Genomic DNA, 57671 nt, shown 5'->3' with positions numbered 1-57671 from the left:
GTGACGGCCTGGATGACCGGCAGGTCCCCGAACGCGGCCAGCGCTGCCCCGAGGCTGGCGGTCGGGGTGGCCAGGGAGACGTGGAACTGGTGGCCCACCCCGTCGACCGGTACCCCGCGCGCGATCAGCCGCTGCACCAGCGCCCTGTACCGGCCCTGCTTGCCGCTCTGCTCGGTGTTGTAGTCGTTGATGAACAGGGTGACCGGGTCGGTGCCGGCGACCGCGTGGACGTCGTTGAACGCCTCGTCCGCGTACTCGAACGCGAGGTCGATGAACTCCTCGCCCAGGATCCGGTACCACTCGCTGCGGCGCAGGCCGTCGCTGAACTCGCCGCTGTCGGCGACGACCTCGTTGACCACGTCGAAGGCCCGCAGCGGGTTGGTGGCGGAGCCGAACGGACCGTACCGGTCACTCAGCGACTCGGCGACGGCGAAGACGTGTGTACGCAGCCGGTCGCGGAGGACCTGCTGGTGGGCGGCTGACGTGCTGAGCGGGTCGCCGGCCTCGTCCTGGAAGAACCAGGCCGGGGTCTGGCTGTGCCAGACGAGTACGTGACCGTAGAGGCCCAGGTTGTTGGCCCGGGCGAAGTCCATCAGGGCGATCGCCTGGTCGTGCGGGCGGAAGCTGCGCTCCTCGTCGTACCACGCCTCCGGTTTCATGTGGTTCTCCGGCGTGATGTTGTTGAAGTGCCGGGTCAGCAGTTGGGCGGCGGCGCCCACCGTCTCGCGGCTGTCGATTGCGACGCCGATCGGGAAGTCGGTCGTCTCGTGGATCGGCGTGAGATCCTCGATGACCGGCGGCTCCGGCACGCGTACCACGACGTCGTCGACGAGGAAGTCGCTGGTGTTTCCGGTCTCGCCGTCCTGCCACCGGGACTCGAAGTAGAGCAGCGCGCTGTCGGCCGCCGGCATCGTGAAGCTCGCGGTCACCTCGGTCCAGCCGGTGTTCGTGATCCCGTCGAACTGGGCGAGGGTGCTGAACGACTGGCTGTCGCCGCTCGTACTGGCCAGGCTGAGCCAGATCTGGTCGGTCGGCTGTCCCTCGGCGAACCGCAGCCACGCGCTGAACTCGTAGGTCACGCCGGTCTCGAATACCGTGCTCACGTCGCGGCCGATGCCGGCGCCCTGGTTCACCCGATTGCTGACCAGGGCCGCGGCCTCGCCGCCGTGCGCGACGTCGGTCAGCGCGACCGTAGGGGCGCCCGGTCCGCCGTCCCGCGGCCCCCAACCGTCGAGCCCGTCCTCGAAGTCGGTGTCGATCACGAGCGTGCCGGGTTCCGGCCCGCCGCCGCCATCCGGGGTGGTGATGCTGATGTCGTCCAGCAGGTACGGGGTGGTCCCCTCGGCCTCGACGTAGAGGGTGGCCGCGGCCAGGCCCGCCGGCATGGTGTAGCTGCCGCCGATCCGTACCCAGTTCTCCGCGGTGGTGGAGACGTTGTCGCCGACCCAGGTGTAGGTGTTGTCACCGCCGCCGGCCGGGGTGGCCTCCACGGTGAAGTGGACGCCCGCCGGCCCGGTGGTACCGGCCGGAAGTTTCGCCCATGCGCTGATAATGTACGTCGCGCCAGGCTCGAATCTCGCGGCCGCGTCGATCGCCGCGCCCTGCCAGTTCGCGGTACGGTCGGTGACCGAAAGGCTGTTCGCGCTCTCGTGTCCCTCCGCCGTTATCCCGAGCGTGACGGCTCCGCGCGGTCCCCACGGGGCGTAGGAACCCGATTCGAAATCGTTGGCCAGGACGACCCGGTCCGCAGCCTGGGCGGGGGCGGCGAGCGCGACCGATCCGGCCATGCTCAGCAGTAATGATGTGACAAAAGCGGTCATTTTCCGAGATGGTTTTGCCGGTCTACATCCGATGCGCATCAAGGGCTCCTACCCGGGCGGGACGACGCGACGGCGATATTTCCGAATCGCTGTCACGAATCCAGTCGCGCGAATGTTAGCCGCGTGACGCGGGCTAGTCGAGATACCCTGTCCGACCGGGCGATACCTCTCGCCCGGACGGTCAGGTGACCGAAAGTTTCGGTGACCCGGCTGCCGAGTTTTCGGAGCCGGGCCGTGGTCGAGGGCGGCAAGGGCCAACGGCGCCAGCCGAAAGCCGGCCGGTGCCAGGCCCGGCGGGTGCCCGCCGGCCCGTGGCAGCAGCGGGCGCGGGAGTGGCAGGTACGCCGCGGAGCCTACCGGGCACTCCGTGGTAGCTTCGATCCCAGCGTCGCGTGCCGGTGGCAGACCGTGTCAGGCATGGAGGCGCCGGACCGAAGGGATCACGACGATGTGTGTCGTCCCTTCGCCCTCCACCTGTGGGTGAGGGCGAGCAGACCAGGCTGGTGGCCTGGAGTTCGGAGTTGCGCCGCGTCCACGGAAGGCTCCGCGACGCGCTGCGCATCGTCCGGGAGGCCGTGGCCGACGGCGCGCCGGCAGAGCCGGCGACCAGAGACCTGTTGCTCTTCTGTCACGGGTTCTGCGCGGCACTGACCACACACCACGAGGGCGAGGACCGGGACCTGTTTCCGGCGATCGCCGAGCAGCATCCCGAGCTGGGGGAGACGCTGCGCCGCCTGCGGCAGGACCACTCGATGATCGGGTACCTGCTGTCCGGCCTCCAGTCGGCGGTGGCTCGGGGCGCTCCACCGTCCGAGCTGGACCGGCACCTGGAGGGCGTGGCGGCCATCATGGAGTCCCACTTCCGGTACGAGGAACGCCAGCTCCTGACGGTGCTGGAGACCCTGGCGCTGGACGCGGATCCGGACACCGCGCTCGGACCGTTGTGACTGCCGGACCCAGGTAGCGCGCAGGCCTGACCGATGAAGAGCCGCTCACGGTCGGACCTCTTCGGCGGGGGTAATCGTTTCCCGGGGCGGGTCCGTTCCTTCCGGATGGCGACCGACCGTACCGCCCAGGTAGAACGGCAACTGCTCCAGCGAGCCTCCCATGGACCGGCGGATCGCGTTCAGCAGAGCCAGGTGCGCCACCGCCGCCGGACGCGATGCCTCGGTCAGACCCTCTTCGTCGACCGGATCCGTAACAGGATCCCGTGCCGCCACCGTGCCGAGGAAGACGCCGACGGCGTTGCCGAACGAAGAGATCGCCCGCGCCACGCTCAGCGGAGCGACCAGGCTGGCGGAGGTGAGCGAGACGCTCCAGGCGGCCCAGTCGACATCGACCGGCGTACGGGCCAGGTGCCCGCGCCGCAGCGCCATCATGAACCGGGCGTACTGCGAGAACAGCTCCTCGTACGCACTCAGTTGCTTGTCGCGCAGCCAATGCCGCTCCTGCACCCGACGGGTGACCAGACCGCCCACGAGAACGCCGAGCGTCGCCGAGAGCGCGCCGCCGAGCGTCGTAATGATCACCGTCACCGTGTCCACGGACAAGAGCTTGGCATCGATGCACGGAGGAAGCCAGGTCGCCGGGCATTCCGTCGCAACGGACCAGTCGACGCAACGGGTCGAGCCCCTGATGGCCGGTAATGTGCTGAGGCCATTGTTTGGGAAGCGATCCGGCGCGTGACTCCGGCACCCGCGATCCAGCAGCTTGGCGACCAACCGGCTCATCCGTTCGCTCGCGGCGAGCGAGATGGACGATGTCTGCTTCGGCGTGTCGCCGACCGCGGACCGCGTCGCGGTGCCGGCTGGCCGGCTCCGGCTCAGACGACTCGGGGACTGTTCGAGAGAGTCGAGACGTGCGGCCCCGCTGCTGCCTTCCGCTGCCGTCGCACCGCTCGCTACTTGCGCTCCGCCACGAATACGCCGACGCCCTCAAGCGTCTCGGTCAGCCCGGTCGCCCGAAGGATCATCATGGCCTTGCCGACCACGGTCTCCGAGACGCCGTAGTCCTTGCAGAGCTGCGACCGGCTGGGCAGCTTCGTGCCTGGCGGCCACTCTCCTGACTCGATCTTCTGACGGAGCTCGTCCGCGAGCACCTGGTACTGCTGCTTGGGCCTACACACTCCCCGGACGCTGCGACTGTCGACTCGGCACCGACCGTGCCGATCCCGACTGCCCGAAGTGTGCCGGCTCCGGCCGCAGCCCGTCACTGCTGCGCTGCTTCACCTGCCGGGGCACCCGCCGACTCCCTGCGAGGCGGCGATCGCGATCACCGATCTCGCCGGCCGGGTCGTGCACCTGAGTTGGCGCAACGACGCATCCGGCTGGCGGACCGGCCGACGGGTGCCGGCGCCGCACGTGGCAACCCACCCCGGCGGCAAACCGCTACACCAACTCCCCGAACAGTTCCGGCTCGCCGGCTGGGCCGACCATTTCGGCGTACGCCCGGAGGACCTGGTCGAACTCGACGGCGGCGGCAGTCTCGACCACGATCTCCGGGACGGCACCGTCACCCTGCACCGGCCCGACGCCGATCCGCTGACCGAGTATCTGCGCTGGGCCGCCCGGGGCCAACCCGGCGGCCGGCTCTTCGTGCTGGCCCGCCGGCCCGACGCGCCGCCCCTGGCCGACCTGGTCCGGCTCGTCCTCGGGCTGCGCCTCACGGTCACGATCACCCTCACCGACCACGTCCGCAACACCGGCGACCTGCGCCTCATCCAGGGCGAGAGCTGGGACGAGCGCGCCGATCCCCGCCCGCGCTGGAGGCACTCGCGGGCACGGCCGAGATCGCCGAGCCGGCGGTAGCAGCCAGCCAGGTTGAGGTGCAGCGACGGATGCAGGCCCGCCACCGACATCGGCACGCCGGCCGGCGCGCCCCGGGCATCGGTGAGCGAGTCCGCCGCCGCCAGCGCGGGTTCGTCCCAGACCAACTCCTGGTGGACGTCGTGTGCTGCTGATGCCGCCCCGATGGCCAGGGGCTCAGCCGCCGGCGAGGCTGGCCCGGATGTTGGCGGCGCTGACCTGGCTCTCGTCGGTGTGTTCGGCGCCAAGCTCGGTCAGGATATCCAGGGCCAGTTGCCAGTGCTGGCGGGCCAGGTCCTCGCGGCCGCCGTCGCGGTGGGCGCGGGCCAGGCCGTCGTGGGCGCGGGCCTGATCGGCCGGCTGTGCCAGCTTCGTCGCCAGCTCGAGGGCCTGTTCGTGGTTGCTCAGGGCGAGGTCCGGGCGGCCGATGGTCTGGTGCAGGCGGCCCAGGCCCTGCAATGCCTCGAACTGCCAGTTGCCGCTGCCGATCTCACGGGCCAGGTCGAGTGCCTGCCGGTAGGTGTCGGTGGCCTGGTCGTAGTGCTCATGGAACCGGTAGGTGTGGCCGAGGCCGATCAGCGCCGTCAGCCGCCCACTGCGGTTGCCTATCGCCTGGGCGATCTCCAGCGCCTGCTGGTAGTGGCTGGCGGCCTCCGGGAAGTGGCCCTGCAACCGTAGGGCATGCCCGAGGCCGTTGAGCGCGTTGAGCTTTCCGTTGCGGCTGCCGACCGCCTGCGCGAGCTGGATCGCCCGCTCGTAGTGGTCGGCGGCCTCCCGGTAGCGGCCCTGCAACCGGTGGACATGGCCCAGACCGTTGACCGCGTTCAGCTCCCCGCCGCGGTCTCCGACAGCCCGCGCGACCTGGATCGCCCGTCTGAAATTGTCGGCGGACAGGTCGTGGCGGCCCTGTATCCGGCGAGTCTCGCCCAGGCGGTTGAGCGCGTCGAGTTCTCCGTTGCGGTCGCCGATGACCTCGGCGATGCGCAGCGCTCGCTGGAAGTGGCTGACCGCCTGCTCGTGACCACCCCGCGCCCGGTGCGTGGCCCCCAGGCCGAGCAGGGCGTGCAGCTCACCGGCACGGTCGCCGATATTCCCGGCCATGCCCAGTGCCTGGCGGTAGTGATCGGTGGCCTGCTGGTCGTAGTCCTGCATCCGGTAGAGGTGGCCCAGACAGATCAACACGTCGAGTTCGGCCGCCGGCCGGTCCAGCCGGTGGGCAAGCTGCTGAGCGCGCCGGTGCAGCGCCTCGGCCTCGCGGTAGTGGCCGCGAATGAACAGGTGCGGGTGCAACTGGGCCGACAGCTGCAAGAGGTGTTCGGGCCACTCGTATTCGGTGGCGTGCTCGGCTGCGGCGAGCAGGTTCGCCAGTTCGGTGTCCAGCCATCGGGCGGCCTGATCCGGGCCGAGAAACTCCGGTGCCGGACCGGGAAACCTCGGTGCCGGACCGGGAAACCTCGATGCCGGGCCGGAAGACTTTGATGCCGGGCGGGGAAACGACCCCGCTGGCCCGCTGACCGGCGCGCCGTCCCGGCCGGGTGGCCGCGCATGTGGATAGGCGACCCGCACGGCCACGGTGGCGGTGTGCCGATAGAAGTCCAGCAGCCGCCCGAGCGCCTCCCGCCGGACCTGGGCCGAATCGGTCGTGGCGGCAAGCGTCGCGGCGTGGGCGCGGATCAGGTCGTGCATCCGGTAGCGGCGATAGGCGGACTCCTCGATCAGGTGGTCGGCGTGCAGCCGGTCCAGCTGCGCCAGCGCGTCCCGCAGCGACATGTTGGCCAGGGCGGCGGCCGCGTACGGGTCGACCTCGGTGCCCGGATGCACGCTCAGCAAGCGGAAAAACCGCTGCCCGTCCGGCGTGAGCTGCTGGTAGGACACGTCGAAGACGTCGGCGACGGTGCGGCTCTCGGCGGAGAGGGTCAACGGGCCGCCGCCAACCGACTGACGTACCTCCTTGATCAACTCCTCGATGGACCAGGTCGGGTGCCGCACGTACAGGCTGGCCATGATCGAGATCGCCAGCGGCAGGTGCCCGCAGAGCCGCACCAGCTCGGCCACCGCCCGGCGGTCGGGAGCGGCGCGCGGGGCCAGGCGGAGGAACATCGTGACCGCCTCCTCCGTGGAGAGCAGATCGAGCCCGATCGGGACCGCGGTGGGCAGGTCGGCCAGGCTGCGCCGCGAGGTGACCAGGACGAGGCCCTCGGCGCAGCCGGGCAGCAGCGGGGCGACCTGGCGGCTGCTGGCGGCATTGTCCAGGATCAGCAGCAGCCGCTTGCCGGCCATCCGATCCCGCCACAACGATGCCCGGCCGTCCAGGGTCTCCGGCACGAGGCGAGGGTCCAATCCGTCGGCGACCAGCAACTGGGCCAGCGCCTCCTCGGGCGGCACCGGCGCCTGTCCGGGCGTGTGGGCGCGCAGGTCGATGAAGAGCTGACGGTCGCCGAACCGGTCGGTCAGCCGGTGCGCGACATGCACCGCCAGGGTTGTCTTGCCGATGCCCGGCATGCCGTCGATCGCGTGGATGGCGATCACGCCGCCGGCCAGGGCGGCGTCGGCGACCGCGGCGGTGATCTGCGCCAGCTCCTTGTCCCGGCCCACGAAGACCGCCTGGTCGATCGGCAGCGTACGCCGCACCGGTTGCGGGGTACCGTCCGGCGGTGGGGCCGGGCGCGGCGTTCCCGCGGCGATGCGCCGCCGGGCTGCCAGCCACCGGTCCACCTCGTCCTGGTCGCCGCCGCAGACGCGCACCAGCGCCACGACCAGGTCCTCGCGGGGCAGCACGTCGCGGCTGAACACCGCCGCCATCGTGCTGCGCGGCAGCGCCTGTCCGGCGGTCGCGGCCTGGCGCTCCAGGCGCCGAAGGCCCATCCCGGACCAGCTTTTCAGCCGCCGCAGCGCGGTCACGAACTCGGCGGCCGTGTCCGCCGCGCCGGGATCCGGCCGGCCGTCCCCGTTCGTCAGCTGGCCGTCCCCGTTCGTCAGCTGGCGGTCGCCGGTCACCGGTTGGCCGTTCCCGGTCACCGGCCGGCCGCTCCCGTTTGGCGGCTGGCCGTCGCCGTTCACCGGCTGGCGCTCGCCGTTGCGCAGCTGGCTCATCCCGACCCCGGCCCTATCGATGAATCCGCATGTATGCGAACTGTACCGGCTGGGCGCCTGCCGGCCCGGGACAGTCCCGCACCGCAGGACCCCTCGCCTCCGGCCGCTGGCTGGCCCGATTCTGAGCCCACCAGGCGCTGGGTTCAACCAAAGGAGGAGCGCATGTTGAAACATCGATCCCGGGTGGGCACGCTGGCGCTGTCCGCGCTGCTCGTGGTGGTCTGCGGCCAGGCCGCGCCAGCGGGCGCGGCCGAGGAGATGGCCGTGGACGAGTCGCGCATCGACGCGCTGGCGCGGTCGGTGGCCCAGGAACGCGCCACGTTCGCCGGGATGAGCATCGACGATGATGGCACCATCGTCGTGCGCTACGCCGGCAGCGCCGGCCGGGCCGCCGCCCGGGCGAGACTGGCCGCACACACCGGCGTCACGGCCGGCGGCGGCAAGCGCAGCAAGGTACGCCTCGTCGAGGTCGCGCGCAGCACCGAGCAACTCGACGCGGTACGCGAACAGATCAAGACGGACACCACGCTGAAGCCGGTCATCTCCCGGTACTCCATGGACGTGGAGCGCAACGTCGTGTCCGTCGGCGTCACCGAGATCACCCCGCAGGTCGCCCGAGCGGTCAGGGACCGGTTCGGCGCCCGGGTCGAACTGCATGTGGCGGCCCGCGCGCAGCGGCTGGGGCGGACCAACGACACGCAGCCGTGGGACGGAGGCATCCTCATCCACAGCTCGTTGGGCGGTGGGTGTACGGGCGGCTACGTCGTGCGCTCCCTGAGCGTGTTCAATCCGGTCAGGCAACTGGTGACCGCCGGGCACTGCGGACCGACCGGCACCGTCTGGCGCAACGGGAACACCCCGGTGGGTACGACGGCGCACAGCGAGTGGACCGACCATGGGTACGACTACGCGCGCATCGGCGGGAGCGCGTATACCGCGCGCACCTACACGGGCTCGGTCAACAGCAACACCACGGAGGCGATCGGCGGCAGCGACCTGCCGATCCTCGGCAAGCGGTACTGCACCAACGGGGCCGTGACGGGTGAGGTCTGCTGGGGCACCGTTATCGACCGGGACGCATGTGCGGTGTTCAGGGACGGCGTCACCACCTGCCACCTGGACGCGCTCCGTCCCGACAACCGGAAGGTGATGGCGACAGAGGGCGACAGCGGCGGCGCGGTGATCAAGCGTGTCGGCGGCAAAGTGCTGATCGCCGGCATCATCGTCGGCGCCGACATCCTGAACAACGACGTGTACTTCCACGCCCACGACACGCTGTTCCCCGCGCCGTCCAGCAACTGGGTGGTGGACATCTCCGCGTAACGGGCTCCGCGCGGAAATCGTGGCCCGGCGGCAGTGCCGCTGCCGGGCCACGATGCCACGCTCACGCACCGGGTCATCGCGTCCACCGAACCCGAGCAGGACCCGGACGAGCCGCAACCAACCACCAGTTCGCCCACTGCTCCTGGTCGATCTCGCCGATCAACAGGAACGGCCTGGCAGTTTCGTCGTGCTTCTGCACGATATTCGCTGCCGTGATGATCCCGGTGATCGTGCCGTCGAAATCCCGGACGAAGACGAATCCTCCCGCCGCAGGTCGGCGATCGCGTCGAGCAGGTGCGCGTCGTAGTCGAACACCCCGGCGGCGTGATCATCCTGCTCAGGGGTGTGTCCGGGGCGGCGTAACGAGAGCGAGTCGGTTCGGCGGTCGGCGGAGGAGGCGTACCAGGACGCCAGTAGGTGACATAGGCCGAGAACAGCTTGCTGTCATCCCGCACGATCAGCATGTTCTGCGCGTGCTTCGCCTGGTTGGCGTCCAGGTTCGTCGAGGTCTGCAGCACCAGCTTGGTGTCGCCCTTTGTGATCGCGATGAACTTGTTGTGCATTGCTCCCCGGAACGCGCCGCAGGCCGAGCAGTGCGGAAAGAGACCGGGATCTCCGAATCCAGACGGGCTTTGCCCTCGAGAGATCCTTGCATGTCAAGATCGACGTCCACAAACGGCAATCGATGCCACCGCATCGAGGCGGCGACGGTGCCGCCGCTGCTCCGGATCGGGCTGGTGGTCAGCTCGACGGCGTCAGGCCGCGCCGGATGTCGGTGGCGGTGGCGCCGTAAAGGTCGGGCCGGTTCACCCCGAGCTGGCCGACCACCTTGCGCGCGGCGGCGACGTCCTGCTGCAACCGGGTGAGGGCGTCCGCCACCTTGGTCTCGTCCTCGACGAACTTTTCGTTCTGCTTGGTCAACGCCCGCTGTACCGCGATCGCCACCTGCTGCGCGGTGGCGCCGCCGAGCTCGACGGGCTCCTTGTCGCTGCCGACCTCCAGCCCCTGGGCCAACGTGCTGGTCGAGATGATCACCGCACCGATCCAGGCGGCGATGCCGCCCGTGGTGGCGATGAGGGTGCCGGTGGCGATGCCGACCAGTGTGCTCCAGACGTAGCTCTTGGCGGACTTGCCGCCCGCTCCGAGATCTCCCAGCGCGGCGATCGCCTTGTCCAGCAGGTCGAGGATGGCCTTCCGCTGAGCGATCTTGCTGATCTTGTTGGCCTCCAGCAGTTCCTTGGAGATCCGGGCCGCTGCGGCCTGGCATGCCTGCCCGTTCTCCAACGGTGCGACGAAGTTGGCGATGAAGGTCTGCTGGAACGAGCCTGTCCAGTGATTCTCCATCTGGTCGCGGACGGTCTGCAGCCCGGTGAGCCCGAGATCACGGTTGCCCAGCTTCCCGGACTCGGTCGCTGCCCCGCCGAACATTTCGGCGATCTTTCCGAGGTTGTCGGTGGCAACGTTGGCCTCGTCCGGGTCAGGCGCCAGATAGCCCTCGAAGGTGGGGACGACCCAGGCGTAGTGTTCGTGCTCGATCGCGTGCTGCCACTCCCGGATCTCCGCCTCGGTGATCAGCCGCTCGCTGTTCGGCAGCCCGGGGCCTTCACTGATGATGACGGAGAAACCGCCGGAGGTGACGGTCAACGCCGGCCTGTCCGGATTGGCCTTGTTGTATTCCTGCAGGAGCGCGTCGAGGTAGGAGTTCATGTCCTGGAGGGTCTGCCGGACGAACTCCTGACGCAGCTTCTCCGCCTTCTGGGTCAGGGCTGGCACGAAGTTCGCGTTCGTGTACTCGGACGGTGTGTCGGCGTTACCCACAAGTCTTCGGCCCCTCCGTGAACAACCGCTTCAATTGCCGCATGTTCAATTGCCGCATGTCGTGCGCCAGTTGGCCCCGGGATCGGCCTCGTCTGTCGGTCAGGAGGTGCCTGGTGGCCCCTCGACCGGGATCGGCGTGCCCGGATCGTCCTCGGATCCCGGTGCCGGTGGGGCGACGGCGGGATCGGTGGAGTTCCGGTACGGGTCCGCGAGGATGCTCTTCAACTCGCCGGCCGCATGCGCGTCGGACGCCTCGTACGCCAGCCGCGCCTGCCGGACCGCGGCGGCACCGTCCATCACCACGCCGCCGATCTCGGCGTACATTTCCTGCAACTCGTCTCGCAGCGTGTTCCACATCGTGAGGGCGAAGGTCAGCCCGGCAGCACCGCTCGCCCCCGCGACCAGACGATTCGCGTCGTAGTAGGCGTCCGCGATGCGCGGCAGCAGGGCCTCGGAGACCCGCCACAAGGCGTACAGGTCGCCACCGGTGACATCTTCCGGCACCACCATCACCCCCGTCGATGATCAGCCAAGCTCTATGGCAACAGCGCTACGAGCCGTTCCTCGTTCATGCTCGGCGGCGGCGTGACACCACCACTGCCATCACCGTGACCGCGAGGGCCACGATGATCGTAAGTGCGATCGCCAGCACCCACCATTGTCGCCACCATTCACCGTCGCCGATCGAATCCTCACCCGACAGTCCGGGAAAATCCAGCCGGTAGATTTTGTTCTGGCGGGTATCGGCGAGATAGCCGACCCGGTCGTCCACCATCGTCAGTGGTCCCACGATCGACGGGTCGGTCAGCAGAGTCTCCACCCTGCCGTCCGGGTAGAAGCGGTACAGGCCCTCGTCGCTCGACAGGTACCCGGCGTTGCCGGTCGCGGCCACGTGCAGGTTGCCACGCCAGGCACCGGCCGGTATCGAGGCGCCCTGGGAATCGGAGTAGGACCATGCGTCGTCACCGTCCCGGACCACCGCGCGCATCCGCGTGCCCGACAGGCCGTACAGCAGGGTACTTGCCACCCACCGGTCGCCCCCGGGGCCGGCCGCGGTCGAGATCGGTGCGTAGGGAAAGGTGAACGAACTGGCCTCACCACCCGCCACCAGCCCGACGTCGCCACTGCCGATGAGGGTGTCGATGAGACCGTCAGCCCCGATCCGGCGGACCCGGTAGTTCCGCAGGTCGCCGAAGACCACGGCGCCGTCGCTTCCGACGTCGATGCCGGTGACGTCGCGAAGCTGGGCCTCGACCGCCGGTCCTCCGTCACCGGCGAATCCGGCACCGTTACCGCCCGCCACCAGGGTGACGTCCCCTGCTTTCGACAGCGAGAGGATGCGGGCGTTTCCGCCGTCGCCGATGTAGACGGCTCCGGTCGCAGCAACTCCCAGGCTGGCCGGATTGCGCAGTATGACCTCAGATCCGGGAACCGTGGCCCCCGCCGGCACGGGTGTCTCCGGCGACTCCTGCCCCGATCGCCCCCGGCCCGCGACGGTGCTGATCATGCCGTCGGTGGATATCGCTCTGACGACCCAGTTCTCCGTGTCGGCCACGTATACGACCCCGTCCGGCCCGACCGCTATCCCGCCAGGACCGTTCAGCGCCGCTGCGGCGGCGGGGCCGCCGTCGCCGGAATAGCCCGCCTCGCCGCTGCCGGCGTAGAGCGTCGCCGTCGCGGCGTCGGCCAGGGCCGGCGCGGGCGCGGGCGCGCTGATCATTGCCGCCGCGACGAGCGCCGCAACGAGTCCGCGCGCAGATCGATACCGCGCAGATCGATACATAGACTAGTCTTAACACAGTCGCGCACTGCCGGGCGCCCCGTTTCCTTCCGCTGCCAAAGCCGGGTCCAGACGGCGACGCGCAGCCAGGGGTGTCGCGCCCGGGAGCTTCGGAGATGTGCCGGCCACGTGGCTGGTCGCAGGGTGGCCGGTTGCAGGTGTACCAGCGAAACGGGGAGAGGTGAGCGATCCAGGCCCTGAACGCAGACCGGAGATCTCCGCGTCGTCTCCCGACGGGGCGATCTGGGCGGTGACCACCGACGGCACGGACCTGCGGATCAGCTTCAGTTACGCGGCCTTCGGGCGCTACACCGACGCCGACCTCGCGCATCAGTTGAGCCGTCTCGGCCAGGCGATGTGGGTCGCCTTCCAGCGGTCCCAGGACGACCTCCACGAGCGACGGTTGGCCTCCTTCCGCGTCGCTCCCGACCCGAACAGCCCACCCGACCCGATCCCGGGACAGGCCGCATACGCGGAGGCGCTCAACCAGGTGGTCGCGGTCGGCACGTCACCGGATGGGGCCATCGTCGTCCGCACCACCGGCGCCCTCTACTGGACCGTGGAACTTGCGGACGGCACCCTGGCCAGGTTGGGTGAGGCGGCCTTCCTGTCCCAGCTCACCGCGGCGGTGCAGGCGATGCTGGCCGACCGGGAGACGAAGATCGCCGCCCTGAAGGCGGAGTTCCTCGACCTGGGCGTGCCGAGACGCTGGACCGAGCTGCTGGACCAGCTACGCAGCCAGAACCGCGCCAGGAACAACCGACGCTGAAAGGCTGAGGCTCCGAGCGAGCACGTCCGGCGTGAGCGGGAGACAGGTCACCGGATACTTTGATCGAGTTTGTGATTACACCTCCGTGATGGCGTTATTCAAGTTCGTGATCAGTGGCGAGCAGCGGTTCGTTGCCGCAGTTGTAGCTTGTGACGCCGCTGCCGCAACTCGATTGTGGGTATGCGTAGCGCCGGACGATTTGGCGACCGGAAGTAGTTGGGTCGGCTGCTGGAGCGGTGGAGCCGGCAAAGCGGAAACGGCATCTTCTCTCGGGCGACTACTCGAAGAACTCAACGCGGAAATTGCGCGTGTGGCACGCATGGGGGTGTTCGGCGCCTATCTCGACGATCATCTCTTCTTCGACGGGTGGGATGCTTGGGGAAGCGGAATCCCGGCACCGATAGCCAACCTTCGTCCTGTCGATGTGCTCGCGCGCGCGGAAAGCTGCCGTTCTAGCGGTGACCTCGTAGGTAGAATTTTCGGCCGTGGATGGCGAATCAGCGATTCCGTTTAGAAATTGGCCAGATTCGGCGGGGGCCGGGCGGGCGTTTCAGTGCGCGAGTACGCAGGCATGCGAGGGATCGCCTCGCTCGCCGCCGATTTCGTCCCAGATCTGGGCGAACAAGTCGCGAGCGGCTTTTCGCTGGCCTTGATGATGATGCAACTGCGCGCCTTCGTTGATGCGGGTGAGCGTCTCATCGGTGATCATCAGCTGCTCCTGTCCCGGCTCATGTCGCGACGATGGATGGATCGTCGGCAGGTTCCAATCTTCACCCTGGCCGGGGGACTGGCCTGGCACAAACGCTGATCTTGGTTCGGCAACCTCGTGCGGATCCCGGTGTGGTTTGGCATGGCACCGATATGGCAGTGCCGCAGCGAGGAAACTCCGGGTCAGGCGAAGAGCGTCAGTGGCTGATCCGAGGTGCGGATGCTGCAGGTGAGCCGGCGCGGTGACGGGAGGAATTCCGATGAATGTCATTCCATGTACTGAATGAATGCCATTCTGTGTATCGGTAGCTTCGTGGCAATCCGTACGTTTCTGGGCACCTGTGGCGTCCCGGAATGATTCGCCTGGTGACTTGGGTCCGACACTTCGGCACCATTCTGATCTTGGTGATTGTTACGTTAATATCTCGCCAACTCCGAAAAGAGGTGGGTCGATGGCCCAGGATCTGCTCCTGCGTGCGCCCAGCGGAAACGCCCTCCTATTGGGTCTTGCCCCGGATCCCCCGGTGTCCACTTTCAGCATGACGGCACGGTTTGTCGGCGGGAGGTTCGCCCGGGTTTTCCAGGTCGGCCAGCCCGGCTTCTACCAGGCCGGCAACGAAAGCCTGATGCCGGCCGTGGTCAGGGACCGGTTCGTCTTCGACGGACGGGAAGTACGGATTGCCACCGGTCTGGACGGAGTCAATGCCTCGGTGGGGTTGATCGACCACTATCACGAGGTCGTCACCATCTACGGCGGCCCACCGCCAGGACGCCAGGAGGTCATCTCGCTCTTCGAGCAGCTCGAGTTCAGGGACTCGCCGGAAGGCATGGTGATCCGGCCCTGGGGTGACCTGGAGTTGAGCGCGGAGGCGGTTTCGGTCTATGTGGACGGCCGGGGCACCATCACCGTGCCGTCCAACGACAACGCGGCCGACCTGCGACCGGACTACAAGGGCACCCCGACCCGCTACGGCGAGCTGTGGAAGCGGGAGGGCCAGCTGCCCGACCGGAAAGGCGACGGGGTCAACACCTTCGTCTACCTGCTCGGCACCACCCGGGCCATCGCGGAGATCGTCTTCCCGGACACGTCCGAACCGCACGAGACGCCACACCCGGAGGTCAAGGACGAGGTCCTGCTCGAGTGGCTCTACGAGCTCAACCCGCGCTGGGAGGGCTGATGTCCCCCTGGCTCGCGGTCGTGGTGCTGACCTGGGTCGCGCTCTTCGTCCTCTATCTGGGGCTGGCGGCCACCCTGCACCGGGTCAACCGGCTCGGCGTCGAGCTGGCCGCGATCCGCGCCGACGGCGGCGCCCGTGCCTCCGGGGTACGGCTCGCGCTCCCCGCGCTCGCGACCGACCCCGGCAGGACCGTCGTCCTCGCCGCCGATTCCACCTGTTCGGCCTGCCAGGGAGCCGCCGCCGAGCTGGGCGAACGGGCACCGTCGTCCCTGCTGCTCACCTACGAGCCGCCCGAGGAGTGGCACGGCACCCCGTTGACGGTCCGGCAGGACCCGGAGTCGTGGCAGCGGCTCGCCCACCTGTCACCGCCGGTGCTGATGACGGTCGACGCCACCGGTCAGGTGGTCGAGCTGGCCCTGCCCACGCAACCCGGAGACGTCACCGCCGCGCTGACGGCCTGGGGGATGGTCCCGGAGAGGAGTGCGACATGAAGCTGACCTTGGACAGCATCGTCGACGCCGACAAGGCGCCGGAGAACCCTGAGCCGACCACGGTGCTCTCCGCCGTAGCCGGAAAGCGCCATCGGCGATCCTTCCTGCGCGCCATCGGCTACGCCGGGATCACCATCGGTGCGCTGGCCCTGGCCGGGCCCTTCGGCGGGCGTACCAGGCTGGCCTGGGCGGAGACCGGGCCCGGCGGGTTGACCGGGCACGACGGCTGCGGCGGCATCAACTACACCCCCACCCCGGACACCCACGGCATCTACACGACCGCGCCGCCGGCCTGTTACGGCGGGTCGTACCGGGGCTGGAACTGGTGCTCCTCGGCCGGCTGGCACCGGTCGACCTGGGCCCGGTCGGCCGACAACAAGTGGTGCTGGCACATGACCCCCCGATCCGACGTCTGTGGCAACCCGGCCCGGAACGCGTGGCGGTGGGCCACCGGCGACGGGCGGCTCTGGCGCTGCTCGGACGGAAACAGCATCGTCTTCCGGATGTCCGACAACAAGAAGTACGGCCCCTACCTGAGCATCTGCCGGGCACGAGTGTGAGCGTCACCTGCGGGGCGCGGGGTGTGAGCGCCACCTGCCGGGCGCGGGGATGAGTGCCCCGTCGGCGCCCCGGCCCATCCGCCGCCGATGGCATCCGGTGCTCGTCGCCGGCTGCCTCGCCGGCGTCGCCGCCCTCGCGGCCGTCGCGGCGATCCGTGACACCGGTCCGGGCTTCCTGCTGTGGACGATGCTCGGCGCGACCGCCGGTTTCGCGACCAGTGGCTCGGTTTGAAGCCGCAACTCGGCGTTCATGCTGAACTCGTCGGTCTGGCGAGGTCGTGGAGCTAGGTACTTCTTCTGCACCGGGCTGGTCCTGGGCGCGCTGACCACGGCGCTCGGGCTGCTCCTGGCCGGATCGCTGCTCCGGCTGGCCGCGCCGGAAACGGTCTGGCGCTATGTACTCGCCGCGGCGATCGGCGCCCTGGCGCTGCGCGAGTTCGGGGTGCTGCGGTTCTGGCTGCCGCAGAACAAGCGGCTGGTCCCCGAGCACGTCAACCGGCACGGCCGAGTCTTCGGCCCGCTCCAGTTCGGCTTCGAGATGGGGACCAGCATGCGGACCTACACCCCGAGCGCACTGCCACACGCCGCCGCGTTGAGCGTCGCCCTGTTGGCCGGACCGCTCGGGGCGGTCGCGGCGGGGATCGGGTTCGGGCTGGGCCGGTCCGCGATGACGATCGGCAACCTGCGCTACAGCGACGACAACCGGTGGGACCTGGCCTGGATCGCGCACGAGCGGCTGATCCGCGTCATGCTCGTCGCCGGGTTCCTGGTCAGCGCCGGGCTGCTGCTCGCCGGCTGACCCGGCGGTCCGGGGACCCACCATCCGATCGAGCCGATCTCTGCGCACCGGCCGATTCCGGCTGTGAAACCGCAGCCTCCGGTGGTCTGACCAGGTCCGGTAGGGCCTCCCCTACCGGCGATATTCCCGCTCACCGGCTGTCATCCGGACAGACTGCTTCATAGGGTCGCAGGAAACGCATAGAAAATGATTCCTGTCCGTCCGGAGGTAGTCAGAGTGAATCTGTCCGTCGAAGACCCGCCCGCCGGGAGTCGAGCGCTCTCCGGGACACCCTCCCGGATCGTCGACATCGACGCGTTGCGCGCCGTGGCGCTGCTGCTCATCCTGGTCGTCAACATCGCCTACTTCGCCGACGGCTATTCCTTCCAGCTGGTTCCGGATCCCGCGCACGACTCGTGGGGCGACCAGGCGGTCCGGTGGCTGATCGAGATGCTGTTCGCGATGAAGGCGTACCTGCTCTTCTCCTTTCTGTTCGGCTACAGTTTCACGCTCCAGCTCGATTCCGCCGCGCGGCGCGGCGTCGACCCTGTCCCACGGTTCCGGCGCCGGATGGCCGGGCTCTTCGTGCTCGGCATCCTGCACGCGGTGCTGCTGTTCCAGGGCGACATCCTGACCGCGTACGCATTGCTCGGTCTGGTCCTGCTCGCCATGCGGAACGTCCGCGTCGGGACCGCGCTGCGCGCCGCCGTACTGCTGACCGGTGGGATCGGTTTCGTCCTCGCGCTCGCCGCCACCGGCGGGACCGAACTGGTCACCGACCCGGCGGCGGCACTCGCGGCGGGGCAGCGGTCCACCGAGGCACTACAGGGCGGGCTCGGCTCGTTGATCGCCGAGCACGTACGCCAGCTGCCGGCGATGCTCGGCGCACTCCTCGTGCAGGGGCCGCTCGCCCTCTCCGCCTTCCTCTTCGGTTACGTGGCCGGGCGGCGCCGGCTCCTCACCGATGTCGGCGGGCACCGGCAGCTCCTGCGCCGGGTGCAGCGGGTGGGCTATCCGGTCGGCCTGGCCGGTGCGGTGATCTTCGCATCGGGCGGGGGCACCGCGAACCTGACCGGGCTGACGGCGGGCGTGCTCACCGCGCCGCTGCTCGCGGCCGCGTACGCCGCCACCCTGCTCCAGTTCTTCCAGACCGACCGGGGACGCCGGGTCGTCGCCGTGCTCGCGCCGGCCGGCCGGATGTCCCTGTCGAACTACCTGGGTCAGTCGCTGCTCTGCGTGCTGGTCTTCACCGGCGTCGGGCTGGGCCTCGCCGGTGCCGTCGCACCCCTGGCCGTCGTGTTCATCGCGGTCGCGATCTACTGTGTGCAGCTCGCCGTCAGCGCGGCCTGGATGGCCCGGTTCCGGTACGGACCGATGGAGTGGCTGTTGCGGGCCTGGACCGAGCAGCGGTGGCCACGGCTGCGAACCGGTTCCCCGGCATGACGGCTCTTCGAGGTTGAGCGGGGTTGAGGTGTCCGCGGTGGACCACTGCGCGGACTGACAAACGCCACCACGTGATTGCGTACGGCTCACGAAGACGCGCACCCTCCGGCGCCGACACACTCCCGACATGTGGAGAACACTCAGACGGGGCATCGTGGCGTTGGCCGTCGCGCTCGCGATGCTGCTATCCGGGGCGGCCCAACCGGCACACGCCAACGCCGACGGCGCAAGCAAGAACGTCACCGATCTGGCGCTGCTCGCGTACCAGGTCTTCAAGGCCCGTGGCTTCACGGCCGAACAGATCGCGCAGTTCGTCCAGCTGGTGCTCGGAGCGGTCAGCGCGACCGACAACGCGATCCGGGACCACATCGACGGCCTTGAGGCGTCCGAGGTACTGGGGCACCTCCGCAGGGTCTCGTACGAGATGTCGGAATACCAGGTGATGCGGGAGAACGAGATCTGGCGGGAGACGTACCCGTGGACGGTCGCAGGCTTCGCGACCAACGCCTTCGAGAAGTACCACGCGGTCCAGTCGCGCGTGGCCAAGGACCAGATCGGCCTGGCCGGACAGAGCCTCTACTCGACCCTGCTGTCGGTCGCCACGGACGCCGGGTTGAACAACCTGGTGGGCAGGGCCGACACCGACTACGTCACGCTCATGCAGAACATCGTCAGAGACCTGGAACCAACGTGCACCCGGGTGCCCGCGCCGGACAACACCCCTCGGGACATGACCTTCATCCACACCTGCGAGGCGGCGAACGGCAACGAGGCCGTCGGGTACGAGATCGTCACTGGCGGTGTCCTGGTCAAGGGACCGCCCAACAGGGAAGCCCTCAAGAACGAGGCCGCCAAGGACTCCGCCTGGCTGGCAGCCAAGCAGACCCTCGCCAGGATGGAACGTTAGGAGACCGTCGTGAGCAGAAGACTACGCAACTGCGTGATCGCCGCCGGTGTGGCGGTGGCCGTCGCGGTGGCACCGGTCGCCACACCGGCTCAGGCCGCGCCGCGTACCGGTGACATGCAGGTGATGTTCTTCGACTGGACCAGCCTCGTGGTGGCGGTCGCCGGGCATCTGCTCTCCGGCGGCAGCTCCGACGCGCCGTCGCTGCAGGCGGCCGTCGACCAGATCATCGCCGCCGTGGAGCAGACGGAGCGCGACATCATCGCCCACACCGACCTGATCGCCGCCGCCGACGTGCAGGCCTGCGCCCGCCAGCACACGATCGAGTTCAGCGACATCGACAACATGGGCAACACCGTCCGGCAGCTGTGGGCCCAGAACGCCACCGGCTGCGCCGCCCTGGCGACCTCGTACGTCAGCACGGTCACCACCCCGGCGGCGGTGGACAACATCGGCCACGTGTTGCCGTCGCTGTTCGCGATCGTGGTCGCCGCCCGGGCCAGGGCCGGCCTGACCAACGGCATCAACCTCGTCATCCAGGACCAGATCCGCAGCTACGAAGCGGTCGTCGCCAAGCTCACCCCGACCGACTGCGTGAAGAGGCGGACCCGCGATCCCGGTTACCCGGTCGAGAAGTGGTGGGAGTGCACCGCCTACAACGGTCATGTGGGCAGCTCCAACGTGGTCGTCGGCGACCTGCGCGAACCCAACCGCACCCAGGCCGAGGACCGGGCCACCAACGGCACCAGCCGTCCCGTCGCCAAGTCCGCCCTGCCCCAACTCCGCGCCCTGGGAGTCTGACCCGTCACCGCCACCGCCACCGCTACTGCTACCCGGGCCGCACGGCCGCCCCCGTTGCCGTGCGGCCCGGGTCCGTACTACACCGGCCGGTGCCAGCGGCGGGGCCGGACCCCGCAGGCGACCGTGGTGGGGGGGCGCGCCTCGCGGCGCGCCCGCTACGGACTCGTTCCCCGGCAGACGAGACGACATGGCCGGCTCCACCGGGAGCAGGGTCCGACGATACGTACTCTTCGACCAGTGGAAGAGATCGTGACGTACCTGGAGATGACTGCCCGTGAGCAGCTCGACCCGGCCGATCCGGTGCCCGGCCTGACGTTGGAACCCCTGCACCGCGACTCGCCGTTGGTCATCGAGCTGCAGGTCAGGATCGGCACCCCCTACGGCTGGAGGTGCGCCAGCCGGACGGAGGCGGACTGGGCTGCCTGGTTCGCCCGGTATCCGGACCGGATGTTCTGGCTGCTGTCGTTCGAGGGCGAGCCCGTGGGCCTGGTCGCCTACGACCTGCACCCCGGCGACGAGGTGGAGATCGAGACCTTCGGGCTGGTACCGGAGTTCGTCGGCAGACGCCTCGGCGGGTACGCGTTGACCCTCGGGATCCAGCGGGCCTGGGACCTGACTCCCACGGTACGGCGGCTCTGGCTGCACACGTCGTCGATGGACCATCCGCGCGCCCTGCCCAACTATCACCGCCGGGGTTTCCGCACTTTCCGGACGGAGACAGGCGACCGGGCCTGACCGAGCGGGCCGATCGCCGTAGGGAGCGTCCGTGACGGACGTGGCAGCAGCCACGCCGTCGTGGGCGCGACTCGGACCGTCGCTGTTCGGGGCTGTTCGGAACTGTTCGAAGAAACGTATCCTCCGTCATGCCGTTGTCGGCTCTGTGAACACGTCGTCCGGACGAATACTGGCTAGAAGGAAAAGACGCGAACTGATCCGAACAGAGATTGTCTTGTGGGGACTGGATGGTTGCGGCAGGCTCGGCAACGAACGAGCACGATCCGAGCCGTACGGTGAGAGGACGGGTTCACATGAGACTACTCCGAATGGCGTTAGCGACGTTCGCCCTCGTCGCGGCGTCCATGGTGGCGTTTGCCGCTCCGGCGCAGGCAGAGCAGGGCTGGCAGGCATGGGGTCCCTGGAAGACGCACTTCGGCTCCGGCAAGACCTTCCAGTGCCGCAACTACGTGGATGCCACCACGGTGGGATCTCGGCTTCTCCTCAGTGCCTCCCTCGAGTGCACGTCCACGACGAGTGCAGCTGTCTACCTGACCTCGTCGCCCCAGGGTGGCATCACATCCAAGTTCTGCTACCAAACCAGTACCTGCTACATCTCGAAGTATGTCAACAACCCCTCCGGCACCCAATCCTGGATGGTGCTGAATACCTCCAATATCGGAGGGTCCGACATTCCCCAGGCCAGGATCGATTTCAGGGTCTGACCGACGTACTCGAATGCGGCGGCTTGCTCTGCCGGAGCGTGAGTTCCGGCGGAGCAGGCCGTCGGGCCGTCCCCGGTGAAGTTTTCTCCAGAACGAGTTCGTGCAGGTGGGCACGAGGATCGACAAGGAGTGCATCGGCTGACCCACCCGCCGCCGCCACCCGACGACCACCTATCGACCGTGGACCAACGGTCCGACCCGGGCCGTCCGCAGAGTGGATTCGGTGGTCGGAGGGTCGGCGCCCGGTCGGACCCGGCGGGCATGATGGGCAGGTGCCGCGCCGGCCGATCCGGAGTCGGCGACGTACGACCGGGAGACAGGAAGACATGGCCACTACCGCCGACACGACCATCGCCGCGCTCCGTTCGGGCCACGACGAACTCGCGGCGCTGGTCCGCGACCTCGGCCCGACCGACCTGAGCCGGCCGTCCGGGGCCAGCGAGTGGCAGGTGTCGCAGGTGCTCAGCCACCTCGGCAGCGGCGCCGAGATCAACGAGGCCACCCTCGACGTGGCGCTGGGTGAGCGTCCCGCGCTGGAGGCGGACTTCAACAAGCAGGTCTGGGCCCGGTGGGACGCGATGACTCCGATCGCGCACGCCGAGGGCTTTCTGAAGGCCAACCGGCGGCTGGTCGAGCGGTACGAGTCGCTGGACGCGGCCACCCGGTCCCGGGTACGGATGGACCTCGGTTTCCTGCCCGAGCCGGTCGACCTGACGACCGCGGCCGGGATGCGGCTCAGCGAGTTCGCACTGCACCAGTGGGACGTGGAGGTCGCCTTCAACCGGTACGCGACGGTTGCCCCGGAGGCGGTGCCGCTGCTGCTCGACCGGCTCGACGGCCTGCTCGGCTGGATCGGCCGGCCGGAGGCGGTCGGTGCCGGGCCAGTGGAGCTGGCGCTGCGGCTGACCGACCCGGACCGGTCCCTGGGGCTGCGGCTGACGGACCGGGTCGAGTTGGTGGAGCTGCCGGAGCAGCCGGCCGGTGAGATCAGCGGACCGGCCGAGGCGTTCCTGCGGCTGGCCGCCGGCCGGCTGGCGCCGGAGCACACGCCGGACACGCTGGCCGTGACCGGTGCGCTCGACCTGGACGACCTGCGCCGGGTCTTCCCCGGCTACTGACCGGCAACGGCGTCCAGGGCGCTAGAACGGCGTGACCACTGAACCTTTTTCAACCTGAACCGCGCGGCGCTCACACACCGCGTCCTGCCTTGCGCTCCGACGGACCGCAAGGGGAGGTTGAAAAAGGTTCACTATCCGGTCCGGGACCGGCTCCAGTCCCGGACCAGCTGGTCCCGGGGACGGTGGCGAACGTGCCGCCGACGGTCCGGACGGGGTGCGCCGTCCGGAATCGAGCGGCACCCCGACGGCCGTGGGTCAGGTGTGGCCGACGGATCGCCACTGCCGTTCGGGTTGCTCGCCGGAGGCGGTGACCAGGGCGGAAAGCAGCCGGACCACCTGTTCGGCCCCGTCGAGGGGGGCGCTCTCGACGAGCTTCGCGAGTGCCGCCGTCCGGCGCTGGATGATCCGCTCGACCACCTCCCTGCCCTCGGCGGTGAGGATCAGCCAGGCCACCCGCCGGTCGGGTGGCCGGTGCTCGCGATGGATCAGACCGCGATGGATCAGCCGGTCGCAGAGCCGGGTGACCGTGGATGGATGCACACCCAGCGCCCGCGCCAGGTCGATCGTGCGCTGCGGTCCGTGGGTGGCGAGCACCACGACCGTCCGGTACTGGGGCAGCGTGAGGTCGATGTCGAGCGAGCCGAGGCTGCGTGCGGTGAGCCCGACCAGCACCCGACTCAGCGCCGCCAGGGCCGCCACGAGTTCGTCCCGGATGACGGCGGACGATGCCGGCAGATCCGGCCGATAGGCAAGGTCCACCTCGTCCGGCCCGGGTGGCGCCGTGTCGCCGTCGTCCCGCCGGACCTCCCCGGGACGCCGGTCGGGAAGGTCGCCCGACGCCTCGCCCGATGCCCCGGTAGTCCTCGCCGCACCGGTAGTTCCTGCCGAGGCCAGGCCAGTCCCCGTCGAGGCCAGGCGAGAGCCGCGAGGACCGCTAGCGTACTGTGCCACCTTACAATGATTGCAGCTATGCAGGTATCTGCGCGAGAGGAGGGCTCCGTCCACGGCGGGCTGTACGCCGGTCCCGGACCGAGTGCCGCTCCGACCAACCCGCTGGGAGTAGTGATACGTGACCTTCCTGGAGTACCTGGAAAGCCGTCGTGAACTGCTGATCGCCCAGACCGTGGAGCACGCCAGCATCGTGCTGATGTCGGTGGCGCTGGCGACGGTCCTCGGAGTTCTGATCGGTGTCGCCACCTACCGCCATCCGCGGGCCCGGGCGATCGCGGTCGCGGTCGCCGCCGCGATCCTGACTGTGCCGTCGTTCGCGTTGCTCGGACTCCTGATCACCCCGCTGGGGCTGGGCTACCTCCCCGCCTTCGCAGCCCTGAGCATGTACGCGTTGTTGCCGATTATCCGTAACACGGTGGTCGGGCTCACCGAGGTCGACCCCGCCCTCACCGAGGCGGCCCGGGGCATCGGGATGAGCCGGATCCGGGCACTGGCCACGGTCGAGATGCCGCTGGCCTGGCCGGTCATCCTGGCCGGGATCCGGATCTCCACCCAGATGACGATGGGTATCGCCGCTATCGCCGCATACGTCGGCGGGCCGGGGCTCGGCAACCAGATCTTCTCGGGCCTGGCCAACCTGGGTGGGGTCAACTCGCTGAACCAGACTCTTGTCGGCACCGTGGGGGTGATCGCCCTCGCCCTCCTCGTCGATCTCTGTCTCTGGCTGCTCGGCGTGTTCACCCAGCCCGGACGCCGGGCCCGATCCGGCGGTACCCGGCTGGCCGGGGTGAGTCGGGCGGATCTGCCGGCCGGTGCTCAGACCACGCCGGTGGCCGGCGCCCCGATCCCGGTCACCACAACGACGGAAGCGGGAGTGCTCCGATGACCGACGACGTGATGATCGAGCTGCGCCACGTCAGCAAGTCCTACCGGACGCAGCAGGCCCCGGCCGTGGAGGACGTGTCGATGACCATCCGTCGCGGCGAGATCGTCGTGCTGGTGGGCCCCTCCGGTTGCGGCAAGACCACCACGATGAAAATGATCAACCGGCTGATCGAACCGACCAGCGGCCAGATCCTGCTCGACGGGGCCGACGTGACCGCGCTGAACCCGACCGAGCTGCGACGCCAGATTGGTTACGTCATCCAGCAGGTGGGCCTCTTCCCGCACATGAGCGTGGCGACCAACGTCGGGCTGGTGCCGAAGATGCTCGGCTGGAGCCGGAGTCGCGTCGAGGAGCGGGTGGACGAGTTGCTGCACCTGGTCGGGTTGGAGCCGGGCGAGTTCCGGCACCGGTTGCCACGCCAGCTCTCCGGCGGGCAGCAGCAGCGGATCGGAGTCGCCCGCGCCCTGGCCGCCGACCCTCCGGTGATGCTGATGGACGAGCCCTTCGGCGCGACCGATCCGCTGACCCGCGACCGGCTCCAGAACGAGTTCCTCCGGCTTCAGGAGCGACTGCGCAAGACGATCGTGTTCGTCACGCACGACTTCGACGAGGCGGTCAAGATGGGTACCCGGATCGCGGTGCTCGGCGATCGGTCGGTCATCCGGCAGTTCGACACTCCGGAGAGACTGTTGGCCAGCCCGGCGGATCAGGACGTTGCCCGGTTCATCGGCGCCGGCGCCTCACTCAAGCAGCTCAATTTGCGCCGCGTCGACGCGGTCGACTGGGACGAGGCCCAGTTGTGCCAGCTCGACGAGTCGCCCCCGTCCGTGCTGCGTCGCCTGGCGGAGACCGGCGAATGGGCCCTGCTCACGGTCGACAGTGAGCGCCGGCCGGTGCGCTGGGTGGGGCCACGTGACCTGGAGCCGGCACAGAACGACCTCGACGGGGTGGGTCTTCCGGTCACCACCGTCGAGCCGCGCGCCACGCTGCACGACGCGCTCGACGCGATGCTCGCCTCCAGCTGCGGCGCCGTGGTGGTGGTCGACGACGCCGGCCGTTACCGCGGGGTGTTGAGCATCGACCAACTGATGCGGGCCATCGGCGAGATGCGCGCGGTGGAGCGCGGGCGCGACCGAGGTGCCGCCGAACCGCCGCCGTGGCGCATCGCGACCGTGCCCGGTCCGCGAACTGCGACGGAAACCGGAGAGCAGCGGTGACAGCGACGGTCGTCGCGGAGCCGGACCTGTCGGCCCCGCCGTCGCGTTGGCGGGGCATGCTGCGTCGGCACTGGGTCATGCCGGTCGTGCTGGTTTCGGCGTTGCTCGGCACCTATCTGTGGCTGGGCTCCCGCAACCTCGACGACATCGAGCGACGCTCGCTCAACGCTGAATACCTGATCCGGGTGACCGGTCAGCACGTGTCGCTGACGGCGTTGACCACGCTGTTCGTCGTCGTCATCGCGGTGGGCGCCGGCGTCCTGCTGACCCGGCCCGCGCTGAGCTGGCTGGCCCCGGTCGCCACCGCGCTGGCCAACATCGGCCAGGCGACTCCGGCGATCGGACTGCTGGTGCTGCTCAGCATCTGGCTGGGCATCGGCGCCACGACCGCGCTGATCGGGCTGGTCGCCTACGCGGTACTGCCGGTGCTGCACAACACGATCGTCGGAATCAACCAGGTCGACCGGCACCTGATCGAGGCGGGACGGGGCATCGGCATGTCGCCGCTCGCCGTCCTGGTCCGGGTCGAGCTGCCGTTGGCCGTGCCGGTCATCCTCGCGGGCGTACGGACCGCGCTCGTGCTGGCGGTGGGAGTCGCCACGATGGCGACGTTCATCAACGCCGGCGGGCTCGGTGGGCTGATCGTCACCGGGATCAAGCTCCAGCGTGATTCCGTGCTGGTGACCGGCGCCGTGCTCACCGCCGTACTCGCGCTGACCCTGGACTGGCTCGGTGGAGTCGTCTCCGACCTGCTGCGTCCTCGCGGGCTCGACTGATCCACCCAGTCGGTCGACTCCGTTCCCTTCCGTTTCTTCACCTACCGGTGCTGCGGCGCCAAGGAGGTTAGTTATGCGTACCCGACAGTTGATGGCCCGCCTGGTGGCGGGCACCGTGATCATTGGCCTGGCCCTGACCGGATGCTCGGTGACCACGGAGGACTCCGGCGCGGACGTAGCCGTGGGGGAGGGGTCGATCAAGCGGGACGAGTCGCTGGTCGGGCAGACCATCGTGGTGGGGTCGAAGGACTTCACCGAGAACATCGTCTTCGGCCACATCACCATGGCGGCGCTCAAGGCCGCCGGCGCGACCGTGACGGACCGGACGAACATCAAGGGCTCGGTGAACGTCCGCAAGGCCCTACTCGCGGGTGAGGTGCACGTCTACTGGGAGTACACCGGCACATCCTGGATCACGTACCTCAACCACACGGATCCGATCCCGGACGCCGCGCAGCAGTACGAAGCGGTGGTCAAGGAGGACAAGGAGAAGAACAACGTCGTCTGGGCGAAGACCGCGCCGGCCAACAACACCTACGCCATCGCGGTACGCGAGGCGAAGGCCACCGAGTGGAACCTCAAGACGCTGTCCGACCTGGCCGCGTTCATCAGGAGCCACCCGGCGGACGCTACGTTCTGCCTGGAGAGCGAGTTCGTCGGCCGCAACGACGGCTGGCCGGGGATGACCAAGAAGTACGGCATGGAGGTACCGGCCGGCAACATCAAGACCGTGGACACCGGGGTGGTCTACACCGAGACCCAGAAGGGCACCTCGTGCAACTTCGGCGAGGTGTTCACCACGGACGGGCGGATCAGCAACCTCAACCTGGTGCCGCTGGAGGACGACCTCAACTTCTTCCCGATCTACAACCCCGCGCTGACCATCAACGGGGAGATCGCCGCGAAGTTCCCGTCGCTGGTGACGTTGCTCGACCCGATCACCGCCAAGCTGGACGACGAGACCATTCGGCAGCTCAACGAGCGTGTCGACGTCAAGGGCGAGCCGGTGGGACAGGTCGTCGCGGACTGGATGACGGAGCAGGGCTTCATCGGCTGAGTCGAAGCGAGAGCCACGGGCCGCCTCCCGGATCGGGAGGCGGCCCGCGTCGATTGCGAACTTGACAGACTTCGTCAAGTACTTGACGATGACCGTCAAGTAGGAGGAGGTCAGATGCCGCCCAGCCATGGCGAGTTGGTCGAGCAACTCATCCGGACGATGGACGTCCGGCTGCTCGACCCGCTGGAGATCCTGCTCGACGGCGACGACGTGGTGGAGGCGCTCCGCGCCGCGGTCCGCGCCCGGGCCGTGGCCTGGGCGCACCGGATGGTCAACGGGGACGACCGGGAGGCGATCGGGATCGTCATCCGGGTCGTCTCGACGCTCTATCCCAGCGACGGCCCGTTCGCGCCTCCGCTCGACTGGTGGCGCAGCCCGCTGGGCCAGGTCGTGGCGCGTCGGGTCGGGCACCCCACCGCCGAATCGGTGACGTACGCGGTGGCCGGGGCGATGCTCGGGATCACCCGGCAGGGCGTCCACGACCTGGTCAACCGGGGCAAGCTGGCCCGTCACCCGGAAGGCGGCGTGCTGCCCTCCTCCGTTCGCGACCGGCTACTGGAGGAAGGACGGCCCCGCCGTGCCTGACACACCCCGCAACTGCGAGACAACCATCGGATCCGGCTCGGTACCGATCGTCGCCCGGGACCTCGGCGGCGCTGGCGCACCCATGCTGCTGCTGCACGGCGCGGGCGGCAACCTGGTCACCATGACCGGGCTGGCCGAGTTGTTGCGCCCGGCGTACCGGGTGGTCACGGTGGACCTGCGCGGGCACGGCCGCTCCGGCGACGGCCCCTGGAAGTGGGACGAGGTCCTCGACGACCTCGATGCCGTCGTCGACGAGTTGGAGCTGACCCGCCCGGCGGTGGCCGGCATGTCGCTGGGCGGCATGCTCGCCAGCCTCTGGGCGGCCCGCCACCCGGACTGTCCCGGCGCGGTCAGCCTGGACGGCAACCCCACCCCGAGCCGGCCGGAGGACCTCGCCGGCCTGGCGCCGGACCGGGCGGCGGCCGAACTCGCCCGGCTCCGCGAGGTCTTCGCCGGGATGTCCGCCGCGCTGGCCCGGCCGCTCACCGCGGAGCAGGTCGCGGCGGCGATCGAGGGGCAGCGGGCCATGGCCCGGCAGTACGGCGCCGCCGAGGAGGTCTGGGTCGAGGCGTTCCGGCGCAACCTGGTGCCGGCGGACGACGGGGCGAGCCGGCTGCGCCCCGATCCGGAGCTGACCGAGGAACTGCGGCTCGCCATGCAGTCGCTGGACCTCGTACCGGCCTACCGTGCCGTCCGTTGCCCGCTGCTGCTCGTACTGGCCACAGTGGACATGCCCGAACAGCGCCCCTTCCATGACCTGTACGTCGCGCACCGGCGTCGGGTCCTGGAGCGACTGGCGGCCGTCCGGGACAACCCCTGCCTGACAGTGCTCCCGCTGAAAGGCGCCAGCCACGCCATGGTGGCCGAACGCCCGCGCCAGCTGGCCGAACTGATCACGGCGTACCTCTCCCGCTGAGCCACGGCTGCCCTCCGGTCCGCCACCGACCTCCGGTCCGCCACCGACCTCCGGTCCGCCACCGACGGGTCGGTCGCGAATCGGCTGGGCGGATCCGCTGCGGGCTTGCGGATAGTGCCCCTTGTTCTAGTAGAATACGAACATGTTGTTTCGGGTGTCACCGGGCAGCGGCGTGCCGCTGGCCGAGCAGATCGCCGGCAGCGTGCGCCGGGCACTGGCCGACGGAGCGATCGGCCGGGGAGACCGGCTGCCGGCCGCACGGGAGCTGGCCGACACGCTCGACGTGAACATGCACACCGTGCTCCGGGCGTACGCGGCGCTGCGCGAGGAGGGGCTCATCGAGCTGCGCCGGGGCCGGGGTGCGGTGGTGACCGGGGAGATCCCGCACGAACGCGCCCGGGTTATCGAGTCGGTACGGGAGTTGGTGACAGCTGCCCGCCGCGCCGGCGTCGGCTTCGACGAGGCGGTCGCTCTGCTGCGGCAGCAGTATTCGAAAGAGGTGAGCGTATGAGGAACGTCCGGTGGACGGTCGGCAGCGGTCTGCTGCCGGCTGCCCTGATCGGCGGTGCGGTGGCGGTGACCCTGACCTGGCGAAGCCGCCTACCGGAGAGCCTGCCCAATTCCGGCGGCGTCGGTGACCGGCCGATGGTCGACACCATCGCGGTCGACACCCTCGCCGCCGTGCTGCTCGGCGCCGCGCTCACCGTCTGGGCGGCTGGGCTGCTGGTCTTCGCGTTGACCCGCCGGATCTCCGGCACCGCGCGGCACTGGCTGCGGCTCGGCGCCCAGGTCGCGGTGAACGGCACCGCGGCGGCGGCCGGCACGGTGCTGCTGATGACGTTGGCCGCCGCACTGGACGCGCCGACCGCCGCCGACGTACGCCTCTCCTGGGGCTACTTCGCCGCGCTGATGGCGCTGCCGATGTTGGCTGCGGCGGTCGCTGGGCTGCTGGCGTACCTGTTGGCCGGGGCGGCGCCCCCGGCGTCACCCGGCGCCGGGTCCCCGGCCCTGACCCGGGCGGCGGCCCAACAAGCCGTCCCGAACCAGGCCGCCGTCCCGAACCAGGCCGCCGTTCGGGACGTGGCCGCCGGGCCGGCGCTGGCGGCGGGTACCGACGAGCGGCTGCTCTGGTGGGAGTTCCGGGCGCTGCGTCCGGTGATCTGGACGACCGGGGCGCTGGCCCTGACCGGGGTGCTGATGGTCGCCGTGCTGGTGCCCCTGGTCGGCGTCGTGGGCTGGGCCGGTGCCGCACCGATGGTGTCGGCCCTGGCGATGCTGCCGTTCACCCGCTACCGGCTGGTCATCGACGGCGAAGCGGTCCGGGTGGCGGTCGGCCCGCTGCGACGGCGGGTGCCGATCGCCGCGATCGCCGTCGCCGAGGCGGACCACCTGGCGGTGGAGGACTGGCTGCTTCGCTCCGTGCTGCGTGGTTCCGCCGCCCGTGAGGTACCGCTGATGCCCGGCCCCGCGCTGGCGCTCCGGCTGACCGACGGCACCCGCCGGCTGGTCACCTGCCGGGACGTGCCGACCGCGGTGGCGATGGTGAACACCCTGCGGGCCCGCCAGGCCTGACGGAGCGGCGAGCGCGGCTCACCCGTCCGGGGTGGTCCGCGCCCGCCGTCGGGCTCACTCCGGGACGCGCCGGTAGGCACCGTCGCTGGCCGAGGTCGCCATCGAGGCGTACGCGCGCAGCGCGGCGGAGACCTGCCGGTCCCGGTCCACCGGCGTGTACGGCCGATCCCGCTTCTCCTGGGCGATCCGCCGCGCCTGGAGCACCTCCGGCGGTACCGCCAGCTCGATGCTCCGGTTCGGAATGTCGATGACGATCTCGTCGCCGGGTTCGACCAGCGCGATCAGTCCGCCGCCGGCCGCCTCCGGGGAGACGTGCCCGATGGAGAGCCCGGAGGTGCCGCCGGAGAACCGGCCGTCGGTGATCAGCGCACACTCCCGGCCGAGGCCGCGTCCCTTCAGGAACGAGGTGGGGTAGAGCATCTCCTGCATTCCCGGCCCGCCCTTCGGGCCCTCGTAGCGGATCACCACCACGTCACCGGCGACGATCTGCTTGCCGAGGATCGCCTCGACCGCGGCCTCCTGGGACTCGTAGACCTTGGCCGGGCCCCGGAAGGTGAGGCACTCGGCCGGCACGCCCGCGGTCTTCACCACCGCGCCGTCCGGGGCCAGGTTGCCGTGCAGGATGGCCAGTCCGCCGTCGGCGGTGTAGGCGTGCTCCCGGTCCCGGATGCAGCCCTCGGCCGCGTCGGTGTCCAGCTTGGACCAGCGGTTGGTGGTGGAGAACGGCTCGGTGGTGCGTACCCCGCCGGGGGCGGCGTGGAACAGCTCGATCGCCTCCGGGCTGGCCTTGCCGCCCCGGATGTCCCAGTCGGCCAGCCACCGGTCCAGGTCGGTCGAGTGCACCGAGTGCACGTCCCGGCGCAGCAGCCCGGCCCGGTCCAGCTCGCCGAGGATCGCCGGGATGCCGCCGGCCCGGTGCACGTCCTCCATGTGGAACTTGGGGGAGTTCGGGGCGACCTTGGCGAGGCAGGGCACCCGGCGGGAGATCTCGTCGATCTCCGCGACGCCGAAGTCCAGCTCTGCCTCGCGGGCCGCGGCCAGCAGGTGCAGCACTGTGTTGGTGGAGCCGCCCATCGCCACGTCCAGGGCGACGGCGTTTTCGAACGCGGCCCGGGAGGCGATCGACCGGGGCAGCACCGAGGCGTCGTCGTCGGTGTACCAGCGGTTGGCGATCTCCACGACGACCCGGCCGGCCTCCTCGAAGAGCGCCCTGCGGGCGGCGTGGGTGGCCAGCACCGACCCGTTGCCGGGCAGGGCCAGGCCGATCGCCTCGGTGAGGCAGTTCATCGAGTTGGCGGTGAACATGCCGGAGCAGGAGCCGCAGGTCGGGCAGGCGGAGCGCTCGATCGCGCCGAGCTGGTCGTCGCTGACCGCGTCGTTGGAGGAGGCGATCATGGCGTCGATCAGGTCGATCTTGTCGTGCACGATCCCCTCGATCGCCACCGTCTTGCCGGCTTCCATCGGGCCGCCGGAGACGAAGACGGTCGGGACGTTCAGCCGGAGCGCGGCGAGCAGCATGCCGGGGGTGATCTTGTCGCAGTTGGAGATGCAGACCAGGGCGTCCGCGCAGTGCGCGTTGACCATGTATTCGACCGCGTCGGCGATCAGCTCGCGGCTGGGCAGCGAGTAGAGCATCCCGCCGTGCCCCATCGCGATCCCGTCGTCGACCGCGATGGTGTTGAACTCCCGGCCGACGCCGCCCGCCTCGGCCACCGCGTCGGCGACCAGGCCGCCGAGATCCTTCAGGTGGACGTGTCCGGGCACGAACTGGGTGAAGCTGTTCGCGATGGCGACGATCGGCTTGCCGAAGTCGTCGTCGGTCATCCCGGTGGCCCGCCACAGCGCGCGGGCGCCGGCCATCGTCCGGCCGTGTGTGGAGGTCTTCGACCGCAGGTCAGGCATCCGACAAGTGTGGCACCCGGGCCCGCGTTCCGCCGCCCCCACAGTCCGTCGCGTCCAGCCAGCGGGACGCGACGCGGGTGAGGAAGGGCCCCGCTGACGATAAGCGGGGGCCCTTCCTCACACCCGATGCCCGAATGGGCGGTCTGTGCCTCTGATCGAGGAACCGGCGCGGGCTCCCCCATGGAGTGCGGTCGATCCGGCAGAGTGAACCCGTGCAACTCACCTCCGGTGTGCCGGCTGCGCTTGCCGTGGCGACCGGCCTCGCCTCCGGTTGCGGGCCGGTCATGCTGGTGCGGTCGGCGTACCGGCACATCGGCGCACGCCGGGTCGGGCACTGGTTGCTCGCGGTCGGTGGCGCACTCGCGGCGGCCAGCGCCGCCCTGGGGCTGTACGCGCTGGTCACCATGGCCGAGCACTGGCAGCACGAGCAGGCCCAGCGGACCGCCCTGGCCACCGGAATCGCCATCGGGATGGCGGGCAGCGGGACGCTGCTCTGCGCCGGTCTGCTCCGGCTGCCCGGCGTCGCCGAGACTCCCGGTGCGGCGCTCCGGCTGGTACTGGACGGGCTGGTGATCGGGGCGGCGCTCTGGTTCGTCGGCTGGGTGCTGCTCGCCGAGCCGACCCGGGTGCTCGGCGGCCTCACCCCGAGCGGCTGCCTGGCCATCCTGGTGGCCACCGTCACCGCGGCGGTGGCGGTCGGGCTGACCGTCATCGTCGGCGCCCGGGCCCGGACGCCCCGGCGCGGGCTGCTGCTGGCCGGCGCCGGCGTGAACCTGGTGACCGGTTCCGGGCTGGCCATCTCCGCCGGAATCTGCCAGGCCGGCCCGGCGGTCGCACTGGTCGGATCGGTGCTGCTGCCGGTCGGCCTGTTGCTGGTCGCCCTGGCCGGCCGGGCGCCCGAGCTGGCCGGCGGGCGGGACGGCGACGTCATCCGGCGCGGCACCTACGCGGTACTGCCGATGGTGGCGATGGCCGTCTCCGCCGTCTACCACCGGCTGGTCGGCGGCGAGTTCACGATCCTCGCGGTGATGGCCGGCATCGTCGAGGGGTTCGGCCTGGTCGCCCGGCAGTACCTCGCACTGGCCGACGTACGGGCCTACGCGGCTCGGCTCGCCGAGCGGGAGGCGCACTTCCGGGAACTGGCGCACACCGATCCGCTGACCGGACTGGCCAACCGCCGGGGGCTGCTCCGGGCGGTGCAGCAGCAGGCCGACCGGGAGACGCCCTGGGTGCTGCTCGGGCTCGACCTGGACGGTTTCAAGAACGTCAACGACATGCGGGGGCACGACGTCGGCGACGCGGTGCTGATCGAGGTGGGTCGGCGGCTGCGGAGCAACCTGCGCCCCGGCGACCTGGCGGCGCGGCTCGGCGGTGACGAGTTCGCCGTACTGATGCGGGCCCGGCCCGCCGAGGCGCAGCGGATCGCGCAGCGACTGCTCGGGGTGGTCGGCTCGGCGTACCCGCACGATGCCGGGGCGGTCTTCCTGTCGGTCAGCATCGGGGTGGCCGACAGCGCCGACGCCGCCGACGTGGAGACCCTGCTGCGCAACGCCGACCTGGCCCTGCGGTACGCCAAGCAGCGCGGCAAGAACCGGGTCGAGCGGTACGACGTGGCCTACGACAATCTGCTGCGCCGGCGTACCACGCTGGAGCACGAGCTGCGCGGCGCGATCGAGCGGGACGAGTTGCACCTGGCGTTCCAGCCGGTGGCGGCGGTCCCGTCGGTCCGGCCGGTCGGCGCGGAGGCGCTGCTCCGCTGGCACCATCCGGAGCTGGGCAACGTCGGCCCGGACGAGTTCATCCCGCTCGCCGAGGAGTGCGGGATGATCGCCAAGCTCGGCGCCTGGGTACTGCACCGGGCCTGTCACCAGCTCTCCCTCTGGCTCACCGCCGGGCACGACGTCTGGGTCTCGGTCAACGTCTCGCCCCGGGAACTGCACGCACCGGAGTACGTCGTCCAGGTCACCGAGGCGCTGCGCGCGCACCGGGTGCCGCCGCAGCGGCTGGTGCTGGAGGTGACCGAGCACGCCGTGGCGACCGACCTGGACGAGCTGATCCGGCGGCTCCGGGCGCTGCGGCTGACCGGGGTACGCATCGCGCTGGACGACTTCGGCGCCGGGTACTCCTCCCTTGGCCAGCTTCGTCGGCTGCCGATCGACATCCTCAAGATCGATCACAGCCTGGTCGCCGGCCCGGAGCCGGTCCAGCCGCCGGACGGCCGCGCCTTCGCCCCGATGGTGGACGTGGTGGTGCGGCTCGGCCACCAGCTCGGACTGGAGGTGATCGCCGAGGGGGTGACCAACCCGACCGAACTCGCCGCCGTGGTCGAGGCGGGCTGCCGGTTCGGGCAGGGCCAGCTCTTCGGCTGGGGGGTGCCGGCCGAGCACCTGGAGGCGATGCTGGAGGCGGCCAGCCCGCCCGAGGGGAATGCGGGGGAGTCCCGCCCGAAGGGCGACGGTGCCGAGTCCACCCCTCGTACGGCCGGGAACAGCCGGAGCGCTCCCCGGCAGCGCAGGCCGAGCGACGGGCCGGCGGACCCGGCAAGCGGCCGTGCCCAAAATGCGGGATCAGTTGACTCATCGCGTGAGATGCGTCAGGCTTAACCACATGTCTGCGACCAGGTCCTTCCGAGTACTTATCTGAGCGCACTCTCGGTTTCCGAGAGTGCGCAGGCCCCGTGCATCAGCACGAGGGCCCTTTTTATTGGCCACGTACCTCGTCGGCAGGGCGGTCACCTCGTTGGGCGTACCGGTCCTTGCCGGTTCGTGCGGATCGACCCCCGCCCGAGGGTCGCCCGGCCGAGGCGGCCGGCCCCGCACCGCCCGTACACCTCGAAAGATCACTGCTCCGAGCCGAAGGCCTGAATAGCCATGACAAGACCCACACCTGAGACCCTGGCCAACAGCGCGCGGCGGCACCGCTCCGTCGCTGCCGAGGGGGGCAACGACCCCGCCGACCAGTTCCCCCGCCGACTCCGCCCGGGCGGCCCGCCCGTCGGCGACCAGGCCGGCCCGCTCGCCGAGCCGGTGCGCGGGGCCGGCGGCGGGCAGGTGGTGGCGCCGGTCCAGGTCTCCGGGGCCGGCTCGCTGGTGAAGTCGCTGGAGGCGCTCGGCGTCGAGGTCGCGTTCGGCATCCCGGGCGGGGCGATCCTGCCGGCGTACGACCCGCTCTACGACTCGTCGGTGCGGCACATCCTGGTCCGGCACGAGCAGGGCGCCGGGCATGCCGCCACCGGGTACGCGCAGGCCACCGGCCGGGTCGGGGTCTGCATCGCCACCTCCGGGCCGGGCGCGACGAACCTGGTCACGCCGATCGCGGACGCGTACATGGACTCGGTGCCGATGGTGGCGATCACCGGTCAGGTGGCCCGGCCGGCGATCGGCACGGACGCCTTCCAGGAGGCGGACATCCAGGGCATCACCCTGCCGATCACCAAGCACAACTACCTGATCCAGACCGCCGAGGAGATCCCGAGGATCCTGGCCGAGGCGTTCCACCTGGCCGCCTCCGGTCGGCCCGGTCCGGTGCTGGTCGACATCCCCAAGGACGTCCTCCAGGCGCAGACCACCTTCTCCTGGCCGCCCGCCCTGGACCTGCCGGGTTACCGGCCCACCCTGCACCCGCACGGCAAGCAGATCCGGGAGGCGGCCCGGCTGATGACCACGGTCCGCCGCCCGGTGCTCTACGTCGGCGGTGGGGTGCTCAAGGCCGGCGCCACCGAGGGGCTGCGCAAGCTGGCCGAGCTGACCGGCATCCCGGTGGTGACCACGCTGATGGCCCGGGGCGCCTTCCCCGACTCCCACCCGCAGCACCTGGGCATGCCGGGCATGCACGGTACGGTCGCCGCGGTCTACGGCCTGCAGAAGTCGGACCTGATCGTGGCGCTGGGGGCCCGGTTCGACGACCGGGTGACCGGCAAGCTGGACTCGTTCGCCCCGGGGGCGGCGATCGTGCACGCCGACATCGACCCGGCGGAGATCGGCAAGAACCGCGCCGCCGACGTGCCGATCGTCGGCGACGCCAGGTACGTCATCGACGAGCTGATCGAGGCGGTCCGGGCCGCCACCGCCGGCCAGACCGCGCAGGTCGACCGGACCGAGTGGTGGGCACAGCTGGACGACCTGCGCGACCGCTACCCGCTCGGCTACGACGAGCCGACCGACGGCACCCTCGCCCCGCAGTACGTGATCGAGCGGCTGGGTGCGATCGCCGGCCCGGAGGCGATCTACGTGGCCGGGGTCGGCCAGCACCAGATGTGGGCGGCCCAGTTCGTCTCGTACGAGAAGCCGCACACCTGGCTCAACTCCGGCGGCCTGGGCACGATGGGCTACGCGGTGCCGGCGGCGATGGGCGCCAAGGTCGGCAGGCCGGACACCACCGTCTGGGGCATCGACGGCGACGGTTGCTTCCAGATGACCAACCAGGAGCTGGCGACCTGCGCCCTGGAGGGGATCCCGGTCAAGATCGCCGTGATCAACAACGGCAACCTGGGGATGGTCCGGCAGTGGCAGACGCTCTTCTACGGCGAGCGCTACTCCAACACCGAGCTGGGCACCCACAAGCACCGCATCCCGGACTTCGTCAAGCTGGCCGAGGCGCTGGGCTGCGTCGGGCTGCGCTGCGAGAGCAGGGCCGACGTGGACAAGACCATCAAGGCCGCGATGGAGATCAACGACGCACCGGTGGTGGTCGACTTCGTGGTCGGCAAGGACGCGATGGTGTGGCCGATGGTGGCCGCCGGCACCAGCAACGACGAGATCATGTTCGCCCGTGGGGTCCGCCCCGCATTCGACGACGACGAGCTGTGAGGCCCGAAAGATGACCAAGCACACGCTCTCCGTGCTGGTGGAGAACAAGCCCGGTGTCCTGGCCCGGGTGAGTGGGCTCTTCTCCCGCCGGGGCTTCAACATCGATTCGCTGGCGGTCGGTGAGACGGAGAACCCGGACGTCTCCCGGATCACCATCGTGGTCAATGCCGAGACCTCGCCGCTGGAGCAGGTCACCAAGCAGCTCAACAAGCTGGTCAACGTACTCAAGATCGTTGAGCTTGACCCGGCCGTCTCGGTGGCCCGACAGCTGGTGCTGGTCAAGGTCCGGGCCGACCGCTCGCAGCGGGCCCAGGTGCTGGAGACGGTGAACCTGTTCCGGGCCCGGGTGGTGGACGTCGCGCCGGACACCCTCACGATCGAGGCGACCGGCACCGCTGACAAGCTGGACGCGCTGCTGCGCGATCTCGAACCGTTCGGAATCAAGGAAATGGTGCAGTCGGGTCTGGTGGCGATCGGGCGGGGCTCCCGGGCGATCACCACCGGTTCGGCGCTGCGGGCCGCCTGAGCACGGCGGACCCCGCGATAACGATTGGCAACGGCGGACCCGCCCGGGTCGCGCCGCAGGAGAGGAAAGTCATGACCGCTGAGGTGTTCTACGACGACGACGCCGACCTGGGGCTCATCCAGAGCAAGAAGGTCGCGGTGCTCGGGTACGGCAGCCAGGGCCACGCCCACGCGCTGTCGCTGCGCGACTCCGGCGTCGACGTGGTGATCGGTCTGCCGGAGGGTTCGAAGAGCCGGGCCAAGGCGCAGGAGCAGGGCCTACGGGTGCTCACCCCGGCCGAGGCGTCGGCCGAGGCCGACGTGATCATGGTTTTGGCGCCGGACACCGCGCAGCGGTCGCTCTACGCCGAGGCCATCGCGCCGCACCTGAGCGCGGGCAAGGCGCTCTTCTTCGGCCACGGCCTCAACATCCGGTACGGCTTCATCACCCCGCCGGCCGACGTCGACGTGGCGATGGTCGCCCCGAAGGGCCCGGGTCACCTGGTCCGCCGGCAGTACGTCGACGGCAAGGGCGTGCCCTGCCTGGTCGCGGTGGAGCAGGACGCCACCGGCACCGCCTTCCCGCTCGCGCTGGCCTACACCAAGGCGATCGGCGGCACCCGGGCCGGTGCGATCCGCACCACCTTCAAGGAGGAGACCGAGACCGACCTCTTCGGTGAGCAGGCGGTGCTCTGCGGCGGCGCCTCCGCACTGGTGCAGACCGGTTTCGAGGTGCTCACCGAGGCCGGGTACGCGCCCGAGGTGGCGTACTTCGAGTGCCTGCACGAGCTGAAGCTGATCGTCGACCTGATGTACGAGGGCGGCATCGCCCGGATGCGCTACAGCGTCTCCGACACCGCAGAGTACGGCGACTACTCGCGGGGGCCCCGGGTGGTCGACGCCCGGGTCAAGGACGAGATGCGGAAGATCCTCTCGGAGATCCAGTCGGGTGAGTTCGCCCGGGAGTGGATCGCCGAGGACGACGCGGGCCGGCCCAACTTCACGAAGTGGCGGGCCGAGGGCGCGGCGCACCCGATCGAGGAGACCGGCAAGAAGCTGCGCGGCATGATGAGCTGGGTCGACCGGCCGATCACCGAGACCGCCTGATCCGGTGCTGTCCCGGGCCGGTGGACCGCCGGCCCGGGACAGCGGCCGTGCCGGACTGGAGAGCAATGTCGTTATCGATCTTCTCCGGTGAGTTGCCGGCTCATTGCCATTCGACACCCAATGGCCAGCCGACAGTTGTCGCCAGGAAATGGGTGGCGGTTACGCGCGGTTAATGCTTCCGCTCGGGTACTGTCGCCGCATGCGTCTGGAGCAATCGCACCGCACCGAGCGTTTCGGCGCCGTCCGTATCCACGAACTCCAGCGTGTCATACAGCTGGACTCGGGAGACGCCACGGGAACCACCGGCGAGGGGATCGTCTCGCAGGCGGCGATGCGCGCGATCGAGCGGCAGATGGTCATCGTCATTCCCTGCATGAATGAGACACGCAGAGTAATCGAAGGCGTGCTCTCGGGGATTCCTCATGACTGCCTCATCGTGCTGGTCTCGAACAGCGCCCGAGCGCCGGTCGATCGCTACGACATGGAAGCGCAGACCCTGGAGCAGTACTGCCGGGCGACCGAGCGGCCGGCGGTCATGGTGCACCAGCAGGATCCGGGACTGGCCGCCGCCTTCAAGGCCGCCGGCATGCCCGAGCTGATCGCCGACGACGGGCTGGTCCGGCCCGGCAAGGGCGAGGCGATGCTGATTGGCATGGCGGTCGCCGCGCTGACCGGACGGAAGTACCTTGGTTACATCGACGCGGACAACTACGTCCCGGGTGCCGTGCACGAGTACGTCAAGGTGTACGCCGCCGGCCTGCACCTGGCGGCCAATCCGTACGCGATGGTCCGGATCTCCTGGCACTCGAAGCCGAAACTGCGCGACGGGCGGCTCTTCTTCAGCCGGCGCGGCCGGAGTTCCGAGATCACCAACGAGTTCCTGAACCGGCTGGTGGCCGAGTATTCCGGGTTCGGCACCGAGGTGATCGCCACCGGAAACGCGGGCGAGCACGCGATCAGCCTCGACCTCGGGCTGCGAATGCGGCTGGCGGGCGGCTTCGCGGTGGAACCGTTCGAGTTCGTGGAGTTGTTCGAGCAGTTCGGCGGCCTGCTCGACACCGCGCACCCCGAGGTGATGGCCAGCTCCGTTCCGGTACTCCAGATCGAGACCCGCAACCCGCACTTCCACGACAACAAGGGCGAGGACCACGTGCAGGGCATGCGGATGCAGGCGCTGAACGTGCTCTACCACTCGCCGGTCGCGCTGCCCCCGGTCCGCCAGGCGATCCTCGAGTTCATGGTGGCCCAGCAGGCGCTCGCGCCCGGTGAGGAGCCACCCCGGGAGCGGATCTACCCGCCGGTCGGCTCGCTCGACCTGGACCTGCTGCGCGGCGTACTGGAGACCGAGGCCGGGACCTTCCGCCAGCTCGGTGCCCGGTCACTGGTCACCCAGTTCCAGCCCCGCCCCGCGCTGCCCGAACCCGAGGTCTACACCTCGGCCTGAACCGTCGGTGCGCCGTCGGCGTGCCGTCCCGACCGGACTCGGCGACGGGCCGGTGTACGCCCTGTGAGGGCACTCACGCGGTTCGGCGCCGCACCCTGCGCAGCAGGACGCCTACGATCGGCAGATAGGTGCGTCCGCACCGCAGGGACGACCGAATGGCGGAAGCGCGGGACGCAGTGCGGCGCCCACGTGGCCGCAGACCTCGCCCGGACGACATATACGAGGACCAATGACTCCCGTCGTACTGATCGCTGAAGAGCTCGCTCCCGCCGCAATCGACGTGCTCGCGCACGACTTCGACGTACGCCACGTGGACGGCACCGACCGCCCCGCTCTGCTGGCCGCGCTCGCCGAGGCCGACGCGGTCATCGTACGCAGCGCCACCCAGATCGACGCCGAGGCGATCGCCGCCGCACCCCGGCTCAAGGTGGTGGCCCGGGCCGGCGTCGGACTGGACAACGTCGAGGTGTCGGCCGCCACCGCCCGGGGCGTGATGGTGGTCAACGCCCCGACATCCAACATCGTCTCCGCCGCCGAGCAGGCGGTCGCGCTGCTGCTGGCCGTCGCCCGGAACACCGCGAGCGCCAGCGCCGCGCTGAAGGCGGGGGAGTGGAAGCGGTCCAGGTACACCGGTGTGGAGATCCAGGGCAAGACCGTCGGGGTGGTCGGGCTCGGCCGGATCGGGGTGCTCTTCGCGCAGCGCATCGCGGCCTTCGGCACCCGGCTGATCGCGTACGACCCGTACGTGCAGCCGGCCCGGGCGGCGCAACTCGGCGTACGCCTGGTCGGGCTGGAGGAGCTGCTCCGGGAGAGCGACTTCATCTCGATCCACCTGCCGAAGACCCCGGAGACGGTCGGTCTGATCGGCGAGAAGGAACTCACGCTGGTCAAGCCCGGCGTCCGGATCGTCAACGCGGCCCGGGGCGGCCTGATCGACGAGCAGGCGCTGGCCGACGCGATCGCCGAGGGCCGGGTCGGCGGCGCCGGCATCGACGTGTACTCGAAGGAGCCCTGCACCGCCTCGCCGCTGTTCGCCTTCGACAACGTGGTGGCCACACCGCACCTGGGCGCCTCCACCGCCGAGGCCCAGGACAAGGCGGGCCTCGCGGTGGCCCGCAGCGTCAAACTCGCCCTCCAGGGCGAGTTCGTGCCCGACGCGGTGAACGTGCAGGCCGGCGGCGTCGTCGCCGAGGACGTCCGGCCGCTGCTGCCGCTGGCCGAGAAGCTGGGCAAGGTCTTCACCGCGGTGGCCGGCGGGGTCGCCGCCAGCGTCACCGTCGAGGTTCGCGGCGAGATCGTCGCCAACGACGTCTCGGTGCTGAAGCTGGCCGCCACCAAGGGCCTGTTCACCTCGGTGGTGGAGGAGCAGGTGAGCTACGTCAACGCCCCGCTGCTCGCCGCCGACCGGGGCGTCACGGTGGCGCTGACCACGCACGCCGAGACCATCGACCACCCGAACCTGGTCACCGTGCGCGGTGCGCTGCCGGACGGCCGGACCGTGTCGGTCTCCGGCACCGCCGTGCACACGGGCACCCGCGACGTGCTCAAGCTGACCGAAGTGGACGGCTTCGACCTGGAACTCGGCGTCGACGGCGTCCTGCTCTTCTTCCGCTACGCCGACAAGCCCGGCGTGGTCGGCACCATCGGGTCGATCCTCGGCGAGGCGGGCGTCAACATCGCGGCGATGCAGGTGGCCCGGCGGGAGGCCGGCGGTGAGGCGCTGATGACCCTGACGGTGGACTCGGCGGCCGCGGCGGAGCTGCTCAGCTCGGCGGCCGACTCGATCGGCGCGGTCGCGGCGAGCGCCGCCGACCTGCGCGACGAGGAGGTGTGACCGGGGCCTGACACCCGGTGCCCGGACGGGGCGGATCGGCACACGGCCGCCCCGTCCGGGTCAGCCGTTCACCGGGGTCGGTGGCGGATAGACCGAGCCGTCCTGCGGGTCGAGCAGCATCAGGTGGTGCCGTGCGGCCAGCCGTTCGATGTCGAGCAGCACCTGGTCCGCACAGGACTCGTCGAGGTTCATCTCGACATGGTCGGCGGCGACGTGCAGCGGCGTCACCGCCCACGGCGAGTCCGGTCCCGGCCGGTCGGGGTAGCCGGCGACGATCGCCCGGTAGAACGCCGAGATCCGCGGTTCCGGATGGCCCGGGGTGTGCACTCCCTGCCGGCACCGGTCGTGTGCCGCGCGGACGTCCTCGGCGGCGGCGCCGGGCTCGAGCGCCCATACGATCAGATCGAAACTCACGCGGGGCTCCCGTGTCCCAAGAGTGTTGACAGATCAGAACTCATGGGGGTACAGGGTGCCACTGAGTTGGTGACCTTCGCTCGGATACGGCGCCGACACGCGGAACGGGCACCCTTGCGGGGACTCGCATCGGGTCGCTAGCGTATTGACGCGGATACCCGGCGAGTTCCTGGGCGTGGACTCGTCTTCGGGTGATGAGGCGTCGCGCCGGCCGGGTAGCCAGCACCCCCGTGTGCGCGAGCCACGCGCACTCGTCGCTGATCGGCCCCCGCGATCGTTGCCGAGATCGCGGGGGCCGATCGCGTTTCCGCCGTCACGTCGCTGTAGTCGCTCAGGACGGCTCGGGAGCGCCGCTCCCGGTGCCGGCCGTCCGGCGGGTCGGTGCCGGTCAGCGCGGGTCGGTGCCGGTCAGCGCGGGGTGGCGAAGAGGGCGCGGTAGCCGTCCCGGGTGGGGAACCAGTCCAGGCCCGGGCGGCCGGCGGCGAACAGGGCGGTGGCGTACCCGTCGGCGACCGTGAGGTCCGGGCCGGTGACCGTGGCCGCCAGCAGCTTCCGGGCCGGCTGCCCGGTGCGCGGGTCGATCACGTGGTCGCGCCGGCCGGCGACCCCGGAGGTGCCGATCGCCCCGGAGGTCATTTCCAGGATCATCGGTTGCCGGTCGCCCCGGGTCGGGTGGTGCACGGCGATCCGCCACGGGCCGCCGTGCGGCGCGTGGCCGCGTACCACCAGGTCGGCGCCGCTGATCACGGCGTAGTCCTCGATGCCGGCGGCGCGCAGTCGGGCGGCGGCCCGCTCCACCGCCCAGCCGACCAGCAGGCCGCCCGGGTCGAAACCGCCCGGCACCGCCCAGGCGTCGAACCAGCCGTCGGTGGCGGCCCGCATCGCGACGCACCGGGCGACGATGTCGGCCAGCGGCGGGTACGCGTCCGCGGAGATCTCGCCCCGGCGCAGCCGGGAGACCAGGCTGGCCGGCCGGGCCGGGCTGTAGGTGAGGTCGATCGCCCGCAGTTCGGCGACGGCGTCCCGCAGCGCGTCGCCGACGCCGCGCCAGCCGACCGCGCCCATCCCGTTCAGCACCAGGGTGTAGTCGGCGATCGAGGTCTGCACGGTGTGCCGGGCGACCACCCGGTCGGCGAGCACCGCGCCGGGTCGGACGTTGCGCCAGCCGGCGCCCAGCCGCAGGTCCGGCCGTCCCCGGCCCACGGCGGGCGCCGGCGGCAGGTACCGGCTACGCTGTCCCCGGCCACGGCCGGCTCCCGGGATTCGCATGTTCGCCCCCTGGATCCGCACGTTCGCCCCCTGGATCCGCGTCTCGCCACTCCGGTCCCCGGGGCGTCCTCCAGCCCTGCGAACCCGTTCTTCGCGCTCACCCTAGGCAGCGAAGATGGTGGCAGCATGAGTGCTGGCTGAGAAGCTCCTGTGCGGTTGGCATTCCATATTTCGGGAGCGTCGTACCGGAACCCGGGACGTTCCCTTAACGTTCCCTAGACACGACGGAGGCAAGGGAGCTGGGACGTGGCGGTGGCGCGGATCGCGGTGGTTGCTGGCGACGGCATCGGGCCGGAGGTGGTCGCGCAGGCCCGCAAGGTGCTTGACGCCGTACTGCCCGGAGTCGAGGCCGCCGAATACGATCTCGGAGCCGCCCGCTACCACCGCACCGGCGAGGTGCTGCCGGACTCCGTCCTCACCGAGCTGGCCGGGCACGACGCGATCCTGCTCGGCGCGGTCGGCGACCCCACCGTGCCGCCCGGGGTGCTCGAGCGCGGCCTGCTGCTCAAGCTCCGCTTCGAGTTCGACCAGTACGTGAACCTCCGGCCGTCCCGGCTCTGGCCGGGGACCGCCGGCCCGCTGGCCAGCGTCAAGCCGAACGAGATCGACCTGGTGGTCGTCCGTGAGGGCACCGAAGGACTCTACGCCGGAGCCGGCGGCACCCTGCACCGGGACACCCCGGCCGAGATCGCCACCGAGGAGAGCCTGAACACCCGGCACGGCGTCGAGCGGGTGATCCGGGACGCGTTCGCCCGGGCGGGGCGCCGGGAGCGCCGCAAGGTCACCCTGGTGCACAAGACCAACGTGCTGACCCACGCCGGCTCGCTCTGGGCCCGGGCCTTCGCCGCGGTGGCCGCCGAGCACCCGGACGTCGAGACCGAATACCAGCACGTCGACGCCGCCGCGATGTTCCTGGTCACCCAGCCACAGCGGTACGACGTGGTGGTCACCGACAACCTCTTCGGGGACATCCTGACCGACATCGCCGCCGCGGTCACCGGCGGGATCGGGCTGGCCGCCAGCGGCAGCATCAACCCCGAGCGGGCGTACCCGTCGATGTTCGAGCCGGTGCACGGCTCGGCGCCGGACATCGCCGGCCAGGGCGTCGCCGACCCGGTCGCCGCGGTGCTCTCCATCGCGCTGCTCCTCGACCACCTGGGCCACCCCGAGGCGGCCCGCCGAGTAACCGAGGCGGTCGCCGCCGAGCTGGCCTCCCGGGGCTCCGGCTCGCCGCGGCGCACCGCCGACATCGGAGACCGGCTCGCCGCCCACGCGGCCGCCTGAGCCGGCCGATACGCTCCGCGAACAGCTCCGGCGGACCGCCGGATCTGCGCGAAGGTGCGCGTGGTGCGGCCCGCCGGTCATCCCGGAGGGTCGAGGTTGAACGACCGTTCGGGTAAGTTTCAGGCACAACTCCCACGTTCCGGCCTGCCCGTGCCCGGGCACCGGTCCACTGCATGGAGGTCAGCACGATGAGCGGTGGTGACACGCTCGACTTCGAGATCCGTCCGAATCCTCAGCCGGTAGCCGCCGCCGAGCGCGCGGCGCTGATGACCAACCCGGGATTCGGTCGGGTCTTCACCGACCACATGGTCACGATCCGGTACGCCGACGGCAAGGGCTGGTACGACGCCCGGGTGGAGGCCCGGGCGCCGATTCCGATGGACCCGGCGAGCGCGGTGCTGCACTACGCCCAGGAGATTTTCGAAGGGCTGAAGGCGTACTCGGCGGTGGACGGCTCGGTGACGATGTTCCGACCGGACGCCAACGCCGCCCGGTTCAACGACTCGGCCCGCCGGATGGCCATGCCCGAGCTGCCCGAGGCGGTCTTCCTGGACTCGCTGCGGCACCTGATCCAGGTCGACCGGAAATGGCTGCCGACCTCCGAGGAGGCCAGCCTCTACCTGCGGCCGTTCATGTTCGCCAATGAGGTCTTCCTCGGGGTGCGCCCGGCCAACGAATACCTCTACGCGGTGATCGCCTCGCCGGTCGGCTCGTACTTCGCCCGGGGCGTGCAGCCGGTGAACGTCTGGGTCTCGCCGACCTACACCCGGGCCGCGCCCGGCGGGACCGGCGAGGCGAAGTTCGGCGGCAACTACGCCGCCTCGCTTGCCGCCCAGGCGGAGGCGAGCGAGCACGGCTGCGAGCAGGTGGTCTTCCTCGACGCCGTGCAGCGCCGGTACGTCGACGAACTCGGCGGCATGAACATCTTCTTCGTCTACGACGACGGGACCATCGTCACCCCGCCGCTCGGCGGCACCATCCTGCGCGGCATCACCCGGGACTCGTTGATCACCCTGGTCCGGGAGTCCGGTGGAACGGTGCTGGAGCGGCCGGTGGCGTTCGACGAGTGGCGGGCCGACGCGGCCAGCGGCCGACTGCGCGAGGTGTTCGCCTGCGGCACCGCCGCGGTGATCACCCCGATCGGTCAGGTCTGTTCCCCCGACGGGAAGTTCTCGATCGCCGACGGCAGCCCCGGCGAGGTCACCATGAGGCTGCGGCAGCAGCTGGTCGACATCCAGCGGGGCCGGACCGAGGACCGGAACGGCTGGATCCACCGGATCGCCTGAGCGCGCGGCGGCGGGAACTCGCCACCCGCACCTCCGTCGTGGGCAAGATCATGTTCTTTCGGTGAGGTGTTCTTTCATGGAAATAGTGCCTTCGGCGCGCGTCCGAAGGCACTATTTCGGGGATGTAGCGCGATCTTGCCCGGCGGCGCCGGAAGGCGGTGCGGCCATGGGTGGCAGGTGCGGGTCAGCTCAGTAGGTGGGCCCGGAGAGCGTCGATCCGGGCCGGGGCCAGGCCGGCGCCGACCAGGTAGTCCGGCACCGAGCCGTGCCGGCCGCGCAGTTCCGCCAGGAACAGGGTCATCGCCTCGGCCGGCGAGGCGAGGAACGGTGCCGGCAGCGGCGCCTCGTCCGGCATGGTGCTGGCCAGCCACTCGCCGAACCGGGCCGAGGCGGCGGTGCTCTGCGCGTAGTCCTCGGCGATGTCGGCATCGGCGACACCGAGCAGCGAAAGGGTCAGCGCGCAGACCACGCCGGTCCGGTCCTTGCCGGCGACGCAGTGCACCAGCACCGGGGCGGCCTCGGCGTCGGCGATCACCTCGATCGCCGCCACCAGGCCGGCCGAGCCGGTGGTGGCAAGGTCGTGGTACCGGTCGGCCAGCCAGCGCGCCAGCCCGAGTTCATCGGAGTACGCCGATGCCTCCCAGAGCGCGTGCTCGGGGTGGATGTGCTGGTAGACCAGCCCGTCATAGGCGGGTATCCGGCCCTGCTGGCGTACCTCGGTCGGTCGGCGCAGGTCGACCACGGTGCGGATGCCGAGCGACTCGAACGCCTCCCGGTCGGTGCCGTCGATCCGGTGCGGCGAGTCCGACCGGTACAGCCGCTGCCGGCGGACCGGCCGACCGTCGAGCCCGGAGACGCCGCCGACGTCCCGGAAATTGAAGAGGGTTTCGAAGACCGTCGTACGGGTCGAAGTTCCGTCCACCCGACCACCGTAGTGCCTGGGCCGGACGTTTCCGCTCGGGGTCTCCCGGTGCCCGGGCTGCGCCGACTTTCCCTCTGCCCGGGCTGCGCCGGCCTTCCGGTGGGCGGTGCTCTCCGGGCGGAGCCGGGTGGTCGGACCCCCTTCGACGCCACTGGCCGGCGGGGCGGGAGCCCTCGCCGGCCAGTCGACCGCGGGTCGCGGGTCAGATGGCGCGACCCGGCGGAGCTGCCCAGCCGGGCGAGCCGTACGTCCCGCCGTAGTAGCCACCGAGCTTGTCCCGGTAGGCCGGATCGTCGTACCCGGCGCCGTCGAACTCCGGAGCGGCCTTGATCTGGTCCCTGCTCCGGTCGACGTACACCTTCTGGTCGTCGTGGTCGACGTGGTTCACCACGCCGGCCGGCAACATGACCTTCTTGCCGAAGATCCACGGGCCGGTGTCCACCACCAGGTAGCTGGCGTTCACCTCGTGACTGGCACTGTCGATCTTGCCAATGCCGCCGTCGGTCGCCTCGACCTTGTAGCCCACCAGGTCGGCGCCGGTCACCCCGGCGTCGTCGCGGTAGCGCCACGGATCGAACGCGCCCGCGGGCTCGCCGCCCGGCACCGCGCCGCCGGCGAGCGCGCCACCACCGCCGTGGATCAGGGGATCCGGCGTCTGCCGCTGCGGGGTCGTCTGAGGATCGAGCCTGTCCACTGGCTATCACTCCTCTTCTCGACTGTCTCGACATTTCCGCTGTCCCGGAGACACCTACCCAGGGTGGTCGATCCATACACCCGGTCGGCGTGAGGATGCCGTCCCGCCATGTGGATTTTTCCTCCCACATCCCTGCCTGCCGTGGCAGAGTACGGTCCGTGACCTGCTCCGCACTCATTATTGGCAACTAGCGCGCCGGCATCCTCCCCCGCCGAGCGCGCAGACCTCCCGCATTCGCGGGGGGTCATTTTGTTTGTCGGGCCAGGAAGGCATCGGAGCAGGGGCTGCGCCCTTCTCGAAGGAGATCAGATGACGTACCAGGTGTTCGACACGACGCTGCGCGACGGCGCGCAGCGCGAGGGCATCAGCTACTCGGTCGTCGACAAGCTGGCCGTGGCCCGGCTGCTCGACGAGTTCGGCGTCGGCTTCATCGAGGGGGGCTGGCCGGGGGCGATGCCGAAGGACACCGAGTTCTTCCGTCGGGCCCGGACGGAGCTGGACCTGAAGCACGCCGTCCTGGTCGCCTTCGGCGCCACCCGCAAGGCCGGGGTGGCGGTCGACGCCGACCCGCAGCTGCGCGCGCTGCTCGACGCGGAGACCCCGGCGGTCTGCCTGGTGGCGAAGTCCGACATCCGGCACGTCGAGCGGGCGCTGCGCACCACCGGCGCCGAGAACCTGGCGATGGTCCGGGACAGCGTGGCCCATCTCGTCGCGCAGGGGCGGCGGGCCTTCCTCGACTGCGAGCACTTCTTCGACGGTTTCCGGTACGACCCGGCGTACACCTCCGCGGTGGTGGAGACCGCCCTCGAAGCCGGCGCCGAGGTGGTGGTGATGTGCGACACCAACGGCGGCATGCTGCCGTCCCAGGTGACCGCGGCGATCGGCGCGCTGACCGAGCGGCTCGGGATCTCCCCGGCCCGGCTCGGCATCCACACCCAGAACGACACCGGCTGCGCGGTGGCGAACACCATCGCCGCCGTCGAGGCCGGGGTACGGCACTTCCAGGGCACCGCCAACGGCTACGGCGAACGGCCCGGAAACGCCGACCTGTTCGCCGTGGTCGGCAACCTGCAACTCAAGCTCGGGCTACCGGTCCTACCGGACGGGTGCCTGGCGCAGATGGTGCGCGTCTCGCACGCCATCGCGGAGATCGCCAACATCGCCCCCGACACCCACCAGGCCTACGTCGGGGCCGCCGCCTTCGCTCACAAGGCGGGGCTGCACGCGAGTGCGATCAAGGTGGATCCGCTGCTCTACAACCATGTGGACCCCGCCGTGGTGGGGAACGACATGCGGATCCTGGTAACGGAGATGGCCGGCCGGGCCAGCATCGAGCTGAAAAGCCGTGAGCTCGGGCTTGACCTGGCCGGCCATCCCGACGCGGCGGCCCGGGTCACCAAGCGGGTCAAGGAGATGGAGGCCGGCGGCTGGTCGTTCGAGGCCGCCGACGCCTCGTTCGAGCTGCTGGTCCGGGCCGAGCTGCCCGGGATGGACGCGGCCCGGCCGTTCTCGCTGGAGTCGTACCGGGTGCTGGTCGAGCACCGCGAGGACGGTGCGGTGGTCTCCGAGGCGACGGTGAAGCTGCGGGTGCGCGGCGAGCGGGTGATCGCCACCGCCGAGGGGAACGGGCCGATCAACGCCCTCGACGAGGCCCTACGGGTGGCGCTGCAGCGACACTATCCGGAGCTGCGCGGGTTCGAGCTGGCCGACTACAAGGTGCGGATCCTGGAGGGCAGCCACGGTACCGGCGCGATCACCCGGGTACTGGTGGAGACGGCCGACAGCGGCGGCCGGGACTGGACCACGGTGGGCGTTCACCCGAACGTGGTGGAGGCGAGTTGGCACGCCCTCGTCGACGCGCTGACCTATGGTGTGGCGCGTACTCCGGCCGAGGTCTGAACCGACGACCGGACTGACGGCCCCGCCCGCGGTGACGACCGCGAGCGGGGCCGTTCCGTTTGCCCGGACCCTCCCGGCCACCAATCCGAAAAGGCGAGGAACGAATGAACCTTTTTCAACCTGGACCGCGCGCTGCTCATGCACCGCGTCCGACCTTGCGGTCCGTCGGGCCGCAAGGGGAGGTTGAAAAAGGTTCAATGTGAGACTCGAGAGTGGTACGCATTCTTGAAAATCGCACGCCGGCTGTGGCGGCCCGTTGTGCGCCCCGCCGGATCGGCGGCCACGGGCAGATGAAACCGCTATTGACCTGCTGCTTTGCCGAATGCTATGTTCGCTCATGGTTGTTGAGTGGCCACTCTAAGTAGTATTAGCTGGTGAACGCGGGGCGACGATCGGCGCCGGTCGGGCGTTCAGAAGGCGAAACAATCGTGCGTCAGGCACTGGCGCAGCCTCCCGTCCGTCGGTGATTCGTGCTGAAACCGTCCGTGCAATTGTCGGGCAGTCATTGGTCACGAGTCGGGAGCGGACGGGGTGTACCCGGAACAGCAGGTCGACAGTTCGGACCATCTCCAACATCGGAGAGACCATCACCATCCTGGGTAGAAAGAAAGAGATGACGTCATGGCCAGATTCTTTGGACGTAAGACGATCCTGCTAGCCGTCGGAGCACTCGCGCTGACCCTCGTCGGTGGCGGGATCGCCGTCGCCGGCCCGAGCCACCGAGGCGACCCCGACGCGGTCCGGATCAACGGCAAGATGGTCGAGCAGCCGCCGGTGACCCAGGCCGACATCGACCTGGCCAGGGCCGCGCTGCTCAAGGGCGACGCCGCCGTACAGGCGTCGAGCGCGCAGATCTTCGCCGTGGTCAGCGCGAACGGCGGTCTGATCCGCGGCAGCCAGGCGGTTTCGGTGACCCTGCTGGGCGTCGGCCTCTACCAGGTGGTCTTCAACGTGCCGGTGAACAACGGGGCGTTCGTCGGCACGATCGGGTTGACCGGGAGTGTCGGCACCTCGCCGTCCGGCTTCATCTCGGTCGTCGGTCGGACCAACCTGGCCCAGGGTGTCTTCGTGCAGACCTGGAACGCGGCCAACCAGCCGGCCAACCGGAGCTTCCACCTGGCGGTGTTCCTGCCCTGACCCCCGGTGCCCGCCGGCCTCCGTGTCCCCCCGAACGGACACGGAGGCCGGCGGCGTTCCCGGGTGCCGGTCGGGTAGGGATCAGGGCCGGCCAGCGGGTGGGCAGGCACCGCGACCCGACCCTGCGGCGAGACCCGGACGCTCGGGCCGGCCAGCGGGGTGGGCAAGGGCTCGGGGCCGGTCAGCGGGTGGGTAGGGCTCGGGGCCGGGCAGCGGGTGGGTAGGGCCAGGTCGGCGAGGACCGGACGGTGGTCGGAGCCGGGCAGCCGGAACACCGCCACCCGGTCGACCGCGATCCGCCGGTCCACCAGCACGTGGTCGATGGTCACCGGCGGGATCGGATCGCCGTCGTACGGGCCCCAGGTGCCGGTGAGCCCCATCCCGACCGAGTCGGCCGCGTCGACGTACCCGGTGTCGAGCAAATCGCGCAGCGGGGCGTGGTCGAGGGTGGCGTTGAAGTCCCCGGCCAGAACCCGCAGCGGACCGTCCGGGGTGGCCGGTGGCTGCGCCGCCAGGTCCGCCCGCCAATCCGGCAGCCCGGCCAGGGAGGCGGGCGCCAACGGATGCACCGACTCCACCAGCACCGCCGGCCAGTCCGGAGGATGGACCGTCGCGTACGCCTGGGAGAAGCCGCCCCCGTTGCGTCGGGTACCGGCCTGCCGAAGCGGATGGCGGGAGTACAGCGCCGAACCGGTCGTGCCGAGCTCCGGGTTGACCTGCCGGTACGGCAGCAGCTCGGCCAGGCCGAGCCGGTGCAGTGCCGCCTCGGCGTCCGGGGTGAACTCCTGCGCGGCGAGCACGTCGACCCGTTCGGCCCGGACCAGCGCCACCAGCGCCGCCGGCTCGGCGGCCCCGGCGAGGAGGTTGGCGGTGAGCACCCGCAGCGAAGTGCCGCCGATGGCCGGCTGCCGGTCCGGCAGCGCGCGCGGCGCGACCAGCACGAGCAGCACGAGCACGGCGACCGCCGAGGTGCCCGCCGCCCACCGACGCCGGGTGGCCAGGGCCAGCCCGAGCGGCAGTGACGCCCAGGCCAGCAGGTACGGCGTGAAGGCCACCAGTTGCACCAGGGGGCCCCGCTCCAGCCCGGTCAGCCGTACCGCCAGCAGGCCGGGCACCGGCAGCGACAGCAGCCAGCAGAGCCCGGTCAGCAGTCGCCGACGGGTCCGGACCGGAGCGGCCGGCGGCGGCTCCGGTGCGAGATCGACATCCACGACGGCAAGGTAGCCGTCGATTGTGGAGGACTGGTGAAGAGCGCGTGCAGGCGGTACGGACCTAGTGCGGGCCGGGCCAGGTGTGGGTCAGCACCCCGGTCAGCGCGTCGTACTGGTGCACGGTGGTCCGGTGCGGCCGGCTGGACTGCCGGTCCCGCACCTGGACGACCAGCACGCCGATCTTCACGTGGTCCCGGCTCACCACGGAGCGCCACGGCACCCCGTCCCGGGCGACGTCGACCTGGTGTGAGAAGTTCCCGTCCGGGGCGGTGATCGAGTAGCGCGGCCCGGCCGGCGGGTCGATGTCCAGTCCGCCGTCGGCCCGGATGGTGAGGGTGACGACGAGGTTGTCGTCGGCGTCGCGGATCTGCGCCGGATCACCGGCGTAGAAGCGGCTGCGGCCCTGACCCTGGATGTCCATCCCGTTGTAGTAGGTCCGGCCCTGCGCGTCGACCCAGAAGTGCGGCACGTGCGCCCGGGGCGCGCCGTAGCTGAGGCCGGGGTAGTACGCCAGGTGCCAGTGCGGCGGGTTGTCCGGGTGCAGCGCGTTGTTTGTCTCGAAGCCCATCAGCGAGAAGAAGTGGCCCCTGCGCCGGGCCTCGGCGACCAGCCCGGAGTCCTGGAGCACCGCCTCGCTGGCGACCATGTAGTTGATCACCGAGGCGGCCTGCGTCGCCGGCCATGCGACGCTGGTCCACGGCCCGGCCACCCGGTCCGGGTCGTTGTGCTCGATCCGCCAGTGCAGCCCGGTCGAGGTCTCCGGGCTGAGCATGCTCCAGACCTGCACCGTCGCCTGGTTGGCGTTCACCGACGACCAGGTCACCGGCAGGGTGAAGCTGATCCGGTAGGGCGCACCGGCGTGCCGGCGGATCGCCAGCCGGGTGTCGGTGGCGACCACCGAGCCGACCCAGGTGCCCGGCCAGTCGACGGTGACGGTGACCGCCTCGCTGCGCGGCCCCCGGACGAAGGAGTAGTACTCGGCCCGGCTGGCAACCTGTGTCGAGGCGCCGGGGACGAGCTCGTAGCCGGCGGGCAGGGTGATCCGCGGCGTGCCGGGCTCGCCGGGGATCGCCTTGACCAGCCGGAACCCGGCGTAGCTCGGCGGGGGAAGCGGATCGGGGGCCGCCGCCGCGGGCGCCGCGAGGACCACCGCCGAGGCGACCGCCAGCAGTACCGCTCCGTACCGTCGCAGCAACACAGGCGCCTCCGGCGTTTCGTCCCGTCCCGGCGTCGCTGACGGGTTTGTGTGCGGCCGAGTTTATTGGTACGCGGGAGGTTCCGGGTGTCCCGAGTGGTGGCCGTGCCGGAACTTCTCCGGACACCGTGCCGACCCGGGTTTGCCGTCGGCGAGGTCGGGAAGCCCGCACCGTGACGGACATGTCAGACACCGTGGCCACCCGCCCCAGGCCGGTCGAGACGGCTGCCGCCGGCCCCGAGCTGGAGCAGGCCCTCTTCGAGGTCAAGCGGGTGATCGTCGGGCAGGACAGGCTGGTGGAGCGGCTCTTCACCGCGTTGCTGGCCGACGGGCACTGCCTGCTGGAGGGCGTACCGGGAGTGGCGAAGACCCTCGCCGCGCAGACGGTGGCGGTGGCGGTGGGTGGGAGTTTTTCCCGGATCCAGTTCACTCCGGACCTGGTGCCGTCGGACATCGTGGGTACCCGGATCTACCGGGCTTCGTCGGAGAGCTTCGACGTGGAGCTGGGGCCGGTGATGGCGAACCTGGTGCTGGCCGACGAGATCAACCGGGCGCCGGCGAAGGTGCAGTCGGCGTTGCTGGAGGCGATGGCCGAGCGGCAGGTCTCGATCGGCGGCCGCAGTTATCCGGTACCGGAGCCGTTCCTGGTGCTGGCCACCCAGAACCCGATCGAGTCGGAGGGGGTCTACCAGCTGCCGGAGGCGCAACGGGACCGGTTCCTGCTGAAGATCCTCGTCGACTATCCCACCGACGTCGACGAGCTGGCCATCCTCTACCGGATGAGCGCGGAGCGGCCGACCGCCCGGGCGGTACTCGATCCGGAGCGGCTGCGGGCCCTCCAGGACCGGGCCAGTCGGGTCTTCGTGCACCACGCCCTCGCCGAGTACGTCGTACGGCTGATCCTGGCCACCCGGGATCCCGCCCGGTTCGGGGTGCCGGAGGTGGCGCCGCTGCTCGCGTACGGGGCGAGTCCCCGGGCCACCCTCGGGCTGGTCGCCGCCGCCCGGGCCCAGGCGCTGCTGCGCGGCCGGGACTACGTGCTGCCGGACGACGTACGCGATCTCGCCTGCGACGTGATCGCGCACCGGCTGGTGCTGTCGTTCGACGCGATCGCCGACGGGGTACCGGCGGAGTCGGTGGTACGCCGTCTCGTCGAGGCGGTCCCACCGCCCAGGATCGCGCCGAGCCGTGAGGAACAGCGGCGCGGTCTGGCGGTCGCGTGAGCCGGCTCGGCCAGCCGGGGTGGACCGGCCGGGCGGCTCGGGACGGCCGGACCGGCCCGGACGGCGTGCACCGGGACAGCGGCGACCCGACGTTGCGGCAACTCGTCCCCGAGCACCGGCTGCGCCGGCTGGAGCTGCTGGTCACCCGGCGGCTCGACGGGCTGCTGCACGGCCAGCACCTCGGCCTGCTGCCGGGGCCCGGCAGCGAGATCAGCGGCGCCCGGGAGTATCGGCCGGGCGAGGACGAGGTCCGCCGGATGGACTGGGCGGTGACCGCCCGGACCACCCTGCCGCACGTCCGTGAGGTGGACGCCGACCGGGAACTGACCACCTGGCTGCTGGTCGACTCCACCCCGAGCATGCATTTCGGCACGGCCGACCTGGACAAGCGGGAACTCGCGGTGGCCGCCACGGCGGCGGTCGGCTTCCTCACCGCCGGGGTCGGCAACCGGTTGGGCGTACACCTGCTCGACGACGCCGGGATCCGCCGCTTTCCGGCCCGGGCCGGCCGGGCCCACCTGCTGGGCCTGCTCAACATGCTGCTCGCGGCGCCCCGGCCCGACCTGGCGAGCGGCGCGCCGTCGCTCGCCGACGCGGTGACCACACTGCACCGGGCCAGCGCCGGCCGGGGACTGGCGGTGCTGGTCTCCGACTTCCTCGACGGGCTGCCCGACACCTCCGGCGGCACGCCGGCCTGGGAGCGGGCCGTCCGCCGGCTCGGCGTACGCCACCAGGTGCTGGCGGTCGAGGTGGTCGACCCGCGCGAACTGGAGCTGCCGGACGTCGGACTGGTCACCCTGGTCGACCCGGAGACGGGCCGGCGACGCGAGGTGTCCACCGCGGACCGCCGGCTCCGGCAGCGGTACGCCGCCGCCGCTGCCAGCCAGCGGGAACTGGTCCGGCAGGCGCTGCGCCGGGCGGGGGCCGCGCACCTGTCGCTGCGTACCGACCGGGACTGGATCGCGGACATCGTCCGGCACGTACACACCCAGCGGCGGCTGGCCGGCGCGGCCCGGCCGTCCGCCGCAGCGGTACGGGGAGGCGCGGTATGACCTGGCAGTCTCCGGAACGGCTGTTGCTGCTGCTCGGCGTGGTCGGGCTCGGCATCTGGTACGTCGTGCTGCAACGCCGCCGCAGCCGGTACGCCGTCCGCTTCACCAACCTGCGGCTGCTGGACCGGGTCGCGCCGGACCGGCCGTCCTGGCGCCGGCACGTGCCGGCCGGGTTGTTCCTGGCCATGCTGGCGTTGCTGGTCGTCGGCTTCGCCCGGCCGGAGGCGGAGGTGCGGGTGCCCCGGGAGCGGGCCACCGTGATGGTGGCGGTGGACGTCTCGACCTCCATGCTGGCCACCGACGTCGAACCGGACCGGCTGGCGGCGGCGAAGTCGGCGGCGCACCGGTTCGCCGACACGCTTCCGGACGAGTTCAACGTCGGGCTGGTCGCCTTCGCCGGCAGCGCGGCGGTACTCGTGCCGCCCGGCACCGACCGATCGGCGCTGCACTCCGGGATCAGGCGGCTGGCCGAGGGGAGCACCGGAGTGCAGGGCACCGCGATCGGCGAGGCGATCGGCACCTCGCTGGAGGCGATCAAGACCTTCGACACCCAGGCCGCGAAGAACCCGCCGCCGGCCCGGATCGTGCTGCTCTCCGACGGGGCGAACACCTCCGGGCGCGACCCGATCTCCGCCGCCGACGAGGCGGTGCAGGTGGGCGTGCCGGTGCACACGATCTCGTTCGGCACCGCCACCGGCTACGTCGCCCGGGGTGGCCGGCCGATCCGGGTGCCGGTGGACGGTCAGACCCTGCGGGCGGTCGCCGAGCAGACCAAGGGCGGCTACCACGAGGCGGGCAGCAGCGCCGAACTGCGTGCCGTGTACGAGGACATCGGAACGTCGGTCGGCTACCGCACGGAGAAGCAGGACATCGCCGCCCGGTTCATCGGGATCGGGCTGCTGCTGGCCCTGGCGGCGGCGGGCGGCTCGATGGCCTGGTTCTCCCGGCTGCCGTAGATCCCGCCGGCCCGGCTCGGTCCCACCGGGGCGGGCGGCGCACCTGCTGCCGGCGATGGCGACGATGGACTGACGAGGAGTGAGCTATGGCAACGCAGACCGGGCTCGGCGAACCCCGCGGCCCATGGTTCATCTCACCGGAGCTGGAACCGGACGGGCGCGGCGTTCCCGGCGTACCCGCGCAGGTGCTGGCGATCGACCGGGCGGCCCGGCGCCGCCGGGCGTTGCTCGCCGCGCTGGCGGTGGTCGCGCTCTCCATCGGCTCCGGTGGCCTGGCCGGCGGCTGGGTGGCCAGCCAGGAGACCTCCGGACAGCGGGGCGGAGCGGCGCAGGCCGCCATCCCGGCCGACCTGGTGGCCGCCGCCGCACAGGTGGTGCCCGGCGTCGTCTCGGTGATGGTGGCCGGTGGTGGCAAGTCGGCCAGCGGCTCCGGGTTCGCCATCGACGACCTCCAGCACATCGTCACCAACGACCACATCGTGGCCCGGGGCGGCGGCGGGGAGCCCGACGGCGCGGTGATGGTGGAGACCTCGGACGGCCGGCAGTTCCCGGCCCGGATCGTCGGCCGGGACTCCAGCAGCGACATCGCGGTACTCCGGGTGCCGCCGTCGACCGGGCTGACGGCGCTGCCGCTGGCCAAGCCCGGCGCCACCCGGGTCGGCGAGCCGGTGCTCGCGGTCGGTTCGCCGCTGGGGCTGGCCGGCACGGTGACCGCCGGCATCGTCAGCGCGCTGGACCGTCAG

At 70.7% G+C, this 57671-nt stretch carries 53 protein-coding genes and 1 pseudogene (2 of these 54 running past the window's edge); 38 read left to right on the top strand and 16 right to left on the bottom strand.

Annotation, left to right across the window (positions count from 1 at the left end):
* On the bottom strand, nt 1-1820 hold the 5' portion of the coding sequence (locus ABNF97_RS13965) for an endo-1,4-beta-xylanase (RefSeq protein ID WP_349338770.1). 1516 nt of this gene lie to the left of the window's left edge; 1820 of the gene's 3336 nt are visible here — the first part of the coding sequence; it begins with the start codon at nt 1818-1820; its stop codon lies off the left edge, out of view.
* A 476-nt stretch (nt 1821-2296) separates the two neighbouring features.
* On the opposite strand from ABNF97_RS13965, the gene ABNF97_RS13960 reads away from it, so the two are divergent.
* The gene (locus ABNF97_RS13960) at nt 2297-2767 is read left to right on the top strand and encodes a hemerythrin domain-containing protein (protein WP_130464435.1); all 471 of its coding nucleotides are present in this window, start codon (nt 2297-2299) and stop codon (nt 2765-2767) included.
* 45 nt (nt 2768-2812) lie between these two features.
* On the opposite strand, the gene ABNF97_RS13955 is transcribed toward ABNF97_RS13960, so the two are convergent.
* On the bottom strand, nt 2813-3541 hold the full coding sequence (locus ABNF97_RS13955; RefSeq protein WP_349338769.1) for a hypothetical protein: 729 nt from the start codon (nt 3539-3541) through the stop codon (nt 2813-2815).
* A 179-nt stretch (nt 3542-3720) separates the two neighbouring features.
* Nucleotides 3721-3945: a GntR family transcriptional regulator gene (locus ABNF97_RS13950; RefSeq protein WP_349338768.1), complete on the bottom strand. Its 225-nt coding sequence runs from the start codon at nt 3943-3945 to the stop codon at nt 3721-3723.
* A 58-nt stretch (nt 3946-4003) separates the two neighbouring features.
* Between ABNF97_RS13950 and ABNF97_RS13945 the strand changes: the two genes are divergently transcribed.
* A complete protein-coding gene (locus tag ABNF97_RS13945; RefSeq protein WP_349338767.1) occupies nt 4004-4627 on the top strand; it encodes a hypothetical protein in 624 nt (207 codons plus the stop codon).
* Nucleotides 4628-4801: 174 nt separating this feature from the next.
* On the opposite strand, the gene ABNF97_RS13940 is transcribed toward ABNF97_RS13945, so the two are convergent.
* The gene (locus ABNF97_RS13940; protein WP_349338766.1) at nt 4802-7717 is read right to left on the bottom strand and encodes an ATP-binding protein; all 2916 of its coding nucleotides are present in this window, start codon (nt 7715-7717) and stop codon (nt 4802-4804) included.
* A 162-nt stretch (nt 7718-7879) separates the two neighbouring features.
* Here ABNF97_RS13940 and ABNF97_RS13935 point away from each other — a divergent pair, with 162 nt between their 5' ends.
* Complete coding sequence (locus tag ABNF97_RS13935; protein ID WP_130464431.1) at nt 7880-9040, top strand: chymotrypsin family serine protease; 1161 nt, start codon at nt 7880-7882, stop codon at nt 9038-9040.
* A gap of 741 nt (nt 9041-9781) precedes the next feature.
* On the opposite strand, the gene ABNF97_RS13930 is transcribed toward ABNF97_RS13935, so the two are convergent.
* The 3 genes from ABNF97_RS13930 to ABNF97_RS13920 form a co-directional block, all read right to left on the bottom strand.
* Entirely contained in the window at nt 9782-10813 is a 1032-nt protein-coding gene (locus ABNF97_RS13930) for a hypothetical protein (protein ID WP_130464430.1), read from the bottom strand.
* Nucleotides 10814-10957: 144 nt separating this feature from the next.
* The gene (locus ABNF97_RS13925) at nt 10958-11362 is read right to left on the bottom strand and encodes a hypothetical protein (protein ID WP_349338765.1); all 405 of its coding nucleotides are present in this window, start codon (nt 11360-11362) and stop codon (nt 10958-10960) included.
* A gap of 64 nt (nt 11363-11426) precedes the next feature.
* The gene (locus tag ABNF97_RS13920; protein WP_165436836.1) at nt 11427-12578 is read right to left on the bottom strand and encodes an NHL domain-containing protein; all 1152 of its coding nucleotides are present in this window, start codon (nt 12576-12578) and stop codon (nt 11427-11429) included.
* Nucleotides 12579-12819: 241 nt separating this feature from the next.
* Here ABNF97_RS13920 and ABNF97_RS13915 point away from each other — a divergent pair, with 241 nt between their 5' ends.
* Both ABNF97_RS13915 and ABNF97_RS13910 read left to right on the top strand, forming a co-directional pair.
* The gene (locus tag ABNF97_RS13915; protein WP_130464427.1) at nt 12820-13407 is read left to right on the top strand and encodes a hypothetical protein; all 588 of its coding nucleotides are present in this window, start codon (nt 12820-12822) and stop codon (nt 13405-13407) included.
* Nucleotides 13408-13495: 88 nt separating this feature from the next.
* Entirely contained in the window at nt 13496-13921 is a 426-nt protein-coding gene (locus ABNF97_RS13910; RefSeq protein WP_207230611.1) for a hypothetical protein, read from the top strand.
* 36 nt (nt 13922-13957) lie between these two features.
* Here ABNF97_RS13910 and ABNF97_RS13905 read toward each other — a convergent pair whose 3' ends face one another.
* Nucleotides 13958-14116, bottom strand: a complete 159-nt coding sequence (locus ABNF97_RS13905) for a hypothetical protein (protein ID WP_349338764.1) — start codon at nt 14114-14116, stop codon at nt 13958-13960.
* A 538-nt stretch (nt 14117-14654) separates the two neighbouring features.
* Between ABNF97_RS13905 and ABNF97_RS13900 the strand changes: the two genes are divergently transcribed.
* From ABNF97_RS13900 to ABNF97_RS13850, 11 genes are all read left to right on the top strand, one after another.
* Nucleotides 14655-15293, top strand: a complete 639-nt coding sequence (locus ABNF97_RS13900) for a hypothetical protein (RefSeq protein ID WP_130464426.1) — start codon at nt 14655-14657, stop codon at nt 15291-15293.
* Entirely contained in the window at nt 15293-15784 is a 492-nt protein-coding gene (locus tag ABNF97_RS13895) for a hypothetical protein (protein ID WP_349338763.1), read from the top strand. Before ABNF97_RS13900 ends, ABNF97_RS13895 begins: the two co-directional genes overlap by 1 nt.
* Nucleotides 15781-16344, top strand: coding sequence for a hypothetical protein (locus ABNF97_RS13890; RefSeq protein ID WP_130464424.1), 564 nt, complete (start codon nt 15781-15783; stop codon nt 16342-16344). The genes ABNF97_RS13895 and ABNF97_RS13890 overlap by 4 nt, the downstream gene beginning before the upstream one ends.
* A 49-nt stretch (nt 16345-16393) precedes the next feature.
* Nucleotides 16394-16576: a hypothetical protein gene (locus ABNF97_RS13885; RefSeq protein ID WP_130464423.1), complete on the top strand. Its 183-nt coding sequence runs from the start codon at nt 16394-16396 to the stop codon at nt 16574-16576.
* 18 nt (nt 16577-16594) lie between these two features.
* Nucleotides 16595-17143 (top strand): hypothetical protein, encoded by a 549-nt coding sequence (locus tag ABNF97_RS13880; RefSeq protein WP_349338762.1) that lies wholly within the window; start codon nt 16595-16597, stop codon nt 17141-17143.
* Between the two features lie 216 nt (nt 17144-17359).
* On the top strand, nt 17360-18565 hold the full coding sequence (locus ABNF97_RS13875; RefSeq protein WP_349338761.1) for a DUF418 domain-containing protein: 1206 nt from the start codon (nt 17360-17362) through the stop codon (nt 18563-18565).
* A 127-nt stretch (nt 18566-18692) separates the two neighbouring features.
* Complete coding sequence (locus tag ABNF97_RS13870; protein ID WP_349338760.1) at nt 18693-19472, top strand: hypothetical protein; 780 nt, start codon at nt 18693-18695, stop codon at nt 19470-19472.
* A gap of 9 nt (nt 19473-19481) precedes the next feature.
* Nucleotides 19482-20270, top strand: a complete 789-nt coding sequence (locus ABNF97_RS13865; protein ID WP_349338759.1) for a hypothetical protein — start codon at nt 19482-19484, stop codon at nt 20268-20270.
* A gap of 237 nt (nt 20271-20507) precedes the next feature.
* Entirely contained in the window at nt 20508-21005 is a 498-nt protein-coding gene (locus ABNF97_RS13860; RefSeq protein ID WP_349338757.1) for a GNAT family N-acetyltransferase, read from the top strand.
* A gap of 308 nt (nt 21006-21313) precedes the next feature.
* Nucleotides 21314-21709, top strand: coding sequence for a hypothetical protein (locus tag ABNF97_RS13855; RefSeq protein ID WP_130464417.1), 396 nt, complete (start codon nt 21314-21316; stop codon nt 21707-21709).
* Nucleotides 21710-22035: 326 nt separating this feature from the next.
* Nucleotides 22036-22827, top strand: a complete 792-nt coding sequence (locus ABNF97_RS13850; RefSeq protein ID WP_130464416.1) for a maleylpyruvate isomerase family mycothiol-dependent enzyme — start codon at nt 22036-22038, stop codon at nt 22825-22827.
* 255 nt (nt 22828-23082) lie between these two features.
* Here ABNF97_RS13850 and ABNF97_RS13845 read toward each other — a convergent pair whose 3' ends face one another.
* Nucleotides 23083-23586, bottom strand: a complete 504-nt coding sequence (locus ABNF97_RS13845; RefSeq protein WP_349338756.1) for a MarR family winged helix-turn-helix transcriptional regulator — start codon at nt 23584-23586, stop codon at nt 23083-23085.
* A gap of 310 nt (nt 23587-23896) precedes the next feature.
* Here ABNF97_RS13845 and ABNF97_RS13840 point away from each other — a divergent pair, with 310 nt between their 5' ends.
* The 8 genes from ABNF97_RS13840 (at nt 23897) to ABNF97_RS13805 (ending at nt 30787) form a co-directional block, all read left to right on the top strand.
* Nucleotides 23897-24664: an ABC transporter permease gene (locus ABNF97_RS13840; protein ID WP_349338755.1), complete on the top strand. Its 768-nt coding sequence runs from the start codon at nt 23897-23899 to the stop codon at nt 24662-24664.
* Nucleotides 24661-25881 (top strand): betaine/proline/choline family ABC transporter ATP-binding protein, encoded by a 1221-nt coding sequence (locus tag ABNF97_RS13835; RefSeq protein ID WP_130464413.1) that lies wholly within the window; start codon nt 24661-24663, stop codon nt 25879-25881. Before ABNF97_RS13840 ends, ABNF97_RS13835 begins: the two co-directional genes overlap by 4 nt.
* A complete protein-coding gene (locus ABNF97_RS13830) occupies nt 25878-26657 on the top strand; it encodes an ABC transporter permease (protein ID WP_349338754.1) in 780 nt (259 codons plus the stop codon). The genes ABNF97_RS13835 and ABNF97_RS13830 overlap by 4 nt, the downstream gene beginning before the upstream one ends.
* Nucleotides 26658-26730: 73 nt before the next feature.
* Nucleotides 26731-27714 (top strand): glycine betaine ABC transporter substrate-binding protein, encoded by a 984-nt coding sequence (locus ABNF97_RS13825; RefSeq protein WP_130464412.1) that lies wholly within the window; start codon nt 26731-26733, stop codon nt 27712-27714.
* A gap of 114 nt (nt 27715-27828) precedes the next feature.
* Nucleotides 27829-28299, top strand: a complete 471-nt coding sequence (locus tag ABNF97_RS13820) for a hypothetical protein (protein WP_130464411.1) — start codon at nt 27829-27831, stop codon at nt 28297-28299.
* Complete coding sequence (locus tag ABNF97_RS13815; RefSeq protein ID WP_349338753.1) at nt 28292-29215, top strand: alpha/beta fold hydrolase; 924 nt, start codon at nt 28292-28294, stop codon at nt 29213-29215. The genes ABNF97_RS13820 and ABNF97_RS13815 overlap by 8 nt, the downstream gene beginning before the upstream one ends.
* Nucleotides 29216-29357: 142 nt before the next feature.
* Entirely contained in the window at nt 29358-29726 is a 369-nt protein-coding gene (locus ABNF97_RS13810; RefSeq protein ID WP_130464410.1) for a GntR family transcriptional regulator, read from the top strand.
* Nucleotides 29723-30787, top strand: coding sequence for a hypothetical protein (locus tag ABNF97_RS13805; protein WP_349338752.1), 1065 nt, complete (start codon nt 29723-29725; stop codon nt 30785-30787). Before ABNF97_RS13810 ends, ABNF97_RS13805 begins: the two co-directional genes overlap by 4 nt.
* A gap of 54 nt (nt 30788-30841) precedes the next feature.
* Here ABNF97_RS13805 and ilvD read toward each other — a convergent pair whose 3' ends face one another.
* Nucleotides 30842-32689: a dihydroxy-acid dehydratase gene (gene ilvD, locus ABNF97_RS13800; RefSeq protein WP_349338751.1), complete on the bottom strand. Its 1848-nt coding sequence runs from the start codon at nt 32687-32689 to the stop codon at nt 30842-30844.
* 284 nt (nt 32690-32973) lie between these two features.
* On the opposite strand from ilvD, the gene ABNF97_RS13795 reads away from it, so the two are divergent.
* The 6 genes from ABNF97_RS13795 to serA all read left to right on the top strand — a co-directional run bounded on the left by ABNF97_RS13795 (nt 32974) and on the right by serA (nt 42386).
* Nucleotides 32974-35292, top strand: coding sequence for an EAL domain-containing protein (locus ABNF97_RS13795; RefSeq protein WP_130466229.1), 2319 nt, complete (start codon nt 32974-32976; stop codon nt 35290-35292).
* 267 nt (nt 35293-35559) lie between these two features.
* Complete coding sequence (locus tag ABNF97_RS13790; RefSeq protein WP_130464407.1) at nt 35560-37497, top strand: acetolactate synthase large subunit; 1938 nt, start codon at nt 35560-35562, stop codon at nt 37495-37497.
* A 10-nt stretch (nt 37498-37507) separates the two neighbouring features.
* Complete coding sequence (gene ilvN, locus ABNF97_RS13785) at nt 37508-38023, top strand: acetolactate synthase small subunit (RefSeq protein WP_130464406.1); 516 nt, start codon at nt 37508-37510, stop codon at nt 38021-38023.
* A 71-nt stretch (nt 38024-38094) separates the two neighbouring features.
* Nucleotides 38095-39108: a ketol-acid reductoisomerase gene (gene ilvC, locus ABNF97_RS13780; protein ID WP_349338750.1), complete on the top strand. Its 1014-nt coding sequence runs from the start codon at nt 38095-38097 to the stop codon at nt 39106-39108.
* 199 nt (nt 39109-39307) lie between these two features.
* The gene (mpgS, locus tag ABNF97_RS13775; RefSeq protein ID WP_130464404.1) at nt 39308-40552 is read left to right on the top strand and encodes a mannosyl-3-phosphoglycerate synthase; all 1245 of its coding nucleotides are present in this window, start codon (nt 39308-39310) and stop codon (nt 40550-40552) included.
* Between the two features lie 229 nt (nt 40553-40781).
* Nucleotides 40782-42386, top strand: a complete 1605-nt coding sequence (gene serA, locus ABNF97_RS13770) for a phosphoglycerate dehydrogenase (RefSeq protein WP_130464403.1) — start codon at nt 40782-40784, stop codon at nt 42384-42386.
* Nucleotides 42387-42446: 60 nt separating this feature from the next.
* Here serA and ABNF97_RS13765 read toward each other — a convergent pair whose 3' ends face one another.
* On the bottom strand, nt 42447-42800 hold the full coding sequence (locus tag ABNF97_RS13765; RefSeq protein WP_349338749.1) for a hypothetical protein: 354 nt from the start codon (nt 42798-42800) through the stop codon (nt 42447-42449).
* A 408-nt stretch (nt 42801-43208) separates the two neighbouring features.
* Nucleotides 43209-44069: an FAD:protein FMN transferase gene (locus ABNF97_RS13760; RefSeq protein ID WP_130464401.1), complete on the bottom strand. Its 861-nt coding sequence runs from the start codon at nt 44067-44069 to the stop codon at nt 43209-43211.
* A 252-nt stretch (nt 44070-44321) separates the two neighbouring features.
* On the opposite strand from ABNF97_RS13760, the gene ABNF97_RS13755 reads away from it, so the two are divergent.
* Both ABNF97_RS13755 and ABNF97_RS13750 read left to right on the top strand, forming a co-directional pair.
* On the top strand, nt 44322-45353 hold the full coding sequence (locus tag ABNF97_RS13755; protein ID WP_130466228.1) for a 3-isopropylmalate dehydrogenase: 1032 nt from the start codon (nt 44322-44324) through the stop codon (nt 45351-45353).
* A 188-nt stretch (nt 45354-45541) separates the two neighbouring features.
* Nucleotides 45542-46639: a branched-chain amino acid aminotransferase gene (locus ABNF97_RS13750; RefSeq protein WP_130464400.1), complete on the top strand. Its 1098-nt coding sequence runs from the start codon at nt 45542-45544 to the stop codon at nt 46637-46639.
* Between the two features lie 184 nt (nt 46640-46823).
* On the opposite strand, the gene ABNF97_RS13745 is transcribed toward ABNF97_RS13750, so the two are convergent.
* On the bottom strand, nt 46824-47561 hold the full coding sequence (locus ABNF97_RS13745; protein ID WP_349338748.1) for a tyrosine-protein phosphatase: 738 nt from the start codon (nt 47559-47561) through the stop codon (nt 46824-46826).
* 202 nt (nt 47562-47763) lie between these two features.
* Nucleotides 47764-48255, bottom strand: a complete 492-nt coding sequence (locus ABNF97_RS13740) for a YlmC/YmxH family sporulation protein (RefSeq protein WP_130464398.1) — start codon at nt 48253-48255, stop codon at nt 47764-47766.
* Between the two features lie 309 nt (nt 48256-48564).
* Here ABNF97_RS13740 and cimA point away from each other — a divergent pair, with 309 nt between their 5' ends.
* A complete protein-coding gene (cimA, locus tag ABNF97_RS13735; protein WP_130464397.1) occupies nt 48565-50154 on the top strand; it encodes a citramalate synthase in 1590 nt (529 codons plus the stop codon).
* Between the two features lie 621 nt (nt 50155-50775).
* Complete coding sequence (locus ABNF97_RS13730; RefSeq protein ID WP_349338747.1) at nt 50776-51291, top strand: hypothetical protein; 516 nt, start codon at nt 50776-50778, stop codon at nt 51289-51291.
* A gap of 218 nt (nt 51292-51509) precedes the next feature.
* On the opposite strand, the pseudogene ABNF97_RS13725 reads toward ABNF97_RS13730, so the two are convergent.
* Both ABNF97_RS13725 and ABNF97_RS13720 read right to left on the bottom strand, forming a co-directional pair.
* Nucleotides 51510-52439 (bottom strand): annotated as a pseudogene (locus ABNF97_RS13725) (endonuclease/exonuclease/phosphatase family protein); the annotation flags it as partial.
* Nucleotides 52440-52563: 124 nt separating this feature from the next.
* On the bottom strand, nt 52564-53700 hold the full coding sequence (locus ABNF97_RS13720) for a hypothetical protein (RefSeq protein ID WP_349338746.1): 1137 nt from the start codon (nt 53698-53700) through the stop codon (nt 52564-52566).
* A 170-nt stretch (nt 53701-53870) separates the two neighbouring features.
* Between ABNF97_RS13720 and ABNF97_RS13715 the strand changes: the two genes are divergently transcribed.
* The 4 genes from ABNF97_RS13715 to ABNF97_RS13700 all read left to right on the top strand — a co-directional run.
* Nucleotides 53871-54920 (top strand): AAA family ATPase, encoded by a 1050-nt coding sequence (locus ABNF97_RS13715; RefSeq protein WP_130464394.1) that lies wholly within the window; start codon nt 53871-53873, stop codon nt 54918-54920.
* Nucleotides 54921-54985: 65 nt separating this feature from the next.
* Nucleotides 54986-55972: a DUF58 domain-containing protein gene (locus ABNF97_RS13710; protein ID WP_502930483.1), complete on the top strand. Its 987-nt coding sequence runs from the start codon at nt 54986-54988 to the stop codon at nt 55970-55972.
* Nucleotides 55969-56928, top strand: coding sequence for a VWA domain-containing protein (locus ABNF97_RS13705; protein WP_130464393.1), 960 nt, complete (start codon nt 55969-55971; stop codon nt 56926-56928). Before ABNF97_RS13710 ends, ABNF97_RS13705 begins: the two co-directional genes overlap by 4 nt.
* Nucleotides 56929-57014: 86 nt before the next feature.
* Nucleotides 57015-57671: the 5' portion of a trypsin-like peptidase domain-containing protein gene (locus ABNF97_RS13700; protein ID WP_130464392.1), read on the top strand. It continues 219 nt past the right edge of the window; 657 of the gene's 876 nt are visible here — the first part of the coding sequence; the start codon lies at nt 57015-57017; its stop codon lies off the right edge, out of view.

The organism is Plantactinospora sp. B6F1 (assembly GCF_040120695.1).
Classification (GTDB): domain Bacteria; phylum Actinomycetota; class Actinomycetes; order Mycobacteriales; family Micromonosporaceae; genus Plantactinospora.
Note: the sequence above shows the minus strand (reverse complement) of the source record. Positions and strands in the feature narration are given on the sequence as shown.

Bases quoted from the DNA above. Each gene is read 5' to 3' on its own strand.
- ABNF97_RS13825 (WP_130464412.1), top strand. From the start codon at position 26,731: ATGCGTACCCGACAGTTGATGGCCCGCCTGGTGGCGGGCACCGTGATC.
- ABNF97_RS13750 (WP_130464400.1), top strand. From the start codon at position 45,542: ATGAGCGGTGGTGACACGCTCGACTTCGAGATCCGTCCGAATCCTCAG.
- ABNF97_RS13880 (WP_349338762.1), top strand. From the start codon at position 16,595: ATGCTGAACTCGTCGGTCTGGCGAGGTCGTGGAGCTAGGTACTTCTTC.
- cimA (WP_130464397.1), top strand. From the start codon at position 48,565: ATGACGTACCAGGTGTTCGACACGACGCTGCGCGACGGCGCGCAGCGC.
- ABNF97_RS13935 (WP_130464431.1), top strand. From the start codon at position 7,880: ATGTTGAAACATCGATCCCGGGTGGGCACGCTGGCGCTGTCCGCGCTG.
- ABNF97_RS13855 (WP_130464417.1), top strand. From the start codon at position 21,314: ATGGCGTTAGCGACGTTCGCCCTCGTCGCGGCGTCCATGGTGGCGTTT.
- ABNF97_RS13760 (WP_130464401.1), bottom strand. From the start codon at position 44,069: ATGCGAATCCCGGGAGCCGGCCGTGGCCGGGGACAGCGTAGCCGGTAC.
- ABNF97_RS13790 (WP_130464407.1), top strand. From the start codon at position 35,560: ATGACAAGACCCACACCTGAGACCCTGGCCAACAGCGCGCGGCGGCAC.
- ABNF97_RS13705 (WP_130464393.1), top strand. From the start codon at position 55,969: ATGACCTGGCAGTCTCCGGAACGGCTGTTGCTGCTGCTCGGCGTGGTC.
- ABNF97_RS13920 (WP_165436836.1), bottom strand. From the start codon at position 12,578: ATGATCAGCGCGCCCGCGCCCGCGCCGGCCCTGGCCGACGCCGCGACG.
- ilvD (WP_349338751.1), bottom strand. From the start codon at position 32,689: ATGCCTGACCTGCGGTCGAAGACCTCCACACACGGCCGGACGATGGCC.
- serA (WP_130464403.1), top strand. From the start codon at position 40,782: ATGACTCCCGTCGTACTGATCGCTGAAGAGCTCGCTCCCGCCGCAATC.
- ABNF97_RS13810 (WP_130464410.1), top strand. From the start codon at position 29,358: ATGTTGTTTCGGGTGTCACCGGGCAGCGGCGTGCCGCTGGCCGAGCAG.
- ABNF97_RS13885 (WP_130464423.1), top strand. From the start codon at position 16,394: ATGAGTGCCCCGTCGGCGCCCCGGCCCATCCGCCGCCGATGGCATCCG.
- ABNF97_RS13850 (WP_130464416.1), top strand. From the start codon at position 22,036: ATGGCCACTACCGCCGACACGACCATCGCCGCGCTCCGTTCGGGCCAC.
- ABNF97_RS13905 (WP_349338764.1), bottom strand. From the start codon at position 14,116: ATGATCACCGATGAGACGCTCACCCGCATCAACGAAGGCGCGCAGTTG.
- ilvC (WP_349338750.1), top strand. From the start codon at position 38,095: ATGACCGCTGAGGTGTTCTACGACGACGACGCCGACCTGGGGCTCATC.
- ABNF97_RS13835 (WP_130464413.1), top strand. From the start codon at position 24,661: ATGACCGACGACGTGATGATCGAGCTGCGCCACGTCAGCAAGTCCTAC.
- ABNF97_RS13890 (WP_130464424.1), top strand. From the start codon at position 15,781: ATGAAGCTGACCTTGGACAGCATCGTCGACGCCGACAAGGCGCCGGAG.
- ABNF97_RS13730 (WP_349338747.1), top strand. From the start codon at position 50,776: ATGGCCAGATTCTTTGGACGTAAGACGATCCTGCTAGCCGTCGGAGCA.
- ABNF97_RS13870 (WP_349338760.1), top strand. From the start codon at position 18,693: ATGTGGAGAACACTCAGACGGGGCATCGTGGCGTTGGCCGTCGCGCTC.
- ABNF97_RS13805 (WP_349338752.1), top strand. From the start codon at position 29,723: ATGAGGAACGTCCGGTGGACGGTCGGCAGCGGTCTGCTGCCGGCTGCC.
- ABNF97_RS13900 (WP_130464426.1), top strand. From the start codon at position 14,655: ATGACGGCACGGTTTGTCGGCGGGAGGTTCGCCCGGGTTTTCCAGGTC.
- ilvN (WP_130464406.1), top strand. From the start codon at position 37,508: ATGACCAAGCACACGCTCTCCGTGCTGGTGGAGAACAAGCCCGGTGTC.
- ABNF97_RS13940 (WP_349338766.1), bottom strand. From the start codon at position 7,717: ATGAGCCAGCTGCGCAACGGCGAGCGCCAGCCGGTGAACGGCGACGGC.
- ABNF97_RS13910 (WP_207230611.1), top strand. From the start codon at position 13,496: ATGGCGTTATTCAAGTTCGTGATCAGTGGCGAGCAGCGGTTCGTTGCC.
- ABNF97_RS13795 (WP_130466229.1), top strand. From the start codon at position 32,974: ATGCTGGTGCGGTCGGCGTACCGGCACATCGGCGCACGCCGGGTCGGG.
- ABNF97_RS13895 (WP_349338763.1), top strand. From the start codon at position 15,293: ATGTCCCCCTGGCTCGCGGTCGTGGTGCTGACCTGGGTCGCGCTCTTC.
- mpgS (WP_130464404.1), top strand. From the start codon at position 39,308: ATGCGTCTGGAGCAATCGCACCGCACCGAGCGTTTCGGCGCCGTCCGT.
- ABNF97_RS13820 (WP_130464411.1), top strand. From the start codon at position 27,829: ATGCCGCCCAGCCATGGCGAGTTGGTCGAGCAACTCATCCGGACGATG.